At 70.6% G+C, this 56,360-nt stretch carries 50 protein-coding genes (2 of these 50 only partly in view); 27 read left to right on the top strand and 23 right to left on the bottom strand.

From position 1 onward, the window contains the following. From AB0M63_RS06685 to AB0M63_RS06650, 8 genes are all read left to right on the top strand, one after another. Positions 1 to 1,178: the 3' portion of a hypothetical protein gene (locus tag AB0M63_RS06685; protein ID WP_366018640.1), read on the top strand. Its footprint begins 469 nt before the window's first position; the window shows 1,178 of its 1,647 coding nt (coding positions 470–1,647); its start codon lies off the left edge, out of view; its stop codon occupies positions 1,176 to 1,178. Between the two features lie 158 nt (positions 1,179 to 1,336). Beyond that, entirely contained in the window at positions 1,337 to 2,179 is an 843-nt protein-coding gene (locus AB0M63_RS06680; RefSeq protein WP_355906921.1) for a nitrilase-related carbon-nitrogen hydrolase, read from the top strand. Continuing rightward, positions 2,176 to 3,465: an aspartate aminotransferase family protein gene (locus AB0M63_RS06675; RefSeq protein WP_366018639.1), complete on the top strand. Its 1,290-nt coding sequence runs from the start codon at positions 2,176 to 2,178 to the stop codon at positions 3,463 to 3,465. Before AB0M63_RS06680 ends, AB0M63_RS06675 begins: the two co-directional genes overlap by 4 nt. Before the next feature lie 24 nt (positions 3,466 to 3,489). Continuing rightward, positions 3,490 to 5,052 carry a PucR family transcriptional regulator ligand-binding domain-containing protein gene (locus tag AB0M63_RS06670; protein WP_355906915.1) on the top strand — a complete coding sequence of 521 codons (1,563 nt, stop codon included), beginning with the start codon at positions 3,490 to 3,492 and terminating at the stop codon, positions 5,050 to 5,052. A 155-nt stretch (positions 5,053 to 5,207) separates the two neighbouring features. Further along, positions 5,208 to 6,050, top strand: coding sequence for a nitrilase-related carbon-nitrogen hydrolase (locus AB0M63_RS06665; protein ID WP_355906912.1), 843 nt, complete (start codon positions 5,208 to 5,210; stop codon positions 6,048 to 6,050). A gap of 31 nt (positions 6,051 to 6,081) precedes the next feature. After that, on the top strand, positions 6,082 to 7,485 hold the full coding sequence (gene hydA, locus AB0M63_RS06660) for a dihydropyrimidinase (protein WP_366018638.1): 1,404 nt from the start codon (positions 6,082 to 6,084) through the stop codon (positions 7,483 to 7,485). 11 nt (positions 7,486 to 7,496) lie between these two features. Further along, on the top strand, positions 7,497 to 8,516 hold the full coding sequence (locus tag AB0M63_RS06655) for a TIGR03842 family LLM class F420-dependent oxidoreductase (protein WP_355906906.1): 1,020 nt from the start codon (positions 7,497 to 7,499) through the stop codon (positions 8,514 to 8,516). Positions 8,517 to 8,645: 129 nt separating this feature from the next. Further along, positions 8,646 to 10,178 carry an NCS1 family nucleobase:cation symporter-1 gene (locus AB0M63_RS06650; RefSeq protein WP_355906903.1) on the top strand — a complete coding sequence of 511 codons (1,533 nt, stop codon included), beginning with the start codon at positions 8,646 to 8,648 and terminating at the stop codon, positions 10,176 to 10,178. Between the two features lie 48 nt (positions 10,179 to 10,226). On the opposite strand, the gene AB0M63_RS06645 is transcribed toward AB0M63_RS06650, so the two are convergent. Together AB0M63_RS06645 and AB0M63_RS06640 are read right to left on the bottom strand one after the other, a co-directional pair. Beyond that, positions 10,227 to 10,898 (bottom strand): hypothetical protein, encoded by a 672-nt coding sequence (locus AB0M63_RS06645; RefSeq protein ID WP_355906900.1) that lies wholly within the window; start codon positions 10,896 to 10,898, stop codon positions 10,227 to 10,229. A gap of 163 nt (positions 10,899 to 11,061) precedes the next feature. Continuing rightward, a complete protein-coding gene (locus tag AB0M63_RS06640; RefSeq protein ID WP_366018637.1) occupies positions 11,062 to 12,057 on the bottom strand; it encodes a carboxymuconolactone decarboxylase family protein in 996 nt (331 codons plus the stop codon). Between the two features lie 166 nt (positions 12,058 to 12,223). Between AB0M63_RS06640 and AB0M63_RS06635 the strand changes: the two genes are divergently transcribed. The 7 genes from AB0M63_RS06635 to AB0M63_RS06605 all read left to right on the top strand — a co-directional run bounded on the left by AB0M63_RS06635 (position 12,224) and on the right by AB0M63_RS06605 (position 19,659). Then, entirely contained in the window at positions 12,224 to 13,339 is a 1,116-nt protein-coding gene (locus tag AB0M63_RS06635; RefSeq protein ID WP_366018636.1) for a sensor histidine kinase, read from the top strand. Continuing rightward, positions 13,336 to 14,043 carry a response regulator transcription factor gene (locus AB0M63_RS06630; RefSeq protein ID WP_366018635.1) on the top strand — a complete coding sequence of 236 codons (708 nt, stop codon included), beginning with the start codon at positions 13,336 to 13,338 and terminating at the stop codon, positions 14,041 to 14,043. Before AB0M63_RS06635 ends, AB0M63_RS06630 begins: the two co-directional genes overlap by 4 nt. After that, positions 14,040 to 14,855 (top strand): class I SAM-dependent methyltransferase, encoded by an 816-nt coding sequence (locus AB0M63_RS06625; RefSeq protein WP_366018634.1) that lies wholly within the window; start codon positions 14,040 to 14,042, stop codon positions 14,853 to 14,855. Before AB0M63_RS06630 ends, AB0M63_RS06625 begins: the two co-directional genes overlap by 4 nt. Before the next feature lie 48 nt (positions 14,856 to 14,903). Continuing rightward, positions 14,904 to 16,703, top strand: coding sequence for a gamma-glutamyltransferase (locus tag AB0M63_RS06620; RefSeq protein ID WP_366018633.1), 1,800 nt, complete (start codon positions 14,904 to 14,906; stop codon positions 16,701 to 16,703). Between the two features lie 87 nt (positions 16,704 to 16,790). Next, positions 16,791 to 17,633 (top strand): inositol monophosphatase family protein, encoded by an 843-nt coding sequence (locus tag AB0M63_RS06615; RefSeq protein ID WP_366018632.1) that lies wholly within the window; start codon positions 16,791 to 16,793, stop codon positions 17,631 to 17,633. 110 nt (positions 17,634 to 17,743) lie between these two features. Continuing rightward, positions 17,744 to 19,153 (top strand): NAD(P)/FAD-dependent oxidoreductase, encoded by a 1,410-nt coding sequence (locus AB0M63_RS06610; protein WP_366018631.1) that lies wholly within the window; start codon positions 17,744 to 17,746, stop codon positions 19,151 to 19,153. Then, positions 19,150 to 19,659: an O-acetyl-ADP-ribose deacetylase gene (locus tag AB0M63_RS06605; protein WP_366018630.1), complete on the top strand. Its 510-nt coding sequence runs from the start codon at positions 19,150 to 19,152 to the stop codon at positions 19,657 to 19,659. The genes AB0M63_RS06610 and AB0M63_RS06605 overlap by 4 nt, the downstream gene beginning before the upstream one ends. 20 nt (positions 19,660 to 19,679) lie before the next feature. On the opposite strand, the gene AB0M63_RS06600 is transcribed toward AB0M63_RS06605, so the two are convergent. Continuing rightward, positions 19,680 to 21,539 (bottom strand): M1 family aminopeptidase, encoded by a 1,860-nt coding sequence (locus AB0M63_RS06600; RefSeq protein ID WP_366018629.1) that lies wholly within the window; start codon positions 21,537 to 21,539, stop codon positions 19,680 to 19,682. Between the two features lie 292 nt (positions 21,540 to 21,831). On the opposite strand from AB0M63_RS06600, the gene AB0M63_RS06595 reads away from it, so the two are divergent. The 3 genes from AB0M63_RS06595 to ppk2 are packed head-to-tail and all read left to right on the top strand — an operon-like array spanning position 21,832 to position 24,166. Beyond that, positions 21,832 to 22,986, top strand: a complete 1,155-nt coding sequence (locus AB0M63_RS06595; protein ID WP_355906867.1) for an inorganic phosphate transporter — start codon at positions 21,832 to 21,834, stop codon at positions 22,984 to 22,986. Positions 22,987 to 23,003: 17 nt separating this feature from the next. After that, on the top strand, positions 23,004 to 23,237 hold the full coding sequence (locus AB0M63_RS06590) for a hypothetical protein (RefSeq protein WP_355906864.1): 234 nt from the start codon (positions 23,004 to 23,006) through the stop codon (positions 23,235 to 23,237). A gap of 38 nt (positions 23,238 to 23,275) precedes the next feature. After that, on the top strand, positions 23,276 to 24,166 hold the full coding sequence (gene ppk2 / locus AB0M63_RS06585; RefSeq protein ID WP_355906861.1) for a polyphosphate kinase 2: 891 nt from the start codon (positions 23,276 to 23,278) through the stop codon (positions 24,164 to 24,166). Positions 24,167 to 24,190: 24 nt separating this feature from the next. Here ppk2 and AB0M63_RS06580 read toward each other — a convergent pair whose 3' ends face one another. Both AB0M63_RS06580 and AB0M63_RS06575 read right to left on the bottom strand, forming a co-directional pair. Continuing rightward, on the bottom strand, positions 24,191 to 24,577 hold the full coding sequence (locus AB0M63_RS06580; RefSeq protein WP_355906858.1) for a luciferase family protein: 387 nt from the start codon (positions 24,575 to 24,577) through the stop codon (positions 24,191 to 24,193). Positions 24,578 to 24,689: 112 nt separating this feature from the next. Beyond that, positions 24,690 to 25,979 (bottom strand): aminotransferase class I/II-fold pyridoxal phosphate-dependent enzyme, encoded by a 1,290-nt coding sequence (locus tag AB0M63_RS06575; RefSeq protein WP_366018628.1) that lies wholly within the window; start codon positions 25,977 to 25,979, stop codon positions 24,690 to 24,692. 150 nt (positions 25,980 to 26,129) lie between these two features. On the opposite strand from AB0M63_RS06575, the gene AB0M63_RS06570 reads away from it, so the two are divergent. Together AB0M63_RS06570 and AB0M63_RS06565 are read left to right on the top strand one after the other, a co-directional pair. Continuing rightward, positions 26,130 to 27,596, top strand: a complete 1,467-nt coding sequence (locus AB0M63_RS06570) for an AlkA N-terminal domain-containing protein (RefSeq protein WP_366018627.1) — start codon at positions 26,130 to 26,132, stop codon at positions 27,594 to 27,596. A gap of 36 nt (positions 27,597 to 27,632) precedes the next feature. Continuing rightward, on the top strand, positions 27,633 to 28,118 hold the full coding sequence (locus AB0M63_RS06565; protein ID WP_366018626.1) for a methylated-DNA--[protein]-cysteine S-methyltransferase: 486 nt from the start codon (positions 27,633 to 27,635) through the stop codon (positions 28,116 to 28,118). On the opposite strand, the gene AB0M63_RS06560 is transcribed toward AB0M63_RS06565, so the two are convergent. Further along, a complete protein-coding gene (locus AB0M63_RS06560) occupies positions 28,115 to 28,843 on the bottom strand; it encodes a Sir2 family NAD-dependent protein deacetylase (RefSeq protein ID WP_366018625.1) in 729 nt (242 codons plus the stop codon). The genes AB0M63_RS06565 and AB0M63_RS06560 overlap by 4 nt on opposite strands. Positions 28,844 to 28,921: 78 nt before the next feature. Between AB0M63_RS06560 and AB0M63_RS06555 the strand changes: the two genes are divergently transcribed. Next, positions 28,922 to 29,122, top strand: coding sequence for a DUF2191 domain-containing protein (locus AB0M63_RS06555; protein WP_355906843.1), 201 nt, complete (start codon positions 28,922 to 28,924; stop codon positions 29,120 to 29,122). A gap of 30 nt (positions 29,123 to 29,152) precedes the next feature. Here AB0M63_RS06555 and AB0M63_RS06550 read toward each other — a convergent pair whose 3' ends face one another. Beyond that, a complete protein-coding gene (locus AB0M63_RS06550) occupies positions 29,153 to 29,647 on the bottom strand; it encodes an NUDIX hydrolase (RefSeq protein WP_355906840.1) in 495 nt (164 codons plus the stop codon). Between the two features lie 106 nt (positions 29,648 to 29,753). Further along, the gene (locus tag AB0M63_RS06545) at positions 29,754 to 30,827 is read right to left on the bottom strand and encodes an ADP-ribosylglycohydrolase family protein (RefSeq protein WP_366018624.1); all 1,074 of its coding nucleotides are present in this window, start codon (positions 30,825 to 30,827) and stop codon (positions 29,754 to 29,756) included. Positions 30,828 to 31,159: 332 nt separating this feature from the next. On the opposite strand from AB0M63_RS06545, the gene AB0M63_RS06540 reads away from it, so the two are divergent. Next, the gene (locus AB0M63_RS06540) at positions 31,160 to 32,278 is read left to right on the top strand and encodes a glycerate kinase (RefSeq protein ID WP_366018623.1); all 1,119 of its coding nucleotides are present in this window, start codon (positions 31,160 to 31,162) and stop codon (positions 32,276 to 32,278) included. Positions 32,279 to 32,363: 85 nt separating this feature from the next. Here the strand turns inward: AB0M63_RS06540 and pssA are convergent, their stop codons facing one another. The 9 genes from pssA to AB0M63_RS06495 form a co-directional block, all read right to left on the bottom strand. After that, positions 32,364 to 33,182, bottom strand: a complete 819-nt coding sequence (gene pssA, locus AB0M63_RS06535) for a CDP-diacylglycerol--serine O-phosphatidyltransferase (protein ID WP_355907413.1) — start codon at positions 33,180 to 33,182, stop codon at positions 32,364 to 32,366. A gap of 22 nt (positions 33,183 to 33,204) precedes the next feature. Continuing rightward, the gene (locus AB0M63_RS06530) at positions 33,205 to 33,861 is read right to left on the bottom strand and encodes a phosphatidylserine decarboxylase (protein ID WP_200711547.1); all 657 of its coding nucleotides are present in this window, start codon (positions 33,859 to 33,861) and stop codon (positions 33,205 to 33,207) included. A 169-nt stretch (positions 33,862 to 34,030) separates the two neighbouring features. After that, complete coding sequence (locus AB0M63_RS06525) at positions 34,031 to 35,236, bottom strand: acyl-CoA dehydrogenase family protein (protein ID WP_355906832.1); 1,206 nt, start codon at positions 35,234 to 35,236, stop codon at positions 34,031 to 34,033. Positions 35,237 to 35,238: 2 nt separating this feature from the next. Next, positions 35,239 to 35,751, bottom strand: a complete 513-nt coding sequence (locus AB0M63_RS06520) for a MaoC family dehydratase (RefSeq protein ID WP_366018622.1) — start codon at positions 35,749 to 35,751, stop codon at positions 35,239 to 35,241. A 5-nt stretch (positions 35,752 to 35,756) separates the two neighbouring features. Continuing rightward, a complete protein-coding gene (locus AB0M63_RS06515; protein ID WP_317772595.1) occupies positions 35,757 to 36,728 on the bottom strand; it encodes a CoA ester lyase in 972 nt (323 codons plus the stop codon). Further along, the gene (locus tag AB0M63_RS06510; protein ID WP_366018621.1) at positions 36,725 to 38,752 is read right to left on the bottom strand and encodes a protein meaA; all 2,028 of its coding nucleotides are present in this window, start codon (positions 38,750 to 38,752) and stop codon (positions 36,725 to 36,727) included. The genes AB0M63_RS06515 and AB0M63_RS06510 overlap by 4 nt, the downstream gene beginning before the upstream one ends. A 10-nt stretch (positions 38,753 to 38,762) precedes the next feature. Further along, positions 38,763 to 40,100, bottom strand: coding sequence for a crotonyl-CoA carboxylase/reductase (gene ccrA / locus AB0M63_RS06505; protein WP_355907410.1), 1,338 nt, complete (start codon positions 40,098 to 40,100; stop codon positions 38,763 to 38,765). Positions 40,101 to 40,525: 425 nt separating this feature from the next. Continuing rightward, complete coding sequence (locus tag AB0M63_RS06500; protein WP_355906825.1) at positions 40,526 to 41,353, bottom strand: TetR family transcriptional regulator; 828 nt, start codon at positions 41,351 to 41,353, stop codon at positions 40,526 to 40,528. Positions 41,354 to 41,471: 118 nt separating this feature from the next. Further along, positions 41,472 to 43,277 carry a 3-hydroxybutyryl-CoA dehydrogenase gene (locus AB0M63_RS06495; protein ID WP_355906822.1) on the bottom strand — a complete coding sequence of 602 codons (1,806 nt, stop codon included), beginning with the start codon at positions 43,275 to 43,277 and terminating at the stop codon, positions 41,472 to 41,474. 342 nt (positions 43,278 to 43,619) lie between these two features. Between AB0M63_RS06495 and AB0M63_RS06490 the strand changes: the two genes are divergently transcribed. Further along, on the top strand, positions 43,620 to 44,195 hold the full coding sequence (locus AB0M63_RS06490) for an adenylosuccinate lyase (RefSeq protein WP_366018620.1): 576 nt from the start codon (positions 43,620 to 43,622) through the stop codon (positions 44,193 to 44,195). 18 nt (positions 44,196 to 44,213) lie between these two features. Here the strand turns inward: AB0M63_RS06490 and AB0M63_RS06485 are convergent, their stop codons facing one another. The 4 genes from AB0M63_RS06485 to AB0M63_RS06470 form a co-directional block, all read right to left on the bottom strand. Further along, positions 44,214 to 44,747 (bottom strand): GNAT family N-acetyltransferase, encoded by a 534-nt coding sequence (locus AB0M63_RS06485; protein ID WP_366018619.1) that lies wholly within the window; start codon positions 44,745 to 44,747, stop codon positions 44,214 to 44,216. A gap of 40 nt (positions 44,748 to 44,787) precedes the next feature. Then, positions 44,788 to 45,186: a RidA family protein gene (locus AB0M63_RS06480; protein WP_355906814.1), complete on the bottom strand. Its 399-nt coding sequence runs from the start codon at positions 45,184 to 45,186 to the stop codon at positions 44,788 to 44,790. A 74-nt stretch (positions 45,187 to 45,260) separates the two neighbouring features. Beyond that, entirely contained in the window at positions 45,261 to 46,844 is a 1,584-nt protein-coding gene (locus tag AB0M63_RS06475; RefSeq protein WP_355906811.1) for an alpha/beta hydrolase, read from the bottom strand. A gap of 157 nt (positions 46,845 to 47,001) precedes the next feature. Then, positions 47,002 to 48,048: an Rv2578c family radical SAM protein gene (locus tag AB0M63_RS06470; protein WP_366018618.1), complete on the bottom strand. Its 1,047-nt coding sequence runs from the start codon at positions 48,046 to 48,048 to the stop codon at positions 47,002 to 47,004. Positions 48,049 to 48,216: 168 nt separating this feature from the next. On the opposite strand from AB0M63_RS06470, the gene AB0M63_RS06465 reads away from it, so the two are divergent. The 4 genes from AB0M63_RS06465 to AB0M63_RS06450 all read left to right on the top strand — a co-directional run bounded on the left by AB0M63_RS06465 (position 48,217) and on the right by AB0M63_RS06450 (position 54,790). Beyond that, positions 48,217 to 48,660 (top strand): SRPBCC family protein, encoded by a 444-nt coding sequence (locus AB0M63_RS06465; RefSeq protein ID WP_355906805.1) that lies wholly within the window; start codon positions 48,217 to 48,219, stop codon positions 48,658 to 48,660. 193 nt (positions 48,661 to 48,853) lie between these two features. Then, entirely contained in the window at positions 48,854 to 51,244 is a 2,391-nt protein-coding gene (locus AB0M63_RS06460) for an MFS transporter (RefSeq protein ID WP_366018617.1), read from the top strand. Positions 51,245 to 51,391: 147 nt separating this feature from the next. Next, positions 51,392 to 53,902, top strand: coding sequence for a SpoIIE family protein phosphatase (locus AB0M63_RS06455; RefSeq protein ID WP_366018616.1), 2,511 nt, complete (start codon positions 51,392 to 51,394; stop codon positions 53,900 to 53,902). 162 nt (positions 53,903 to 54,064) lie between these two features. Beyond that, entirely contained in the window at positions 54,065 to 54,790 is a 726-nt protein-coding gene (locus tag AB0M63_RS06450; RefSeq protein ID WP_355906797.1) for a class I SAM-dependent methyltransferase, read from the top strand. A gap of 46 nt (positions 54,791 to 54,836) precedes the next feature. Here AB0M63_RS06450 and AB0M63_RS06445 read toward each other — a convergent pair whose 3' ends face one another. After that, entirely contained in the window at positions 54,837 to 55,754 is a 918-nt protein-coding gene (locus AB0M63_RS06445) for an SDR family NAD(P)-dependent oxidoreductase (RefSeq protein WP_366018615.1), read from the bottom strand. Positions 55,755 to 55,792: 38 nt separating this feature from the next. Continuing rightward, positions 55,793 to 56,360: the 3' end of a cytochrome P450 gene (locus tag AB0M63_RS06440; protein WP_366018614.1), read on the bottom strand. The gene runs 674 nt beyond the window's last position; 568 of the gene's 1,242 nt are visible here — the last part of the coding sequence; its start codon lies off the right edge, out of view — the gene reads right to left on this strand; it ends in the stop codon at positions 55,793 to 55,795.

The raw sequence follows: 56,360 nt of genomic DNA, 5'->3' as shown, positions 1-56,360 counted from the left end.
CCGAACTCCGCAGTCGAATCGAGGAGTTGGACGACCGCGTCCGGGGTGCCCAAGCCATCCACCGCGACCACCACGGCAACGTGCACCGCGTCGACGATCGCTTCTCGGACCAGAGAGCGGGGACCGGCGCCAACACCCCGTACGACCAGGACCTGACCCCGCGCCGACTGCCCCGCCAGCGCGAACCGGAGTACGGCCCTGGGCAGGGGAGCGGAGCGGGCGGATACGGCGACCCCGAGACCATGCGCCGTGACCCCGGCGCCCTCGACGCCCGCCGGGGCTACGGGAACGTCGAGCCCGCGGGCGGTGACTACGGAGATCCCGGCCCCGCAGGCTCCCCCTACGACGCCTTCACGGACCCCCAGGCCCCGGACCGAGCCCACACCGCCCCCGCCCTCCAGAACCCCGACCCCCCGGAACCCGCGGCGGAGCCGGCCCCCGCCCCCAAACAACGCAAGCGCCGCCGAGGCAGCGCCCGCTTCGCGGGGATGACCGAGGACGACACCGCAGCCACCCCGGCCCCGGACGCCCCCGCCGCCGTACCGGAGGTTCCCGCGCCCGTCGCCCGCCGCACCCCGCGTGGCGCCCGCTTCGCCGGAGCCGACCGGCCGGTCGAGCGGTCGCAGCCGAAGCGGGAGGCGTTGGACGCGGAGGCGCGGCAGGCGACCGTCGAGGCCGTGCGGCGGCTGGTGGGGCTGCGCCGCGAGGGTCGTAGCGGCGAGGCGCACGCGCTGCTCGTCGAGGCCGCGCACTGGCCCGCCGCGCGCTTCCCGCTGCTGGCGGCCGAACTCCAGCGGGCCGGGCTCGGCGCGGACTGGGCGACGCTGCTGTGGGAGGCCGCCTCGCTGCCCGCCGACCGGCTGGTCGGCGCGGCGGACGCGCTGGTCGCGGCGGGCCGGACGGCCGACGGCGAGCAGATCCTGCGGCAGGGCGTGGCCCGCCCCGCGGGCGAGATAGGCGAGGCCGTGCTCGCGCTGGCCGCCGAGGGCCGCCGCCGTGAGATCAACGAGCTGCTCGACGCCTACGTCCGCGTCCGCACCCCCGAGGAAGCGGCCCGCAGTGTCGCCGCCGACCCGCAGCACCTCGTCCCGCTCCTGCTGGAGGCCGCCCAGGGCGTCTCGGACGAGCGCCACTGGGACCTCGTCCACGCCCTCCGGGTGGCGGGCTTCACCGCCTGACCGGCCCAGCGGCTCACCCACCGGAGTGTGAAACAGGATCGACTCCGCGGGTTAACGACGATGGTCTTGGCAAGGCTGCCGGAGAGGCTTACGTTCGAGCCTCTACGACCTTTGTCTACGGGCGTAGAGGCTCTGACGTCCCGTCGAAGGAGCAGCTCATGCCCAACGTCGTACGCGCCGCACTGGTCCAGGCCACCTGGACCGGCGACACCGAGTCCATGGTGGCGAAACACGAGGAACACGCCCGCGAGGCGGCCCGGCAGGGCGCCAAGGTCATCGGGTTCCAGGAAGTGTTCAACGCCCCCTACTTCTGTCAGGTCCAGGAACCCGAGCACTACGACTGGGCCGAGCCGGTGCCCGACGGACCGACCGTGCGTCGTATGCAACAGCTCGCGCGCGAGACCGGCATGGTGATCGTGGTCCCGGTCTTCGAGATCGAGCAGGAGGGCTTCTACTACAACACCGCGGCTGTGATCGACGCCGACGGCACCTTCCTCGGCAAGTACCGCAAGCATCACATCCCCCAGGTCAAGGGCTTCTGGGAGAAGTACTACTTCAAGCCGGGCAACGCGGGCTGGCCCGTCTTCGACACCGCCGTCGGCAAGGTCGGCGTCTACATCTGCTACGACCGCCACTTCCCCGAGGGCTGGCGCCAACTCGGCCTCAACGGCGCCCAGTTGGTCTACAACCCGTCGGCGACCTCGCGCGGACTCTCCGGCTACCTCTGGCAGTTGGAGCAGCCGGCGGCCGCCGTCGCCAACGAGTACTTCATCGCCGCCATCAACCGGGTGGGACAGGAGGAGTACGGGGACAACGACTTCTACGGCACCTCGTACTTCGTCAACCCGCGCGGCCAGTTCGTCGGCGAGGTCGCCAGTGACAAGGACGAGGAACTCGTCGTCCGCGACCTCGACTTCGGGCTCATCGAAGAAGTGCGGCAGCAGTGGGCCTTCTACCGCGACCGCCGCCCCGACGCCTACGAAGGGCTGGTACAGCCGTGACCAAGGACCTGCTGGGACGCCACAAGGCCGTGCTCCCGGACTGGCTCGCCCTCTACTACGAGGACCCGCTCGAAATCACCCATGGCGAGGGGCGGCACGTCTGGGACGCCGAGGGCAACAGGTACCTCGACTTCTTCGGCGGCATCCTCACCACCATGACCGCGCACGCGCTCCCCGAGGTCACCAAGGCGGTGAGCGAGCAGGCCGGGCGGATCATCCACTCCTCCACGCTCTACCTCAACCGGCCGATGGTCGAACTCGCCGAGCGCGTCGCCCAGTTGTCGGGCATCCCGGACGCCCGCGTCTTCTTCACCACCTCGGGCACCGAGGCCAACGACACCGCCCTGCTGCTCGCGACGTCGTACCGGCGCAGCAACCAGATCCTGGCCATGCGCAACAGCTACCACGGCCGCTCCTTCAGCTCGGTCGGCATCACCGGCAACAGCGGCTGGTCCCCGACCTCGCTCTCCCCGCTCCAGACGCTCTACGTCCACGGGGGCGTCCGGACGCGCGGACCCTACGCGCACCTGAACGACGCCGAGTTCATCGCCGCCTGCGTGGACGACCTCAAGGACCTGCTCGGTCACGTCCGCCCGCCCGCCGCGCTGATCGCCGAACCGGTCCAGGGCGTCGGCGGGTTCACCTCCCCGCCCGACGGCCTGTACGCCGCCTTCCGCGAAGTCCTCGCCGAGCACGGCATGTTGTGGATCGCCGACGAGGTGCAGACCGGCTGGGGCCGCACCGGCGACCACTTCTGGGGCTGGCAGGCGCACGCCGAGAACGGTCCGCCGGACATCCTCACCTTCGCCAAGGGCATCGGCAACGGCAGCTCGATCGGCGGGGTCGTCGCCCGCGCCGACATCATGAACTGCCTCGACTCCAACAGCATTTCGACCTTCGGCGGCACCCAGATCACCATGGCGGCGGGCCTCGCCAACCTCGCCTATCTGCTGGAGCACGACCTCCAGGGCAACGCCCGGCGCGTCGGCGGCCTCCTCATCGAGCGGCTGCGGGCCGTCGCCGCCCAGCATCCCGGCGTACGGGAAGTGCGCGGGCGCGGGCTGATGATCGGCGTCGAGCTGGTGAAACCGGGCACCGACGAGGCCGATCCGCAGGCCGCCTCCGCCGTCCTCGAAGCGGCCCGCGAGGGCGGGCTGCTGCTCGGCAAGGGCGGCGGGCACAACACCAGCGTGCTGCGCATCGCCCCGCCGCTGTCCCTCACCGTCGCGGAGGCCGAAGAGGGCGCCGCCATCCTCGAACAGGCGCTGCGGAGCACGCAGTCGTAGCAGCACGAGCAAGGGAAACACGCGATGGCCACCACCCTGGACACCTTGGAGCCCGCCCTGTCGGTCCGTCAGGTCCTCGGCCTGGAACGGGTCCTGGCCGGGGAGCCCGAGGTGGTGGCCGGCGCGAGCCAGCTCGACCGGCCCGTGCGCTGGGTGCATGTCGCCGAGGCCGCCGACGTCGGCGTGATGCTCACCGGTGGCGAGATGGTCCTCACCACCGGCGTCCTGCTCGCCGGTGACGAGGGCGCCCAGGCCGAGTACATCCAGTCCCTGCACCGCGCGGAAGCCTCCGCCGTCGTCCTCGGACTCGGCCGCGCCTTCCCCGCCCCGCCGGACGTGATGCGCCGCGCGGCCGAGCGCTGCGGGCTGCCCATGGTGGTGCTCCACCGTCCCTTCCCCTTCGCCGAGTTGACCGAGGAGGTCCAATCCCGGCTGGTACGGCGGAAGTTCGCCGCCGTCAGCCTCTCCGAGGCGGTACGGACCGCGCTCACCGGACTCATCACCGGCGGTGCCCCGCTGCAACACCTGCTCGACGAGGTCGCCACGCACAGCGCCTGCCCCGTGGTCGTCACCAACCTCGCCCATCGCGTGCTCGCCACGGCGGGGGAGCGGTCCGCCGTCGACGACGTGCTGCGCGACTGGGAGCGCATCGCCCGGCAGGCCGGCGGCAGCGAGGGCGACGGCTGGATCCGCGCCGAACTGGGCGGACGCGGCGAGCGATGGGGCGAGATCATGCTGTGCGGCCACCGCGGCGACACCGCCACCGGGCGCCTCCTCGCCGACCGCGCCGCCGAGGCCCTCGTCCTGCACCGCATGCTCGGCGGCTCCGCCCACACCTGGGAGGAACAGTCCGCACAGAGCCTGCTGACCGATCTGGTGAGCGGCGTCGTACCGGCCCGCCACCTGCTGCCCCGCGCCCGCGCGGCCGGCCTCCCGGTCAACCGCCGCACCTTCGTGCCGATGGTCGTACGCGACGGAGACGCGGCCCAACTCGACCGCATGCTACGGCTGTTGGGCCTGTCCGGACTCGTCGCGGAACTGGCCGACGGCGCCACCGCCGTGCTGCTCAGCCTGCCCCGGGACCAGGACGCGGACGCCCTCGCCGCGCACTTCGCGAGCCGGCTGCGCACCGAGTCCGGGGCGTTGAAGGCGGTGGTGGCCGCCGCCGGTCCACGCACGGTGTGGGACGACGTGCCCGCCGGGCTGCGCGAGGCACAGCATGTCGCCGACGCCGTGGCCGACTCCAGCGACGCCCTCGACCTGCCGGCCGTCGTACGCCTCAAGGACGTCCATCTGCGCGGCCTGATCCGGCTGTTGAGGGACGACCCGCAGGTGCAGTCCTTCGCCGAACGGGAGTTGGACGGGCTGCTGTGCGCGGCCGACGAGGACCTGCTCGCCGTACTGCGGACCTATCTCGCCACCGGCCGCAACAAGTCGCGCACCGCCCAGCTCCACCATGTCTCGCGGCCCGCGCTGTACCGCCGGCTGGAGGCCATAGAGGGTCGGCTAGGCGTGGACCTCGACGACTTCGAGCAGGCCGCCTCGGTGCACATCGCGCTCCTCGCGCACGACGCGCAACAGGGGTGAAACATGGGACTACCTGCGAAAACGGCGGTGAAACATGCGCCCACGACAGGGTGACACGGTGGAACGCCGAGCCCCCGCAGACGTGACACCGTGCAACTCAAAGACCAGTTCCGGACTTCCTAGGCTCCTCGCACACCTAGCGACCGGAGGTCCCGATGAGCACCGTGATTCGTGCCGCCCTGTTCCAGACAGCGTGGACGGGCGACAAGGAGTCGATGATCCAGGTACACGAGCAGGCGGTCCGCGACGCGGCTGCGCAGGGTGCTCAAGTCCTGTGCTTCCAGGAGCTGTTCTACGGGCCGTACTTCTGCCAGGTCCAGGACAAGGCGTTCTACGAGTACGCCGAGGCGATCCCGGACGGCCCGATCGTCAAGCGCTTCCAGGCGCTCGCCAAGGAGCACGGCATCGTCCTGATCCTGCCGATGTACGAGGAGGAGCAGCCCGGCGTCCTCTACAACACGGCCGCCGTGATCGACGCCGACGGCTCGTACCTCGGCAAGTACCGCAAGCACCACATTCCCCAAGTGCCGGGATTCTGGGAGAAGTTCTACTTCCGCCCCGGCAACAGCGGCTGGCCGGTCTTCGACACCAAGGTCGGGAAGATCGGTGTCTACATCTGCTACGACCGGCACTTCCCGGAGGGCTGGCGGGCGTTGGGTCTCGCGGGAGCCGAGATCGTCTTCAACCCGTCGGCGACCTCACGCGGACTGTCGGCCTACCTGTGGCAGTTGGAGCAGCCCGCGGCCGCCGCCGCCAACGAGTACTTCGTCGGCGCCATCAACCGGGTCGGTGTCGAGGAGCTGGGCGACAACGACTTCTACGGGACGACCTACTTCGTCGACCCGGAGGCCCAGTTCGTCGGGGAGGTGGCGAGCGACAAGGAGACCGAACTGGTCGTCCGCGACCTGGACCTGGCGAAACTCCGCGAAGTCCGCGACCGCTGGCAGTTCTACCGGGACCGCCGCCCCGACGCCTACGGCCCGCTGACCGCACCCTGACCGAACCCATCACCCTGGCAGGAGAGGGAGTATGAGCAGTCGTACCGTCATCCGAGGCGGCCTCGTCATCACCGCGTCCGACGAGATCCACGCCGACGTCCTGATCGAGGACGGCCGTATCGCCGCCCTCGCCGCCTCCGGCACCTCCGCCGCCGAGGCATGGACCGCCGAGCGGGTCATCGACGCCACCGGGAAGTACGTCATCCCGGGTGGGGTCGACGGCCACACCCACATGGAGATGCCGTTCGGCGGCACCAAGGCCGCCGACACCTTCGAGACCGGCACCCGGGCCGCCGCCTGGGGCGGTACGACCACCATCGTCGACTTCGCCATCCAGAGCGTCGGCGGCGCCCTGCGCGAGGGCCTCGACGCCTGGCACGCCAAGGCCGAGGGCAACTGCGCCATCGACTACGGCTTCCACATGATCGTCTCCGACGTCAACGAGGACACCCTCAAGGAGATGGACCTGCTGGTGGAGGAGGGCGTCACCTCCTTCAAGCAGTTCATGGCCTACCCCGGCGTCTTCTACTCCGACGACGGCCAGATCCTGCGCGCCATGCAACGCGCCGCCGACAACGGCGGGTTGATCATGATGCACGCCGAGAACGGCATCGCGATCGACGTGCTGGTCGAGCAGGCGCTGGCCCGCGGCGAGACCGACCCCCGCTACCACGGCGAGGTCCGCAAGGCCCTCCTCGAAGCCGAGGCCACCCACCGCGCCATCAAGCTCGCGCAGGTCGCCGGCGCCCCGCTCTACGTCGTCCACGTCTCCGCGATGGAGGCCGTCGCCGAACTGGCCCGGGCGCGCGACGAGGGGCTGCCCGTCTTCGGCGAGACCTGTCCGCAGTACCTGTTCCTCTCCACCGACAACCTCGCCGAGCCCGACTTCGAGGGCGCCAAGTACGTGTGCAGCACGCCCCTCCGACCCAAGGACCACCAGGCCAAGCTGTGGCAGGGCCTGCGCACCAACGACCTCCAGGTGGTCTCCACCGACCACTGCCCCTTCTGCTTCGTGGGCCAGAAGGAGCTGGGCCGGGGCGACTTCTCGAAGATCCCGAACGGCATGCCCGGCGTCGAGAACCGCATGGACCTGCTCCACCAGGGCGTCGTGGACGGCCACATCAGCCGCCGCCGCTGGATCGAGATCGCCTGCGCCTCCCCGGCGCGGATGTTCGGCCTCTACCCGAAGAAGGGCACCATCGCCCCGGGCGCCGACGCCGACGTCGTCATCTACGACCCGCACGCCGAGCAGACCGTCTCCGCCGAGACCCACCACATGAACGTCGACTACTCGGCGTACGAGGGCAAGCGCCTGACCGGCCGCGTCGAGACGGTGCTCTCGCGCGGCGAACTCGTCATCACCGAGCGGGAGTACACCGGGCACGCGGGCCACGGCGTCTACACCCCGCGTTCCACCAGCCAGTACCTCAACTAGGAGCGGCGCCCATGGACTTCGGACTCGTCCTGCAGACAGATCCCCCCGCCTCCCGCGTCATCAGCCTGATGAAGCGCGCCGAGCGCAACGGCTTCACCTACGGCTGGACCTTCGACTCCGCCGTGCTGTGGCAGGAGCCGTTCGTGATCTACAGTCAGATCCTGGCCAACACCAGCAAGTTGACGGTCGGCCCGATGGTCACCAACCCGGGCACCCGCACCTGGGAGGTCACCGCCTCCACCTTCGCCACCCTGAACGACATGTTCGGCAACCGCACGGTCTGCGGCATCGGCCGCGGCGACTCCGCGATGCGCGTCGCCGGCCGTGCCCCGAACACACTGGCCCGGATCAGCGAGGCCATGAAGGTCATCAGGGCGCTCGGCTCCGGCCAGGAGGCGGATCTCGGCGGCACGGTCATCAGGTTCCCCTGGGCCAAGGAGGACGCCCAACTCCCGGTCTGGATGGCCGCGTACGGCCCCAAGGCGCTGAAGATGACCGGCGAGGAGGCCGACGGCTTCATCCTCCAGCTCTCGGACCTCTACCTCACCGAGTACATGGTCAAGGCGGTGAAGGACGCGGCCGTCGCCGCCGGACGCGACCCCTCCGAGGTCAAGATCTGTGTCGCCGCCCCGGCCTATGTCACCGAGGACGACTCACCCGAGGCGCTCGCCCACGCGCGCGACCAGTGCCGCTGGTTCGGCGGCATGGTCGGCAACCACGTCGCCGACCTCGTCTCCAAGTACGGCGAGCACTCCGCCGCCGTACCCGACGAACTCACGGACTACATCAAGGCCCGTGAGGGGTACGACTATTCGCACCACGGTCGCGCCGACAATCCCGACACGGCCTTCGTCCCCGACGAGATCGTGGACCGGTTCTGCATCATCGGATCGGCCGAGAAGCAGATCGAAAAGCTCAATGCCCTCCGCGAGTTGGGCGTCGACCAGTTCGCCGTCTACGACATGCACGACGCGCAGGAGGCCACGATCGACGCCTACGGCGCGACGGTCATCCCGGCCGTCAACGCCTGAGCCGAAGCAGAGAACCCGCTCAACTCCCCGTCCCCCCACTCCAGTTCTCCCCCTCCCCACCGTCCTGGGGAGGGGGGCCGGAGACCCCCGCACGGCCTTTCCGGACCCACCTCATTGATTGGCCTGCCCATGACCGACACCGCTCCCACGGCCATAGAGCCGACCGCTCAAGTCACCCTCGCCGACGGGCGGGTGGAGATTGCCCCCGGATCCCCGCAGCCCAGCGGGCCGTACGCCAACGACGATCTGCTGCCGGTTCCCGTCGAGAAGCGCACCTGGACCACGTACAACTTCTCCGCACTGTGGGTCGGCATGGCCCACAACACGGCCTCCTGGACGCTGGCTTCGGGGCTCATCGCCGTGGGCATGGACTGGAAACAGGCGGTGTTCACCATCGCCCTGGCCAACCTGATCGTGCTGGTGCCCATGCTGCTCACCGGGCACGCGGGGCCGAAGTACGGCATCCCCTTCCCGGTCTTCGCCCGCGCCTCCTTCGGCGTGCGCGGCGCCAACCTCCCCGCTGTCGTACGGGCGTTGGTGGCCTGCGGCTGGTTCGGCATCCAGACCTGGATCGGCGGTGAGGCGATCTACTTCCTCGCCGGCAAGCTGATCGGGGACAGTTGGGCGGGCGCCTCGCACATCGGCGGGTACGCCTGGACGATGTGGCTGTCGTTCGCGCTGTTCTGGGTGCTCCAAGTGGCCATCATCTACCGGGGTATGGAGACGATCCGCCGCTTCGAGAACTGGGCGGCGCCCTTCGTGATCGTCGGCGCGCTCGTGATGCTGTGGTGGATGAGCAGCAAGGCCGGCGGCTTCGGCCCGCTCTTCGACCAGCCCTCCAAGCTCGGCTGGGGCGGCAGCTTCTGGAAGCTCTTCTGGCCTTCGCTGATGGGCATGATCGGCTTCTGGTCCACGCTGTCGCTGAACATCCCGGACTTCACCCGCTACGGCAAGAGCCAGAAGGCCCAGATGTGGGGCCAGGCCCTCGGTCTGCCGACCACGATGACCCTGTTCGCGTTCCTGTCGGTGCTGGTCACCTCCGGTTCGCAGGCGGTGTACGGCACGGCGATCTGGGACCCGGTGCAGTTGGCCGCCAAGACGGACAACGTGGTCGGACTGCTCTACGCGCTGGTGACCGTCCTGGTGGCGACCCTGTCCGTGAACATCGCGGCCAACCTGGTCTCGCCCGCCTTCGACTTCTCCAACATCGCGCCCCGGAAGATCAGTTTCCGCACCGGCTCCCTCATCACCAGTGTCCTCGCGGTGCTGATCTTCCCGTGGAAGCTGTACTCCGACCCGCAGGGCTACATCTTCACCTGGCTCGGCCTGGTCGGCGGTCTGCTGGGCACGGTCGCCGGCATCCTCATCGCCGACTACTGGATCCTGCGCCGCGGCAAGCTCGACCTCGTCGACCTGTACCGCGCGGGCGGGCGCTACTGGTACGACGGCGGCTGGAACTGGCGGGCCGTCGTGGCGTTCCTGGCGGGTGGTGTACTCGCCGTCGGCGGCGCCGACTTCCACCCGCTGATCGACGGCCGTCCCATCCCGGCCCTGTCCTCCCTCGCCGACTACGGCTGGGCGGTGGGCCTGGGCACCTCGATGGTCCTCTACGTGACACTGACCCTGCTGACCCGGAAGGAGCCGGCGCCGGTCGAGTCGTAGGACTGCTGGTCGTAGTAGTACTCCTGGGAGGGCGGTCGGGCCGGCGTACTAGCTGGCCTTGCCGCCCTCCAGGGCGGTCACCGCTTCCTTGGCGGCCTTGATCGCGCCCTTGTTGATGACGTCGGTGCTCGGCGCCTTCTTGTTCTCGAAGTCGCTGCCGTTGTACGTGATGGTCACCAGCGCGTTGCCCGCGCGGACTACGACCGTGCCCTCACGGGTCTGCTGCTTGTCCTCCGTGGTGAGGTTCACGATGGAGTAGGCGGAGTCGCCGAGCCCGGGGACCTCACCGCCGCCGCTCTTCTCCGTGACGGTCTCCGAGTACGACTTCTGTGCCGCCGCGGTCGACTCCGTGATCTCGTACGACACGTCGAGCCAGCGGTAGTCGTACCCCTTGAGCGCGTTCCACGAGCAGGTGCGGCGCACCTTCGTGTCCGTCGACGGGATCTCCTTGCCGGCCGTCTTCGCGCCCGGCACCAGCGACTTGATCGTCGCCACCGTCACACTCCCGCACGGGGCGGGCGAGGTGGAGTACGCCTTGACGGCGGCCGTCGCGGTCGGGGCCGACGCCTCGGGCGAGGCCTCGCTCCCGGACGCCGATCTGTGGTCGGCGGTCGTCGTCGCGGCGAACGGGCCGGACGTCAGGGCCCAGCCCATCGCGGCGAGCACGACGACCGGCGACAGACGGGCGGTGAGAGCGAGCGGCAGAGGAAGAGAACGCAAGTCGCACTTCTCGTGGGGGACGGGTGCGGAGCGGGTCCGCACTGCGGACGGGGACGCCAGTGTCACATGACTCCCTGTGAGGCGGAAGCCTGAACTCGCTCCGTGCCTGTGCGGTGACAGTGCCTGGTTGTCGATGCGTTGTGTGTCCCTTTATGTCCGCGACTCAGGTCCGCGCGGCGGGCACGCGCATCGTCGTCTCGATCCGTTCGACGGCGGCGAACGCCCCGTACGCGATCAGCCGCACCAGCCCCGCGTCGGTGTCCCCGGGCCCGCGCCAGGCGGCCACATCTTCGTCGGTGATCCGGTACGGCGCGAGCGCGGCCAGCACCGCCAGCCGCGCGGCGGGCCGCTCCCGCCGGCTCGGGAAACCGCGCAGGACGACCGGCGGATGTGATCCGTCCCAGGCCCACAGCGTCTCCCGTACGAGGGTGCGGTCATCCTCGTCGAGCAGGGCCGCGCCCGCGAGCGCGGCCGTGCGCAGGGCGTCGTAGGCCGGGCCCACGGGGGTTCCGGCAGCCCAGTCCGGGCCGGGTCCCGGCGCGTCGAGCAGCACAAGGGCCGCTCCCGGTACGGCGCTACGGCGCACGGTGCGGGCGACGCTGCGGCCCGCGAGGCTCCGTACGGCCCGGAAGCGCTGGGCGTTGCCCGGGAGGAGCTGTTCGGTCAGCAGGGCCGACACGACGCGGTTGATGAAGTGGAAGGCGAGGACGGTGCCCAGGTAGGCCGGCGCCTGCTCGCGCGGGAACGGGTACGGGGTCAGGGCCGCGCCGGGGATCCGGGTGCGGTGGCCCCAGTCGAGCACGCGCGCGTGCTCCTCGTTCCGCGGGGTGCCGCCGCGTGCCAGGTGCTCGGCGAGGGCGTGGTCGCCGGTCGCGTGCAGCAGGACGGTGTGCGCGTCCGCGCAGAACGGACACTTGTTGGCGAGCGAGACACCGAGGGCGGCCAGCTCCTTGCCGGTGCGGGAGCCATTGCCCGCGATCAGTGACTCGCGCATCAACGCCCAGGCGGGGGCGAGGAGTTCGGGCACGGACGACAGGACCACGAAGGTCGGGGGCCGTTCGATCCCGAAGTCGACGGCGATCTGCTCGAAGACCTCGGCGGTGCGGCCGGTGGCCGACTTCGGCGACGGCGGCAGGGTGTGACGGAAGGGTGTGGGCATGGCAGCAGCGTGCGCCGTGCGGGTGCCTCCGGTCGTCGTACGGCCGAAGGGAGTTGAGGCTGCGTCGGGGGGCCCGGTCGGCTCCGGGAAGTACTGCGTGGGGAGTAGTCCAGGAGTTGTCCACAGGGCTGACGCCGAGGTCGGCGCGGCGGTCTACTGTGCGGACATGAGCGGGTACCCGGTCGATGTGACCCCACGCAGGCGCCTGGTCGACGCGTCCCTCGCGGTCGTGATCGGCGCCCTCGTCATGACCGTCGCCGCCTTCGACCCGGACACGACCGCCGTCGACTACGTGGTCATGGCCCTCGCGTCGGCGGCCCTGGCGTTCTACCAGACGGCTCCGAAGGCGGTCCTCGCCGTGGCCACGGCGGCGCAGGCGGTCTACGTGCTGCACGCCCACCCCGGTCCGGTCGCCGGGCTGCCCGTCCTCGTCGCCATGCACACGGCGGCCCGCGCGGGACATCGAGCCTGGGCGGCCGGGGCAGGCGGGCTGTTCCTGGTGGCCTACTTCGCCACGGGGCCGACGACCCAGCAGGTGGTCGAGCGCACCGCGCTCATCACCGGCTGGTTCCTGTGCGCGGTGGTCACCGGCCTCGCCGACCGCAACTGGCGGGCGTATCTGCGCCAGACCGAACAGCGCGCCCTGGAGGCCGAACGCACCCGGGAGGAGGCCGCGTTGCGCCGCGCGGGCGAGGAACGCCTGCGCATAGCCCGGGAGTTGCACGACTCCCTCACCCACAGCATCTCGATCGTCAAGCTCCAGGCGGGCGTCGCCGTCCATCTCGCCCGCAAGCGCGGCGAGGAGGTGCCGCCCGCGCTGCTCGCCATCCAGGAGGCGGGCGGCGAGGCGATGCGCGAACTGCGGGCCACCCTGGAGGTCCTGCGCACCACCGAGGAGCCCACCGGCAGCCCCGCCCTGCTCGTCGAGCGGGCCTGCGCGGCGGGCCTCGCCGTCGAACTCGCGGTGACCGGCTCGGAGCGCCCCCTCGCGGCGACGGTCGACCGCGCGGTGTACCGCATCGTCCAGGAGGCCCTCACCAACGCGGCCCGGCACGCGGGCCCCGCGAAGGTCAGCGTCCGACTCGACTACGGCGAGGGGGACTTGACGATACGGGTGGAGGACGACGGAGCGGCCGACCCCGACTGCCCGCCCACCCCGGGCATCGGCCTCACCGGCATGCGGGAGCGCGTCGCGGCGTTGGGCGGCACCCTGCACACCGCCCCGCGCGCGGAGGGCGGCTTCTCGGTACGGGCCGAACTGCCCCTGGGTGAGGCGGGATGATCCGGGTCGCGGTCGTCGACGACCAGGCGCTGATGCGGGCGGGCTTCCGCGCCCTCCTCGACGCCGAGGACGGCATCGAGGTGGTCGGCGAGGCGGCGAACGGCGAAGAGGGCGTGGCCCTCGTCCGCGCCCAGCTTCCCGACATCGCGCTGATCGACGTACAGATGCCCGTGATGACCGGCATCGAGGCCACCCGCCGCATCGCCGCCGACCCGGCCCTCGCCGACGTCCGGGTCGTCATCCTCACCAACTACGGCCTGGACGAGTACGTCTTCGAAGCGCTGCGCGCGGGCGCCAGCGGGTTCCTCCTCAAGGACACCGACCCGGCGGACCTGCTCCAGGCGATCGAGATCGTCGCCGGCGGCGAGGCACTGCTCTCCCCGTCCATCACGCGCACCCTCATCGGCGAGTTCGTCTCCCGGCCCCCGGACCGCGCCACACCCCCCGGTCTGGAACACCTCACCCGCCGCGAACGCGAGGTCACCGCCCTGGCCGCGCGCGGTCTCACCAACGAGGAGATCGCCGCCCACATGGTCATCAGCCCGTTCACGGCGAAGACCCACATCAGCCGGGCGATGACCAAGCTCGCGGCCCGGGACCGGGCCCAACTCGTCGTGTTCGCCTACGAGTCGGGGCTGGTGACGGCACGCGCGCCGGAATCCCGTTGCGAGGCGGACGCGCCGGATCGCACTCTGGGGCGATGACCGAGACGACACACGCGCAGGACCCGGCCGTCCGCGAGGAGATCCTCGCCTACTACGCCCGCGGCGAGGAGGACGGCCGCCTCAGACGGGGCTCCAACCGGCTGGAGTTGTGGCGCACCCAGGACGTGCTGCGGCGACTGCTGCCGACGGCCCCCGCGAAGGTGCTGGACGTCGGCGGCGGCAGCGGGATCCACGCGGAGTGGCTGGCGGGGGACGGCTACGAGGTCGATCTGGTCGACCCCGTGCCGCTGCACCTGGAACAGGCGGCCCGCGTGCCCGGGATCACCGTCCGGGCCGGGGACGCCAGGGCGCTGGTCGCGGAAGACGCCTCGTACGACGTGGTGTTGCTGCTCGGCCCGCTCTACCACCTGCCCGAACGGGCCGACCGGCTGAGGGCGTTGAGCGAGGCGCGGCGGGTCGTACGACCGGGCGGCCTGGTGGTCGCGGCGACCATCAACCGGTTCGCCGGGCTGCACGACATGCTTCTGCAGGAGTGGTACTTCGACCCGGTCCGGCGGGCGAACACCGACGCGATCAGCGACCACGGAAGGAACGGCGGCGACGGACCGTTCACGACCGCCTACTTCGCCCAACCCCACGAAGCCCCCGAGGAGTTCACGGAGTCGGACCTCACCGTCGAGGGCCAGTACGGCCTCGAAGGCGTCGCCTGGCTGATGGGCGGAGTCGAGGGCTGGCTGGACGACCCGGAGCGCCGCGAGGCCGTCCTGGCGGCGATCAGGCGCACCGAGTCGGAGCCCACGCTGCTCGGCACGAGCGGTCATCTGCTGACCGCGGGCAGACGCGAGTCCTGACTCGAACGCCGGGGTCCCGCCGATCGGGCCGTTCTGTAGATTTTCCGTATGTTCACCACCCGCCCCACGCTCCAGGGCACCTTCGGCATGGTGTCCTCCACCCACTGGCTGGCCTCGCAGTCGGCGATGGCCGTCCTGGAGGACGGCGGCAACGCGTACGACGCCGCCGTCGCCGGGGCCTTCGTGCTGCACGTCGTGGAACCGCATCTCAACGGACCCGCCGGTGAGGTGCCCATCCTCCTGGCGCCCGCGGGCGGCGAGGTGCGGGTGCTGTGCGGACAGGGCGTGGCGCCCGCCGGGGCGACGATCGACCACTACAGGGGACTCGGTCTGGATCTCGTACCCGGTACCGGACCCCTCGCGGCGGCCGTCCCCGGCGCCTTCGACGCCTGGCTGCTGCTGCTCCGCGACCACGGCACGAAGTCCCTCGTCGACGTCCTGAAGTACGCCATCGGGTACGCCGAGGACGGGCACGCGTGCGTGGAGAACGTCGGGGCGACCGTCGAGACCGTACGGGAGCTGTTCGAGACGGAGTGGACCTCGTCGGCGGACGTGTACCTGCCCGGCGGGAAGGCGCCCCGGCCCGGCGAGCTGTTCCGCAACCCCGCCCTCGCCGCCACCTGGAAGCGGCTGCTGGCCGAGGTCGCCGGGGCAGGGGACCGGGAGGCCCAGATCGAGGCGGCCCGCGCGGTGTGGCGGTCCGGGTTCATCGCCGAGGCCCTCGTACGGCAGGCGGGGCGGCCCACCATGGACACCAGCGGCGAGCGCCACACCGGCACGCTCACGGCCGCCGACCTGGCCTCCTGGTCCGCGTCCTACGAGGCACCGGCGACCTACGACTGGAACGGCTGGACCCTCTGCAAGGCCGGCCCCTGGAGCCAGGGCCCGGTGTTCCTCCAGCAACTCGCTCTGCTCCCGCCCGAGTTGCCAACCTACGGGTCCGCCGACTACGTCCATCTGCTGATCGAGGGCTGCAAGCTCGCGATGGCCGACCGGGAGGCCTGGTACGGGGACGCCGACCCGGACGCCGTACCGCTGGAGGCGCTGCTGTCGGCGGACTACAACGCGGCGCGGCGCGAGCTGATCGGCGCGAAGGCCTCGTACGAGCTGCGGCCGGGCAGCCCCGGAGGGCGGGCGCCGCGGCTGTGCGAGCACGCGCGCGTGGTGGTGTCCGAGGAGCCCGGCTTCGACCCGATGGGCGCGGGGGAGCCGACCGTCGCGCGGGTCGCCGCCGACGGCGGCACCCGGGGCGACACCTGCCACCTCGATGTCGTCGACCGCTGGGGCAACATGATCGCGGCCACGCCCAGCGGCGGCTGGCTGCAGTCCAACCCGGTGGTGCCCGAGCTGGGTTTCCCCCTGGGCACCCGGCTCCAGATGACCTGGCTGGAGCCCGGGCTGCCCAACTCCCTCACCCCGGGCCGCCGTCCGCGCACCACGCTCACCCCGTCGATCGCCCTGCGCGACGGGATACCGGTCCTGGCGTTCGGCACGCCCGGCGGGGACCAGCAGGACCAGTGGCAACTGCACTTCTTCCTGGCGGTCGCCTCGCGCGCGAAGGCACGCGGCGGCCTCGACCTCCAGGGCGCGATCGATGCCCCGAACTGGCACAACGACAGCTTCCCCGGCTCCTTCTACCCGCGCGGCATGCGCCCGGGCAGCGTCACCGTCGAGTCCCGCACGGACCCGGCGGTGGTGGAGGAACTGCGGCGGCGCGGCCATGACGTGACCGTCGGGGATGCCTGGTCGGAGGGGCGGCTGTGCGCGGTCGCCCGGGACCCGGAGGCCGGGATCCTCTCGGCGGCGGCGAATCCTCGGGGCATGCAGGGGTATGCCGTGGGACGTTGATCCCGACCCCCGGGTGTTCATGGTGAATCCACCCGGGGTGTACCGGGCGGGTGGGGATTGTCAGTGACGCGTGCTCTCATGGGAGACATGATCGAAGAGACCGAAACCATCGACGAGTTTCTCGTACAGCACACGGCCGACGTCGAAGAGGCGATCCGCAAGGCGGCGGCGGCCGAGATCATGCCCCGCTTCCGGCGGCTCGCCGCGCACGAGGTCGACCAGAAGAGCGGCCCGCACGACCTGGTCACGGACGCCGACCGCAATGCCGAGCGGTATCTGACCCAGGCGCTCGGCTCCCTCCTGCCCGGCTCCGTCGTCGTCGGCGAGGAAGCGGTGCACGCCGACCCGGAGACGTACGAGGCGATACAGGGCGATGTCCCGGTCTGGATCGTCGACCCGGTCGACGGGACGCGCCAGTTCGTGCGCGGCGAGACCGGCTTCTGCATGCTGGTCGCGCTCGCCCGGCAGGGGGTCCTCCTCGCGTCCTGGACGTACGCGCCCGCCCGCGACCAACTGGCCACGGCGGTGAAGGGCGGCGGCGCCTTCCTCGACGGCGTACGGCTGCACTCCGGCCGCCCGGACCCGAGCCGGGACCTGGAAGTGGCCACCTCGCACCCCGACTACACGACGGACGCGCAGAAGCGCGCTCTGCTCGGCCTGTGGGCGGACGGAGTGCGCACGCGCCCGTGCGGCTCGGCCGGGCTGGAGTATCTCGCCATCGCCCGTGGCGAGTTGGACGCCACGGCCTTCTCCTGGGAGGCCGCCTGGGACCACGCGGCGGGCCTGCTCCTCGTCGAGGAGGCGGGCGGCGCCCACCTCACCCTCACCGGCGAGCCCTTCCGTATCACGGGCGGCAACGCGCTGCCGTTCACGGCGGCCCGGGACGAAGGGACGGCCCGGCGCGTGATGGAGCTGCTGCGGGCGTCGTAGGGTCACGGCTTCCGCACACTGGGCGGGCTGGCCCCGGCGTTGTCGGTCCCGCGGCATATCCTGACACCGAGTTTGCCATCGGTTGACGAAGGGGTCCGAAGGTGCCGTCGATGCTCGATGCGGTCGTGGTGGGTGCGGGGCCGAACGGACTGACGGCTGCCGTGGAGCTGGCCAGGCGCGGCTTCTCCGTGGCCGTGTTCGAGGCGCGGGGCACCGTGGGCGGCGGCGCCCGCACCGAGGAGCTGACCCTCCCCGGCTTCCGGCACGACCCGTGCGCGGCGGCGCACCCGCTGGGCATCAGCTCGCCCGCGTTCCGCGCCCTGCCCCTGGAGCGCTACGGCCTGGAGTGGCTGCACGCCGAGCTGCCCATGGCGCATCCGTTCACCGACGGCAGCGCGGCCGTACTGTCACGCTCGGTGGCGGAGACGGCCGCCTCCTTCGGGCCGCGCGACGCGGGGGCGTACCGCAGGCTGGTCGAGCCCTTCCTGCCCAAGTGGGACACCCTGGTCCGCGACTTCATGTCGCTGCCGCTCACCTCCCTGCCCCGCGACCCGGTCACCCTCGCCCGCTTCGGCCTGGTCGGACTGCCCCCGTCGACCTGGCTGACCGGCCGTTTCCGGGACGAGCGCGCCAAGACCCTGTTCGCCGGCTTGGTCGGCCATGTCATGGCCCCTCTCAACGGCTTCGCCACCGGCGCGATCGGCCTGGTCTTCGCTCTCGCGGCACACACGCGTGGCTGGCCGCTGGCCCGCGGCGGCTCCCAGTCCATCTCGGACGCCCTCGCCGCCTACCTCAAGGACCTCGGCGGCGAGATCCACACCGACTACGAGGTCAAGCGGCTCGACGACCTCCCCCCGGCCCGCGCCTACGTCTTCGACACCTCGCCCACCGCCCTGGCGAAGATCGCGGGCTTCGGCAACTACTACGAGAACTACCGCTACGGCCCAGGCGTCTTCAAGATCGACTACGCCCTGGACGGCCCGGTGCCCTGGACCGCCGAGGAGGCGCGCAGGGCCGGCACCGTACAGATCGGCGCCGACAGCACGGAGATCGGCAACGCCCTGCGCGCGGCGTCGCGCGAGAACCGCGCCCCCGACAAGCCGTTCATGATCACCGTGCAGCCCAGCGTCGTCGACCCCACCCGGGCCCCGGCCGGCCGACACGTCTTCTGGGCCTACGGCCATGTCCCGAGCGGCTGGACCGGCGACCTCACGGACGCCCTGGAACGCCAACTGGAGCGCTTCGCACCGGGATTCCGCGACCGCGTCCTCGCCCGCGCGACCGCGGGCCCGCCCGAACTCGCCGCCCGCAACGCCAACTACGTCGGCGGCGACATCGCGACCGGCGCGGTCTCCGGCCTCCAGACCCTCCTGCGCCCCAAGCTCTCCCTCACCCCGTACGGCACCCCGCACCCCGCCGTCTTCATCTGCTCCTCGGCGACCCCGCCGGGCCCCGGAGTGCACGGTATGTCGGGACACAACGCGGCGAAGGCCGTCTGGCGAAGACTGAGGCAGTCATGACCACCATCACCCTCGTCCGCGGCGACATCACCCGCCAGCGCGCCGACGCGATCGTCAACGCCGCCAACTCCTCCCTCCTGGGCGGCGGAGGCGTCGACGGCGCGATCCACCGCCGGGGCGGCCCCGCGATCCTGGAGGCCTGCCGAGAACTCCGCGCCTCCCACTACGGCAAGGGCCTGCGCACCGGCCAGGCGGTCGCCACGACGGCGGGCGAACTGGACACCCGCTGGGTGATCCACACCGTGGGCCCGGTGTACTCCCGTGAGGAGGACCGCTCCGAGCAACTCGCCTCCTGCTACCGGGAGTCCCTGCGCGTCGCCGACGAACTCGGCGCCCGCACGGTCGCGTTCCCCGCGGTCTCCGCCGGGATCTACGGCTGGCCGATGGACGACGCGGCCCGCATCGCCGTCGAGACGGTGCGGGCCACGCCGTCGGCTGTCGAGGAGGTCACGTTCGTGCTCTTCGACGAGACGGCGTACGAGGCGTTCGCCGCGCGGGTGGGCTGACGCGGCGAACGCCCCTCAGGTCAGCCGACGATCCGATGCGTCGACCAGAACGACGTAAGGTCCGTGCTCGTCGCGGCCTGGGCCGCCGCCTTGAACTCGGCCGTGGTCGAGACGCCGTACCAGTGTGAAGTGGCGTAGTCCTTCAGGAGTTTGGCCATCGCGGTGTCGCCCAGGGTGCGGCGCAGATCGTGCAGGGCGCACTTGCCGTAGCCGTAGACGACGGTGGAGTAGCGGGAGGAGTGGGCGTCCCAGTAGGCCATCGAGTTGGTGATGTTCTCGGCGGATGATGCCCAGGAGACGTTGTTCCAGCAGTTGGTGCCGGTCAGGCCCTGGGCCAGGTCGGTGGCGTAGTCGGTGAACGCCTCGTCCAGCCAGGGGCTGTTGTACTCGTCGTCGCCGACGATGCCGTAGAACCACTGGTGGCCGATCTCATGGGTGAGCGCCGTGGTGCTGACCAGGTCGAGGACGAAGCCGGGGTACTCCATGCCGCCGAACCAGAAGTTGTTGTCGATGACGGCGTCCAACTCGCCGTACGGATAGGCGCCGAAGCGGCCCGCGTGGGCGTCCACCGCGGACTTGGCGGTGGTGAGCATGGACTGGGCGTTGGCCGAGCTGATGCCGGTGACCGAGTAGATGTTGATCGGGGTGCCCGCGGTCGACGTACCGGAGATCTTGGTGAACGGACCGGCCGCCCACGCGAAGTCGCGGACCTTGGACGCGGTGGCCGTGGTGATCGTGCGGCCGCTGGTGCCGGGGGTGTCGACCGAGGTGCCGGTGGCCGGGACCGACAGGGTGGTCGGGTGGTCGAGGGTCACCTTGAAGTCGGCGGCCAGGGAGTAGAAGGACTCGCCGTTGTTCGTGTACGGGTCCAGGTGCCAGCCCGAGCCGTCCTTGATCGCGAGGACCGGCAGCGCGTTGCCGATCATGCTGAACGCGCCGTCGTAGCCGAACCGGTCGGCGCCGCTGGGGACGGTGATCCCCAAGTCGAAGCCGATGGTGGTGGATTGACCCTGCGCGAGCGGGGTCGGCAGCGCGATCTGGAGGGCCGTGCAGGCGACCGAGAGGGCGCCCGCGGTGCCGCCGGTGACATTGGTGACCGTGATCGGCGGCGCGGAGCAGGTGCCGTGGTAGTTGTCCCACAGTCGCAGGTAGACCTCGGTGAGCGGGGTGGCCGAGGCGTTGGTGAAGGTCGTGCTCTCGTGGCCGGTCCAGACCGTGCCCGCGGTGTTGCTGCTCAGACTGACGGTGTACGCCGGGGCGGCCGGCGTGCGCGTCGAGTCGGTCGGCGGGGCCGTGTCGCCGGAGGTGTTGAGGGCGATGTCGTCCAGCACGAAGCTCGTCTGGAGGCTGGAGTCCTCGGTGCCGGTGAAGGCGAGGCTCACGGTCTGCCCGGCGAACGCCGACACGTCGAACGTCTTCTGGACATAGCCGGTGGCCTTGTTCAGGTTCGAGTACGTGGCCAGGGTCGTGCTGCCGATCTTGGCCGTGAGCTTGTCGTACGCGGTGGACGAGGTCGTCTCGCCCGTGTCGATGTGCAGCCAGAAGGTGAGGCTGGCGCTGCTGCACCCGGACGGGATGGTCACACTCTGGCTCAGTGTGTCGGTGTGCGTGGAGCCGGTGCCGTCGAGCCAGGCGAAGCTGGTGCCGGCGTGGGCGCTCTGCCCGGTGCGGCTGGTGATGACGGTCGTCGAGGACTGGGTCCAGGACGAAGTGCCGCTCTCGAAGCCGCCGCCCGCGACCACCTGCGCCGGGGTGCAGGCGGCGGCCACGGGAGCCGCGGCCGGTGCCGCGGCGGCCGGGCTGACGGGGAGCGAGAGGGCGGCCAGCGCGGCGACGGCGAAGACGCCGGCGGCGAGAGCCTTGTGGGGGGTCGATCTCACACGGAACTCCTTCTACGGCGGCCGGGATTCCGGCCTGCTCGGTGGCCGCCCGGCCGGCTGGGGTGCGCCGGAGAGCGACCGCGGGGGTGCGCGGTGCGGTTGCGTGATCGCGGGGGAAGCTTCGCAGATTTGACCGGGCCATGCCATAAAAAGAAGGAAGTGTGCGCATGAAGTGGAGGAAGCCGCGAGGGGCGGGCGGAGGGAGGCGTGTGCGCGCCCGTGTTGAACGGGCCATGCCTGGATTTGGCCTCCGGTTGGCCGAATGTACGCCTTCGATTGCTTCCATCGAACGATGGACCACATCACGTTCCTCGTGGCGGTCGTCATCGTCACGGCCTTGGCCTTCGACTTCACCAACGGATTCCACGACACCGCCAACGCGATGGCGACGTCCATCGCCACCGGTGCGCTGAAGCCCCGGACGGCGGTTCTGATCAGCGGGGCCCTCAATATCGTCGGCGCCTTCCTCTCCACGGAAGTCGCCAAGACGATCTCCGGGGGCATCGTCGACGACACCCTCGTCACTCCGGGGATGATCTTCGCGGGGCTCGTCGGGGCGATCCTCTGGAACCTCATGACCTGGCTGGTCGGCCTGCCGTCCAGTTCCTCGCACGCCCTCTTCGGTGGCCTGATCGGTGCCGTCTGGGTCGGCGCGGGCTCCGACGGGGTGCACTTCGACAAGGTTGTCGAGAAGATCCTGATCCCTGCGGTCGCCTCCCCGCTCGTGGCCGGAATCGCCGCTCTCCTCGCCACCTACCTCGCCTACAAGATCACCGCCCGGGCCCGGAAGGACTCGGTCACCAAGGGCTTCCGGCTCGGTCAGATCGCCTCGGCCTCGCTGGTCTCCCTCGCGCACGGCACGAACGACGCCCAGAAGACGATGGGTGTCATCACCCTGACCCTGATCTCGGCCGGCGCGCTCGGCCACGACGCCGGTCCGCCGGTGTGGGTCATCGCCTCGGCGGGACTCGCGATCGGCCTCGGCACCTACATCGGCGGCTGGCGCATCATCCGCACGATGGGCAAGGGCCTCACCGACATCCAGTCCCCGCAGGGCTTCGCGGCCGAGGCCGCCTCCACGACCGTGATCCTCACCTCCGCCCACCTCGGCTTTGCGCTCTCCACCACCCAGGTCTGCTCCGGCGGCATCCTGGGAGCGGGCCTCGGCAGGCGCCTCGCGGAGGTGCGCTGGGGCACCGCGGGCCGCATGGTCATCGCCTGGCTGGTCACCCTCCCGGCGGCCGCCTTCGTCGGCGGAGTGTCCGCGACCGTCGTCAAGCACGGCGGGAACCTCGGTACGGCCCTGATCGCCCTGATCGCCGCCGCCGTGGCCGCGTTCATCGTGATCGCCTCGCGCCGCAACCCGGTGCACGCCGACAACGTCAACGAGACCCACGAGGTCGTCATCCGCGGCGAGGCGTCCAAGGACGTCCGTACGGCCGCCTGAATCAAGGGAGTCGATCGATGAGCGTGGACTGGAACGCCCTCGGTGAGGTCTTCGGGGTGAGCGTCGGAGTGACCGTCGGCGCGGTCGTCGTCTTCGCGCTGGGGGTGCTCGGCCTCGCCCAGGCCGAGACCGCCCGCGAACAGGACGGCGGCACGCACGCCCTCGGGATCGCCCAGGCGGGGTTGTGCTTCATCGCCTGTGCGGCTGTCGTGGCCTACGGCATATATCTCATCGTGCCGCAGTTCCACTGAGCAGCGTTGATCACTGAACGAATCGAGAGGAGGCCGGGATGACCGAGCTGTTGTCGGGGCTGCGCGTCGACTACACGGACCAGGACGACCCGGTACTGATCCGGCCCGACGGCAGCCCGGTGGACACCTGGCGCGAGAACTACCCGTACGAACAGCGCATGGAGCGCAAGGAGTACGACTGGCACAAGCGGCTCCAGCAGATCGAACTGCTGAAGCTGCAACGCTGGATCAAGGAGACCGGCCGCCGGCTCGTCATCGTCTGCGAGGGGCGGGACGCGGCCGGCAAGGGCGGCACGATCAAGCGGTTCACCGAGCACCTCAACCCGCGTGGCGCCCGCGTGGTGGCGCTGGAGAAGCCGAGCGAGCGCGAGAGCGGTCAGTGGTACTTCCAGCGGTACGTCCAGCACCTGCCGACCGCGGGCGAGATCGTGCTCTTCGACCGGTCCTGGTACAACCGGGCCGGTGTGGAGCGCGTGATGGGGTTCTGCTCGGAGGACGAGTACCGCCGTTTCATGCGCCAGGCCCCGCTGTTCGAGCGGATGCTGACGGACGACGGCGTCGACCTGATCAAGCTCTGGTTCTCCGTCTCACAGGGTGAACAGCGCACCCGTTTCACGATCCGCCAGGTGGATCCCGTACGGCAGTGGAAGCTCAGCCCGATGGATCTGGCCTCGCTGGACCGCTGGGACGACTACACGGCCGCCAAGGTCGCCATGTTCCGGGAGACCGACACCGAACAGGCGCCCTGGACCGTGGTGAAGAGCAACGACAAGAAGCGTGCCCGGGTCGAGGCCATGCGCAGCGTGCTGGCCCGCTTCGACTACGCCGACAAGGACGAGGAGGTCGTCGGCAGCCCCGATCCGCGCATCGTCGGGGCGGCGGCCACTCTGCTGGAGGCGGGCGAGGACGACACGGCGGCGGTCTTCTAGCGACGGCGTCCTTCGGGACGGCCCCTAGTCGCCGTCGCGCGGCACCAGTGTCACCCGGTGGAAGTTGCAGCCGGTCACGGGCGGGCTCCCGGGAGGGGGCCCGCCCGCATGTGCCTTGAGGGCGACGCTGACCAGGCTCAGCAGCAGGTCGACATCCGTCTCGCAGTCCAGGTGCACGGTCACCCAGCGGGAGCCCGGGATGATCCGGATCGCGGTCGACTCACTGAGGTCACCGTGGAACCGGAGGATGGCCCCGACCGTGAGATGCAGGTCCACATCGTGGTCGGAGTGGAAATGCACGATCTCGCTGTGGGTGGACCGCAGCGCCCGCCCGGTACCGCAACTGGCCGGGACGGCGCTGAGATCGCGCCAGCCTTCCAGTCGTTGCATGGCTCGCTCGGCCAGGGTCATGTGCCCATGGTGGACTGCTCACCGCTTCGCAACCAGGGGTTGAGAGATTTGTAACCGGGGCGTGAGGTACCGCACACCTGAGAAGCGTGGGATGTGCGCTCCCCGCAACGAGTCAACTCCCGTCGGCAGCAAGCTTTTCGTAGCCCACCAGCCGTACGCACGTGGCCACCCCGTCGATGATCGTCTCGATCTCCGAGAGGGGCGGGAAGGACGGGGCGATGCGGATCGTACGGTCCCTGGGATCGTCGCCGTACGGGTGCGTGGCGCCCGCCGGTGTCAGCGCGAGACCGGCGTCCGCCGCGCGGCGCACCACCTCGCGGGCGCAGCCGTCGGGGACGTCGAGGGTGATGAAGTAGCCGCCCCGGGGCGTCGACCAGGTGGCGAGACCGGTGTCTTGCAGCCGGTCGGCGAGGATGCGCAGCACGGTGTCGAACTTGGGCCGCAGCAGCTCACGGTGGCCGCGCATATGGGCGCGCACCCCGTCGGCGTCGCGCAGGAACATCGCGTGCCGCAGTTGGTTGATCTTGTCGGGGCCGATGGACCGCTTGGCGCTGTAGCCGCGCAGCCAGGCCACGTTGGCGGGGGAGGAGCCGAAGAAGGCCACGCCCGCACCGGCCAGCGTGATCTTCGAGGTGGACCCGAAGACGAACGCCCGGTCGGGACTGCCGTGTTCGGCGCAGGCCGTGAGCAGGTCGGTGATCTCCACCTCCTCGTCGGTGAGATGGTGCACGGCGTAGGCGTTGTCCCAGAAGATCCGGAAGTCGGGCGCCGCGGCCGGCATCGCGGCGAGCCGCCGTACCACCTCGTCGCTGTAGCAAGTCCCGTCCGGATTGCTGTACTTGGGCACGCACCAGATGCCCTTGACCGCCGGGTCCGCGGCGACCAGCCGCTCCACCACGTCCATGTCGGGGCCCTCGGCGGTCATCGGCACCGGGATCATCTCGATGCCGAACCGCTCGCACAGCGCGAAGTGCCGGTCGTAGCCCGGGACCGGACACAGGAACGCGACCCGCTCCTCGTCCGCCCAGCGGCGGGCCGCCCCGGGCAGCGTGCCGAGCAGGGCGTGCACCAGGCAGTCGTGCATCAGCTCCAGGCTGGAGTTGCCCACGGCGAGCAACTGCCCGGCCGGCACCTGGAGGAACCCGGCGAAGATCTCCCGGAGCTCCGACAGCCCGTCCGCGCCACCGTAGTTGCGGCAGTCCGTGCCGTCGGCGGCGGTGTGGCCGTCACCGGGCAGCGAGAGCAGCGCGGCGGACAGGTCGAGCTGCCGGGCGGAGGGCTTGCCGCGGGTCAGGTCGAGCGACAGTCCCTTCGCGAGCAGGGCTTCGTAGTCGCTCCGGGCCGCGTCGAGGCGGGCCGGAAGGGAATCGGCGGTGTTCGCCGAGGGGGGAGTCGGAGTCACGGAGGTCGACGCTACAAAGCCGGGCGCTACACCACCAATGGTTAAGCGAGGGCGTGGCTCACGTCCGGCGGCAGGCCACACGAGGTCGATGTCGGATTCCCGCCAGCCCCGGTCCACGCCGTATCGGATGCTGGACGTATGCAGAACGGGATGCACACCGACACGGAGCGCTGCGTACGCGCCGTCCAGTCCAAGGACGCGCGCTTCGACGGCTGGTTCTTCACGGCCGTCACGACCACCCGCATCTACTGCCGGCCGAGCTGCCCGGTCGTACCGCCCAAGCCGGAGAACATGACGTTCTACCCGAGCGCGGCGGCCTGCCAGCAGGCGGGTTTCCGGGCTTGCAAGCGCTGCCGTCCCGACACCAGCCCCGGCTCCCCGGAGTGGAACCAGCGGGCCGACCTGGTGGCCCGCGCGATGCGCCTGATCGCCGACGGCACCGTGGACCGCGAGGGCGTCCCCGGTCTCGCCGCCCGCCTCGGCTACAGCACCCGGCAGATCGAACGCCAGCTCCTCGCCGAACTCGGCGCGGGCCCCCTCGCCCTGGCCCGCGCCCAACGCGCCCAGACGGCAAGGCTGTTGATCGAGACGACCGCGCTCCCGATGGCGGAGATCGCCTTCGCCGCCGGCTTCTCCTCGATCCGCACCTTCAACGACACCGTGCGCGAGGTCTTCGCCCTCTCCCCGAGCGAACTGCGCACCAGGCGCCCGAGGACGACCGTCCTCACCCCCGGCACCCTCACCCTCCGCCTGCCGTTCCGCGCCCCGCTCACCCCCGACAACCTCTTCGGCCACCTGGCGGCCACCGCCGTACCGGGCGTCGAGGAGTGGCGCGACGGCGCGTACCGCCGGACCCTCCGCCTCCCCTACGGCCACGGCATCGCCTCGCTCACCCCGAAGTCCGACCACATCGCCTGCCGCCTCACCCTCAGCGATCTGCGCGACCTGCCCGTGGCCATCAGCCGCTGCCGCCGCATGCTCGATCTGGACGCCGACCCGGTCGCGGTGGACGACCAGTTGCGCACGGATCCGGTGCTGGCGCCGCTGGTCGACAAGTCACCGGGCCGACGAGTCCCGCGCACGGTCGACGAGGCGGAGTTCGCCGTCCGGGCCGTCCTCGGCCAGCAGGTCTCCACGGCGGCGGCCCGCACCCACGCGGCCCGCCTGGTCACCGCCCACGGCGAACCGGTCGAGGACCCCGAGGGCGGCCTGACCCATCTGTTCCCGTCCCCGGAGGCCCTGGCGGCGGTGGCCCCGGACGCACTGGCGATGCCGCGGTCCCGCCGCACCACCTTCACCACCCTCGTCACCCAACTCGCCGACAGCACACTGCACTTGGGCGTGGAGAGCGACTGGGCGGACACTCGCGCCCGGCTCCTCTCCCTCCCCGGCTTCGGCCCCTGGACGGTCGACGTCATCGCCATGCGCGCCCTCGGCGACCCCGACGCCTTCCTCCCCACCGACCTCGGAATCCGCCGCGCCGCCCAGGAGTTGGGCCTCCCCTCGACCCCGGCCGCCCTCACCGCACGGGCGGCGGCCTGGCGGCCGTGGCGGGCCTACGCGGTCCAGTACCTGTGGGCGACGGACACCCACCCGATCAACTTCCTCCCCGTATAAGGGAATCGCAGAAGACGCGAGGATTGCGGACACACCATGAAGCACCACACGCTGATCGACAGCCCGTACGGCCCGCTGACCCTCGTCGCCGACGACGACGGCACCCTCAGCGGCCTCTACATGACCGACCAACGCCACCGCCCTCCGGAGGAGAACTTCGGCACCCCGGACGACACGCCCTTCGCCGAGGCGACCGCCCAACTACAGGCCTATTTCGAGGGCGAGTTGAAGGAGTTCACCCTCGAACTGCGCCTGCACGGAACCGAGTTCCAGCGCACAGTCTGGGACCAGCTCCGCCGCATCCCCTACGGCGAGACCCGCTCCTACGGCGACCTCGCCGACGCCCTCGGCAACCCGGGCGCCTCCCGCGCGGTCGGCCTCGCCAACGGCAAGAACCCCATCGGGATCATCGTCCCCTGCCACCGCGTGGTCGGCGCGAACGGCGGTCTCACGGGCTACGGCGGCGGCCTCGACCGCAAGCAGCGGCTGCTGGACTTCGAGAGCGGGGCAGCGCTTTTCTAGGCGGGCACCAGGGTGCGCAGCAGCTTCGGCAGCGCGGTGCCGATCGGTTCCCGTACGACCTCGTCGGCGCGGTCGTCGTAGGGCGTGGGCTCGGCGTTGACGATGACCAGCCGGGCCCCGTGGTCGGCGGCGACGCCGGCGAGTCCGGCGGCGGGCTGCACCTGGAGGCTGCTGCCGACGGCGATGAACACCTGACAGGCCTTGGTGATGGCGACGGCCTCGCCGAGGACGACGGGGTCGAGCCGCTCACCGAAGAAGACGGTCGCCGACTTCAGGATCCCACCGCAGACCAGACAGGCGGGATCGTCCTCACCGGCCTCCACCCGGGCGAGGGCGTCCGCCATCGGTCCGCGCACCTGACACCCGGTGCAGATGAACTCCCGTGCGGTGCCGTGCAGTTCGAGCACCTTGCGGGCGGGCAGCCCGGCGAGCTGGTGCAGCCCGTCGACGTTCTGCGTGATGACCCGCACCGGCACACCGGACCGCTCCAGCTCGACGACGGCCCGGTGCGCTGCGTTGGGCTCGGCCTGGAGTGTGCGGTTCCTGCGCCGCAGCTGCCAGGACTGCCGCCGGATCTCCGGGTCGCCCATGTAGTAGTCGTAGGTCACGAGCTTCTCGGCTTCGGGATCCTTCCGCCACACCCCGTTCGGCCCGCGGTAGTCGGGGATCCCGGAGTCGGTGGAGATGCCGGCGCCGCTGAGAAGGGCGACAAGGGGCTTGCTCATGCAGCCGAGGGTAGGTCGGCGAGGCCGGGGCGGCGAGCGGATATCGCGGTGCCGGCACCCGGTGTTACCGTCCGGCCCATGGCCAAGGTAACCGTTTCGCTCGACGCGGCACTCGTCGTGGAAGTCATGGTGCTGGCGGGCGTGGGCAACCCGCAGGACGCCGTCGAACTCGTCGTCCGCGACTACATCCAACGCGGCCACCGCACGGAGGCCCGGGCCGAGGCCCGCGACGACGCGCTGCGCGAGGTGGATGTCAGACCCCGGGACGTGGAGGGCTGAGCGGCACACCTGCCCGTCCGGCCCGCCTCGTCACCCCACCCGCCGCCCGTTCTCCAGTTCCGCCGTCCCCGATCCCTCCTCCAGCACATCGAGCGCGGCCAGGACCCGGAGTCCCAGCGAACCCCTTAGGTACTCGGTGAGTTCCTCCCGCGGGACGAGGCGCCAGGACAGCAGTTCCTCCTCCTGGAGTCGGATCGACTTGAGGTCGTTCTCGGTGAGGACTCCGCCGTCGTAGAGGTAGGCCACCAGTGGCTGCCGGCCCGCCCAGTGGACCCAGTCGACGGCGAGGAGCCGGCCGAGTGCGATGTCGAGGCCGATCTCCTCCAACGTCTCGCGGCGCGCGCCCTGGCGCGGTGTCTCGCCGTCGTCCGACTCGATCGTGCCGCCCGGAAGGGCCCAGCCCTCACGGTAGTTGGGCTCGACGAGCAGGACGCGCCCCTCGGTGTCCCGGAACAGGGCGGCGGCCCCGGCGAAGATGCGCGGGAGGCTCGCGAGATAGGCGTCGAAGTCTGGCGTGGTGGTCATTCAGGAAGGGTAACCAGACGGCGCGGCCGCTTCCGCGGCCGGGAACCCCGCCGGCTCGCGGGAGACCGTCCTCGACTGTGCCCGCGGCCTCATCGCCCGGGACGGTCTAGGCGTCGGCCTCCGCCAACCGCACGGTCCGCTCCGCCAGTTCGCTGATCCGCACTCCGTCGAAACCGAACACCGCACTGCGCACGGTGTCCTCCAGCGGGTCCTTCCACTGCCCCGGGATCGCGTCCGCGCCGGTCAGCACCCCGGCGACCGAACCGGCCGTCGCGCCGTTCGAGTCGGTGTCGAGGCCGCCGCGCACGGTGAGCGTGATGGTGCGGGTGAAGTCGCCGTCGCCGTACAGGAGTCCGGCCGTGAGGACGGCCGCGTTCGGGATCGTGTGGATCCAGCCGAGCCCCGCCGTCTCCTCGGACACCGTGGTCAGCGTGTCCTCCCAGGTCATCCGGGTCTCGTGCAGGGTGAGCACCCGGCGCACGGTGCGGGCGAGGCGGCAGCCCGGCGGGATCACGGTCAGCGCCGTGTCCAGCGCGTGCCGCACGGTCGGCGCGGTGAACGCCGCCGCGATCAGGGCGGCGGCCCACATCGCGCCGTAGACACCGTTCCCGGAATGGGACAACACGGCGTCCCGGCGGGCCAGTTGGGCCGCCCGGCGCGGCACGCCCGGGCTGGTCCAGCCGTAGATGTCGGCGCGGATCAGGGCGCCGATCCACTCCTGGTAGGGGTTGTCGTACGTCGCCGTGAGCGGTGGTTTGAGGCCGGCCGCGAGATTGCGGTAGGCGGCCCGTTCGGCGGTGAACGTCTGCAGATACGGCAGCCGCAGCAGCCACAGCTCGCCGACCTGCTCGGTGCTGAAGCCGAAGCCGTGGGTCTCCAGGAGGTCGAGGCCGAGGATGGCGTAGTCGACGTCGTCGTCACGGCAACTGCCGTGGATACGGCCGCGCACGCAGCGCTGCCACTCGGGCCGCAGCTCGAAGCCGTCGTCCTCGCCGGCCGGCTCCGGCAGATAGTCGGTCAGCGGCAGGGCGGCGGCCCGCCGCAGATAGCGGTCGATGCGGTCGCGCGTCCACAGGTCGCCCTGCTCGACCGGCTTGCCGAGCATGTTGCCCGCGATCCGGCCCAGCCAGGCCCCGAGGATACGGTCCGCGAGCGCCGGGTCGGTGCCCACAGGGGTCATGTCTCCGGTGTACCCGATTCCGGGCCCGGCTGCGGCACGGGGGTGCTGGGGCTTGTTACGAAAGTCCCGTCGTCCGTGCGGGCGGGCAGCCCACGCCCGCCGCGGAAGCGGCCGGTGTCGCAGTGGGTGCGTGCTCTCGCCGTGCCGGGCGTCGCGGGCCGGACAGCGGCACAGAGGGTGCTCAGCCCGGTCCCAGGCTTCGGTCGGGGCATGACGGCGGGGGCGTCCGCCGGTTAAGGTCGCAGCGGCGCGACTGGCCCTGAAGTGTGTGGGGGCCCGTAGAGCAAGGGGATCGCAAGGTGGTGGACGCTGCGCGGAGGGGCACCCACAGGGTGCTCATCGCCGCGGACAAGTTCAAGGGGTCGCTGACGGCCGTACAGGTCGCCGAGCGGGTGACGGCCGGGCTGCGCCGGGTCGTACCGGAGCTGGAGGTCGCGGCGATGCCGGTCGCCGACGGCGGCGACGGCACGGTGGACGCGGCCGTCGCGGCCGGGTTCGAGCGACGGGAGGCCCGGGTCGCGGGTCCGCTCGGCGACGAGGTCACCGCGGCCTTCGCGGTACGCGGCGACACGGCCGTCGTGGAGATGGCCGAGGCGAGCGGTCTGCAACGACTGCCCAAGGGCGTCTTCGCCCCGCTCACCTCCTCGACGTACGGCTCCGGCGAGCTGCTGCGGGCCGCCCTGGACGCGCGTGCCCGCACGATCGTGTTCGGCGTCGGCGGCAGTGCCACGACGGACGGCGGCGCGGGGATGCTGTCCGCGCTCGGCGCCCGCTTCCTGGACGCGGACGGCGAACCGGTGCCCCCGGGCGGCGGCGGCCTGATCGACCTGGCCTCCGCCGACCTCTCCGGCCTCGACCCGCGCCTCGCCTCCGTCGACCTCGTCCTCGCCAGCGACGTCGACAACCCGCTCACCGGACCCAAGGGCGCCCCCGCGGTCTACGGCCCCCAGAAGGGCGCCGCACCGGACGACGTGGACGCCCTCGACGCCGCCCTCGGCCACTACGCGAAGGTCCTGGAGGAGACGATCGGCGCCCAGGCCGCCGAGTACGCCGCCGCCCCCGGCGCCGGCGCGGCGGGCGGCATCGGCTACGGCGCGCTGCTCCTCGGCGCCCGCTTCCGCCCCGGCATCGAGGTCATGCTCGACGTCCTGGGCTTCGCCTCCGCGCTGGAGGGCGCCACGCTGGTCATCACCGGCGAGGGCTCCCTCGACGAGCAGACCCTGCACGGCAAGGCCCCGGCCGGTGTCGCCGCGGCGGCCCGTGCGGAGGGCAAGGAGGTCGTCGCCGTCTGCGGCCGCCTCGCCCTGCCCCCGCAGGACCTCGGCCACGCCGGCATCCGCCGCGCGTACCCGCTCACCTCGGTCGAACCGGACGTCGTCAAGTGCATCGCGGACGCGGGACCGATCCTGGAGCGGGTGGCGGAGCACATCGCCCGCGACTTCCTGGTCTGAGTCGGTCCCGCCCGAGGAACGCCGAAGGGCCCCGAGCCAAGTGGCTCGGGGCCCTTCGTTCTGTCTAACAGGACCGCTACGACCGCTACGACTGCGCTGCTCGCGCCTCGCGCCGGTTGTCGCGGAAGTTGTTCACCCGGCGGGCCGTGGCGAACAGCGGGATGACCGCGCCGGTCACCAGCTGGAGCGCGCAGCCGGTCTGGAGGAGCAACTGGCCGCCCGGGGCGTCGAAGGCCCAGGCCGCCAGGAGGCCCACCCCGAGCACGATCCAGGACAGCATCGCCACCGCGAGGCGGCCCCGAGGCTTCGGGTACTCGACCCGGCTCACCATCAGCCAGGCGGTGCCCAGGATCGCCAGGAGCGTCGCCACGAAGGGCAGCTCCAGGAGCACGATCGAGACCACCGTCAGGGCGCCGAACGGGGAGGGCATGCCCTGGAACATGCCGTTCGGCGGGGTCACGCAGGAGAAGCGCGCCAGTCTCAGCACCACCGCCAGCAGCACCACGATCGCGCCGACCGCGGCCACTCTCTGGTGCGCGTCGTCCGCGACCATGCCGTAGACGAGGACGAAGTACGCCGGTGCGAGGCCGAAGCTGATCAGGTCCGACAGGTTGTCCAGCTCGGCGCCCATGGGGGAGGAGCGCAGCTTGCGGGCGACGAGGCCGTCGAAGAGGTCGAAGACCGCCGCGCACAGCATCAGGATGACCGCGGTGGCCGCGCTGTGGCGGGCCATGCCGGTCGACTCGTCGTTGCCCGTCAGGTGCGGGATCAGGATGCCGGTGGTGGTGAAGTACACCGCCATGAAGCCGCAGGTGGCGTTGCCGAGGGTGAGGGTGTCCGCTATTGAGAGGCGGAGAGAAAGAGGCATCTCCTCCTCGTCGTCCACCTCGTCGGCCTCGGGCACCCAGCCCGCCTGGGTCTCCGGATCAATCACGGTCAATGCGAGTCACCCCAGCCACCGTCTTCTGGCCGACCTCCACGTCCACCTCGACACCCTCGGGGAGGTAGATGTCGACGCGCGAACCGAAGCGGATCAGACCGATGCGCTCGCCCTGCTCGACCTTCGTGCCCTGCGGGACGTAGGGGACGATGCGGCGGGCGACGGCGCCGGCGATCTGGATCATCTCGATGTCACCGAGCTCGGTGTCGAAGTGCCAGACGACCCGCTCGTTGTTCTCGCTCTCCTTGTTGAACGCGGGAACGAAACCGCCCGGGATGTGCTCGACCGACGTCACCGTGCCGGAGAGCGGCGCGCGGTTGACGTGGACGTTCAGCGGGCTCATGAAGATGGCGACGCGGGTGCGACCGTCCTTCCACGGCATGATGCTCTGCACCACACCGTCGGCGGGCGAGATGACCCGGCCCCGGGTGATCTCGCGCTCGGGGTCGCGGAAGAACCACAGCATGCCCGCCGCGAGCGCGGTGGCGGGTACGGCCACGGCCTTGGCGGCGCCGGACTTGCGCGCGCGGACCAGGCTGAGGGCTGCGGTGGCGACGGTCGGCAGGAGCCACGGCGATGCTCCGCGCGCGAGGCGTACGCCTGCCAGGCTGTCGCGTGGTGCAGAGGTTTGGCTGTGGGGCATGGATGACCTTCGTAGCGGATGATGCCGCACTGTAACGGGGGACGGCGGCTTTCCCGGGATCGTACCGGTCGTGGGCCACAACTGGCTAAGCCAGTAAGTCGAGTCGGCGGCCGAAGCACGTTGACGGGGTGTGATCTTCTTCTCGAAGAAAACACCCCGAAACGGACAATCAGCCCTGGAATCGATACTCTTCGAGCAACCTGCGCCCGATGATCATCTTCTGGATCTCGGCGGTACCTTCGCCGATCAACAGCATCGGCGCCTCGCGGTAAAGGCGTTCGATCTCGTACTCCTTGGAGAAGCCGTACCCGCCGTGGATCCGGAAGGCGTCCTCCACGACCTCCTTGCAGTACTCGGAGGCGAGGTACTTCGCCATCCCTGCCTCAAGGTCGTTTCGTTCCCCGGAGTCCTTTTTGCGTGCCGCATTGACCATCATCGCATGGGCGGCCTCGACCTTGGTAGCCATCTCCGCCAGCTTGAACTGGATCGCCTGGTGCTGGGCGATCGGCTTGCCGAACGTGTGGCGCTGCTGCGCGTAGGAGACTCCCAGTTCGAAGGCACGCTGAGCGACGCCGCAGCCACGCGCCGCCACATTCACGCGGCCGACCTCGACTCCGTCCATCATTTGGTAAAAACCTCGGCCGGTCTCGCCGCCGAGTACGCGATCGGCCGGAATGCGCAGACCGTCCATGATCAACTCGGTGGTGTCGACGCCCTTGTAGCCCATCTTGTCGATCTTCCCGGGGATGGTGAGTCCGGGCCGGACCTCACCGAAGCCGGGCTCCTTCTCGACCAGGAAGGTCGTCATCGACTTGTGGGGCGCGGTGCCCTCCGGGTGTCCCTCGTCACTGCGCACCAGGACGGCCACGAGCGACGACGTACCGCCGTTCGTCAGCCACATCTTCTGACCGTTCAGGACGTACTCGTCGCCGTCCTTGACCGCCTTCGACGTGATCGCCGAGACGTCCGAACCCAGCGCCGGCTCCGACATCGAGAACGCGCCCCGGATGTCACCGGCCGCCATGCGCGGCAGGAAGTGGTCCTTCTGCTCCTGCGTGCCGTGCTGCTTGAGCATGTAGGCGACGATGAAGTGGGTGTTGATGATCCCGGACACCGACATCCAGCCGCGCGCGATCTCCTCCACGCACAGGGCGTACGTCAGCAGCGACTCGCCCAGGCCGCCGTACTCCTCCGGGATCATCAGACCGAAGAGGCCCAACTCCTTGAGGCCGTCGACGATCGCTTGCGGATACTCGTCGCGGTGCTCCAGCTCGGTGGCGACCGGGATGATCTCCTTGTCCACGAAGTCGCGGACGGTGGAGAGGATCTCCCGCTGGATGTCGGTGAGACCGGCGGTCTGGGCGAGTCGCGCCATGGCTACTTCTCCGTCTGCTTCAGCTGGGGGCGGCCGGGCTGCTCGCCGCCGCGCTCCTTGATGTACGTCTCGGTCGGCACCATCACCTTGCGGCGGAACACGCAGACCAGCGTGCCGTCCTGCTTGTAGCCCTTGGTCTCGACATAGACGATTCCGCGGTCGCTCTTCGACTTCGACGGCGTCTTGTCGAGGACTGTCGTCTCGCCGTAGATCGTGTCCCCGTGGAAGGTCGGCGCCACGTGCTTGAGCGACTCGATCTCCAGGTTGGCGATCGCCTTGCCCGACACGTCCGGCACCGACATGCCGAGGAGCAGCGAGTAGATGTAGTTGCCGACCACCACGTTCTTGCCGAAGTCCGTGGTGTTCTCGGCGTAGTTGGCGTCCATGTGGAGCGGGTGGTGGTTCATCGTCAGGAGACAGAAGAGGTGGTCGTCGTACTCCGTGACCGTCTTCCCGGGCCAGTGCTTGTAGACCGCGCCGACCTCGAACTCCTCGTAGGTGCGTCCGAACTGCATGGTGCTCAGGCCTCCGGGGCTTCGAACTTGGACGTGCGCTCCATGCCGGCGGCCCGGCCCTTGCCCGAGATGACCAGCGCCATCTTGCGGCTGGCCTCGTCGATCATCTCGTCGCCGAGCATCGCCGAGCCCTTCTTGCCGCCGGCCTCGGACGTGTAGTAGTCGTACGCGTCCAGGATCAACTCGGCGTGGTCGAAGTCTTCTTGAGACGGCGAGAAGATCTCGTTGGACGCCTCGACCTGGCCCGGGTGCAGCACCCACTTGCCGTCGAAGCCGAGCGCGGCGGCCCGCTGGGCGACCGCGCGGTAGCCGTCGATGTTGCGGATCTGGAGGTAGGGGCCGTCGATCGCCTGGAGGTTGTTGGCGCGGGCGGCCATCAGGATCTTCATCAGGATGTAGTGGTAGGCGTCCGCCGGGTAGCCGGGCGGCTGTTCGCCCACGACAAGGGACTTCATGTTGATCGACGCCATGAAGTCGGCCGGGCCGAAGATGATCGTCTCGACGCGCTGGGAGGCCGTCGCGATCTCGTTGACGTTGTTGAGGCCCTGGGCGTTCTCGATCTGCGCCTCGATGCCGATCTTGCCGACCTCGAAGCCCATCGTCTTCTCGATCTGCGTCAGCAGCAGGTCCAGGGCGACGACCTGCTGGGCCGTCTGCACCTTCGGCAGCATGATGCAGTCCAGGTTCTGGCCCGCGCCCTCGACCACGGTCACGACATCGCGGTACGTCCACTCGGTCGTCCAGTCGTTGACGCGCACGACGCGCGTCTTGCCCGTCCAGTCGCCCTCGTTGAGGAACTTGACGATGGTGTGCCGCGCCTCGGGCTTGGCCAGCGGCGCGCACGCGTCCTCCAGGTCGAGGAAGACCTGGTCGGCCGGGAGGCCCTGCGCCTTCTCCAGGAAGCGCGGGTTGCTCCCGGGGACCGCGAGACAGGAGCGTCGCGGACGGAGCCGGTTCACGGGGGCGGGCGTGGTCATGCGGGGACCTCCAGGGGGTCGAGCTTGTTCGCTTTCCGGATCTCGTCGACGATGCGGCCGATGATTCCGGTGATGTCGAAGTCCTTCGGGGTGAAGACCGCGGCCACCCCCGCAGCTCTGAGCTGCTCGGCGTCGCCATTGGGGATGATCCCACCGGCGATGACAGGTATGTCTGTGGCACCGGCCACACGGAGCCGTTCGAGCACGTCCGGCACCAGTTGGGCGTGCGAGCCGGACAGGATCGACAGGCCGACCGCGTGCACGTCCTCCGCGAGGGCGGCGTCCACGATCTGCTCCGGGGTCAGCCGGATGCCCTGGTAGACCACCTCGAAGCCGGCGTCACGCGCGCGTACGGCGATCTGCTCGGCCCCGTTGGAGTGCCCGTCCAGGCCCGGCTTGCCGACCAGGAAGCGCAGCTTGCCGACGCCCATCTCCCGCGCCGTCACCTCCACCTTGCGGCGCACCTCGGCCATCGCCGAGCCCTCCTCGGCGGGCACCGCGACCGGCGCCGACGAGACGCCCGTGGGCGCCCGGAACTCGCCGAACACCTCGCGCAGCGCCCCGGCCCACTCACCGGTGGTGACACCGGCGCGGGCGCACTCCAGGGTGGCCTCCATGAGGTTGTCGGTGCCCTTGGCGGCCTCCTTCAGCCGCTCCAGCGCCTTGCACGGGCGCGGGTGGTTGAACGGCGGCTGGTAGCGCGTGTCCCGCCACCTCTGCAACGACTCGATGACCCGCGCCTCGACGGCCGGGTCGACCGTCTGGATCGCCGTGTCGAGGTCGGCTGTCAGGGGGTTGGGCTCGGTCGTGTTGTAGATGTTGACGCCGACGATCTTCTCCTGACCGGACTCGATACGGCCCCGGCGCTCCGCGTGCGAGGAGACGAGCTGCGACTTGAGGTAGCCGGACTCGACGGCGGCCATCGCGCCGCCCATCTCCTGGATGCGGTCGATCTCGGCGAGGGACTCCTCGACCAGGGCGGCCACCTTCGCCTCGATGACGTGCGAGCCGTCGAAGATGTCCGCGTACTCCAGCAGGTCGCTCTCGTGCGCCAGCACCTGCTGGATACGCAGCGACCACTGCTGGTCCCAGGGCCGGGGGAGCCCCAACGCCTCGTTCCACGCCGGGAGTTGGACGGCACGCGCGCGTGCGTCCTTCGACAGCGTCACGGCCAGCATCTCCAGCACGATCCGCTGGACGTTGTTCTCCGGCTGCGCCTCCGTCAGCCCCAGGGAGTTGACCTGGACGCCGTAGCGGAAGCGGCGCTGCTTCGGGTTCTCGATGCCGTAGCGCTCGCGCGTGATCTTGTCCCAGATGCGGCCGAACGCCCGCATCTTGCACATCTCCTCGATGAAGCGGACGCCCGCGTTCACGAAGAAGGAGATACGGGCGACGACATCGCCCTTGCGGTCCTCGGGGATCTGGCCGGACGCGAACACTGCGTCCAGGACGGCGATCGCGGTGGACATCGCGTACGCGATCTCCTGGACCGGCGTGGCCCCGGCCTCCTGCAAGTGGTAGCTGCAGATGTTGATCGGGTTCCACTTGGGGATGTGGTTGACCGTGTAGCAGATCATGTCCGTCGTCAGCCGGAGCGAGGGCACCGGCGGGAACACGTGCGTGCCCCGCGACAGGTACTCCTTGACGATGTCGTTCTGGGTCGTCCCCTGGAGCTGGGTGATGTCGACGCCCTGCTCCTCGGCGACGACCTGATAGAGCGCCAGCAGCCACATGGCGGTGGCGTTGATCGTCATCGAGGTGTTCATCTGGTCCAGGGGGATGTCCTGGAACAGCCGCCGCATGTCGCCGACATGGGCCACCGGCACACCGACCCGACCGACCTCGCCGCGGGCGAGGATGTGGTCGGAGTCGTAACCGGTCTGCGTCGGCAGGTCGAAAGCGACCGACAGCCCGGTCTGGCCCTTGTCGAGGTTGCGCCGGTACAGCTCGTTGGACGCCTCTGCCGTGGAGTGACCGGCGTAGGTACGCATGAGCCACGGCCGGTCCTTCTGACGCTCAGTCATCTACGTGACCTCAGATGTTCCGGAAGCGGTTGATGGCGTCGATGTGCTGGGCGCGCTTCTCCTCGTCGCGCACACCGAGACCTTCCTCGGGGGCGAGGCACAGGACGCCGACCTTGCCCTGGTGGAGGTTGCGGTGGACGTCGTAGGCGGCCTGCCCGGTCTCCTCCAGGGAGTACACCTTGGAGAGCGTCGGGTGGATCTTGCCCTTGGCGACCAGCCGGTTGGCCTCCCAGGCCTCGCGGTAGTTGGCGAAGTGCGAGCCGATGATCCGCTTCAGGGACATCCACAGGTAGCGGTTGTCGTACTCGTGGTTGAACCCGGAGGTCGATGCACAGGTGACGATCGTGCCGCCCTTGCGGGTGACGTAGACGCTGGCGCCGAAGGTCTCGCGGCCGGGGTGCTCGAAGACGATGTCGACGTCCTCGCCACCGGTGAGTTCACGGATGCGCTTGCCGAACCGCTTCCACTCGCGCGGGTCCTGGTTGTGCTCGTCCTTCCAGAACTTGTAGTCCTCGGCGGTGCGGTCGATGATCGCCTCCGCGCCCATCGCCCGGCAGATGTCGGCCTTCTGGGGGGAGGACACGACACAGATGGGGTTGGCGCCGCCCGCGAGCGCGAACTGTGTGGCGTACGAGCCGAGTCCGCCGCTCGCGCCCCAGATCAGGACGTTGTCGCCCTGCTTCATGCCGGCGCCGTTGCGGGAGACCAGCTGGCGGTATGCGGTGGAGTTGACGAGCCCGGGAGCGGCCGCCTCCTCCCACGAGAGGTGGTCCGGCTTCGGCATCAGCTGGTTGGACTTGACGAGCGCGATCTCGGCGAGCCCGCCGAAGTTGGTCTCGAAGCCCCAGATCCGCTGCTCGGGGTCGAGCATCGTGTCGTTGTGCCCGTCGGAGGACTCCAGCTCGACGGAGAGGCAGTGCGCGACGACCTCGTCGCCGGGCTTCCAGGCGTTGACACCCGGGCCGGTACGCAGGACCACGCCCGCGAGGTCGGAACCGATGACGTGGTACGGCAGGTCGTGCCGCTTGGTCAGCTCGCTGAGCTTGCCGTAGCGCTCCAGGAAGCCGAACGTCGACAGCGGCTCGAAGATCGAGGTCCAGACCGAGTTGTAGTTGACACTCGATGCCATGACGGCCACCAGGGCCTCGCCCGGGCCGAGTTCCGGCACCGGGACGTCGTCCAGGTGGATCGACTTGCGGGGGTCCTTGTCGCGGGTGGTGAGGCCCGCGAACATGTCCGTCTCGTCCTTGTGCACGGTGATCGCGCGGTACGACTCGGGGAGCGGCAGGGCGGCGAAGTCGGCCGGAGTCGAGTCCGGCGACTGGATCGCGGCGAGGATGTCCTTCACGGTCACGGTGTTGCCTCCGGCGAAGAGCGCCCTGAGGGAGGGGCGCTGACGGTTGCGTCGGTGCTGCTGCTGAGGGTGGTGGAAGAGGTGCCGTCGGTTCGGCGGGGGTGGAGCTTCGGCAGCGCTTTGTGGCGCGGGAGGGTGCCTGTGACGCAGGCGTCCGGGCGCGCAGCCCAGTGGTGGGTTGCGGGGACAGCCGACGTACGAAAGGTCTCTGCACGCCGGCCGCCCGGACAACTTCAAGGTATGACACTGCGTGTCACCTCGCAAGGCACCGAGTGCCATGAATCGCTCTCAGGTGAAATCTTTACGTAACAAATGAGCGATGATCGATCGAACGAGGTCTGAAAGCTGCGCGAAAAGGGCCTCTGACATGCCAAAACGGCCACCCCGAAGGGTGGCCGTCATCACACGGGGGCGGGGGCTCAGCGGTCCCGCAGAGCCTCCTCGATGGTCCGCATGACCTCGTCCAGCGGGGCGTCGGTGCGGGCGACCGTCACCAGCACCTCGCCGTTCTGGTGGAGTGCGGCGGTGGCCGGCTTGGGGGTCGTGGTGCGGCCGGCGCCGATGCCGGTGCCGAACGTCTTGCGGACGATCCCGAAGGCGTGGTCGAGCTGGGCCTCCACGTCCCCCTGGCCGCCTGCCCGGAGCCAGCGCCGTAGGACGTGGTTGTGGGCGGTGACCACGGCCGAGGCGGCTACCTCGGCGAGCAGCGGGTCGTCGTTGGCGTCGTCGTCGTGCGCGTGCTCGTCGAAGTGGCCCAGCAGATAGCGCGTGAACAGCCGCTCGTAGCGGGCCACCGACGCGATCTCGGCCTCGCGCAGGGTGGGCACCTCGCGCGTCAGCTTGTAGCGGGCGACCGAGATCTCCGGCCGCGCCGCGTACATCCGCATGACTTCCTTGATGCCCCGGCACACCGTGTCGAGCGGGTGCTCGTGCGCGGGGGCGGCGTTGAGCACCGCCTCGGCCCGGATCAACGTGTCGTCGTGGTCCGGGAAGATCGCCTCTTCCTTGGAGCGGAAGTGGCGGAAGAACGTCCGGCGCGCGACCCCGGCCGCGGCCGCGATCTCGTCGACGGTGGTCGCCTCGTACCCCTTCGTCGCGAACAGCTCCATCGCGGCCGCCGCCAGTTCGCGCCGCATCTTGAGGCGCTGGGCGGCGGCGCGACTGCCCGCGGCACTTTCCGGTGCGTCGGGCGTGGCCGGTGTACGTGAGGGCTTGGCGGGCTGGGGCATGACCCGAACGTACTGCATGTGCGCAGCGTGCCGTGCACGTCGGGGGTTTCCCCCGCCCTCCGCGGGCACGGGTCCTCCGGTGGGATCGAGGAGCCCGCCCCAGTCCCCGTCGGCCTCGAACCAGTCGCCGGGACGCTCAGCGGCGGGCATATTCGCGGAAGCCGCGGCCCGTCTTGCGGCCGAGGCAGCCCGCGGCCACCAGGTGCTCCAGAAGCGGTGCCGGAGCCAGGCCGGGGTCGCGGAACTCGCGGTGCAGGACCTTCTCGATCGCCAGGGACACATCGAGCCCGACGACGTCCAGCAACTCGAAGGGGCCCATCGGGTAGCCGCCGCCCAGCTTCATCGCCGCGTCGATGTCGTCGAGGGACGCGTAGTGCTCCTGCACCATCTTGATCGCGTTGTTGAGATACGGGAACAGCAGGGCGTTGACGATGAATCCGGCCCGGTCGCCGCAGTCCACGGCATGCTTCTTGATCTTGACGCAGACCTCGTGGACCGTTGCGTGGACATCGGCGTCCGTCAGCACCGTACGGACGACCTCGACCAGCTTCATCGCCGGCGCGGGGTTGAAGAAGTGCATGCCGATCACGTCCTGTGGACGCGAGGTGGCGCGGGCGCACGCGACGACGGGCAGCGACGAGGTCGTGGTGGCCAGCACCGCGCCCGGCTTGCAGACCTTGTCCAGCGTCGCGAACAACTGCTGCTTGATCCCCAGGTCCTCGGCGACCGCCTCGACGGCCAGGTCGACGTCGGCGAACGCGTCGTAGGAACCGGCAGGAGTGATCCGCTCCAGGGTCTGCGCGGCGGCCTCGGCGGTCATCCGCCCCCGGTCGACGGAGCGTGAAAGCGACTTGCCGATACGGGACTTGGCGAACTGCGCCTTCTCCTCGCTGCGGGCGGCGAGCACCACGTCGTACCCGGCCTTGGCGAAGACCTCGGCGATACCGGACGCCATGGTCCCCGAACCGGCCACACCGACGGAGCGGACGGTACGGCCCGGAGTGAGCCGCCCGCCCTCCGGCGGGGTCAGCGCGTCCCGCACGACCGTCGCGCTGCCGGGAGCCTCGTAGGAGTAGAAGCCGCGGCCCGCCTTGCGGCCGGTCAGGCCCGCCTCGCTGAGCTGCTTCAGGATCGGCGCGGGAGCGTGCAGACGGTCGTGGGACTCGGCGTACATGGCCTCCAGGACCGTGCGCGCGGTGTCGACGCCGATCAGGTCGAGCAGGGCGAGCGGGCCCATGGGCAGTCCGCAGCCGAGCCGCATCGCGGCGTCGATGTCCTCGCGGGAGGCGTACTTCGCCTCGTACATCGCGGCCGCCTGGTTGAGGTAGCCGAACAGCAGCCCGTCCGCGACGAACCCGGGCCGGTCGCCGACCGCGACGGGCTCCTTGCCCAGCTCGATCGCGAGATCGGTGACCGCGGCGACGGCGGCGGGCGCGGTCAGCACCGAGGAGACCACCTCGACCAGCTTCATCGCGGGCGCCGGGTTGAAGAAGTGCAGCCCGAGCACCCGCTCCGGCCGCGCCGAGTCGGCGGCGAGCCGGGTGACGGACAGGGCGTTCGTGCCGGTCGCCAGAATCGTCTCGGGGCGCACGATCCCGTCCAGCTCACGGAAGATCTGGTGCTTGATCTCGTACGACTCCGGGACCACCTCGATGACCAGGTCGGCGTCGGCGGCGGCCCGCAGATCGGTGGAGGTGCGGACCCGGGCCAGGGCGTCGGCGCGCTCCTGCCCGGTGAGCCGGCCGCGCTCGACGGCACGGGCGGTCGCGGTCTCCAGGGCGGCGACGGCCTGGGCGGTCGCGGCCTCGCTGACGTCGATGCCGACGACCTCGCGGCCGGCCCGGGCTAGGACCTCGGCGATACCGGTGCCCATCGTGCCGAGACCGACGACGGCGATGGTCGTGAACGGGGACAGGGGGGCGTCGGACAGGGGAGCTGCCATCGCGGGACTCCTGGAATGAGGGTGACGACTGGGAGCGCACTCCGTACGCCGAGGGGCGCACGGAGTGCGAGAAGGAGTGCGGGTGGTGCCGGGCAACAAGCGCACACGCCCGGCGAGATGAGAGGTGAGGTCCGACCGGCCCTGTCCCAGGCCGTGTCGTACTGCGGCACACAAGGTGCCGAACCGACTGCACTCACGGTGGCTGCGTCACCAGGCCACCGCAAGGAGGGTGCGAGTGGGTAACTCGCTCGTCTGAGCTTAACCGGTGGGTAACGAGCACGCCAGCCCCCGAGTTTGTGATGTAGGTCCCGGGTTCCCGGCGACCCCCTTAGGCTCGGCCTCATGGACGAAGAGTTGCGATCACTCACGGAGCGCTTACGGCAGGAGTCGGGTGGGGCGGCGCTCTACGAGCACCTCGTGGCGACCGGAGACCTCGACGAACTGGCGGACGTGCTCACGGCCGTGGGGCAGCCGCTCTGGGCCCGGGAGTTGGCCGCGTTCCGGCTCGGCCTCGCGGGCGACCGGCGCGCCTTCGAGTCCCTCGTCCTGTTCCTCAACCACCGTGAGCCGCCGCGCTGCGCCTCCGCCGCGTACGCCCTGGCCCGCCTCGACGACCCCCGCACCGCCCGCGCGGCAGCCGCCCTCGCCACCAACGAACTCCGCGTCGCCTACGCCCTGCACCCCGTCAGGCTGCTGGCCGACCTGCGCGCCCCCGAGTCCGTCCCCGCCCTCATCACCACCCTGGAGCGGCGCCTGCGCCCCCACGACCCGTACCGCCGCGTGGCCCTCGCCTGCGTGGACGGTCTCGGCGAACTCGGCGACGCCCGCGCCCGACCGGTCCTGAACGACGCCCTCGCGCACCCGACGCTCGCGGAGGCGGCGGTACGGGCGCTGGGCCGGATTCCACGGCAACGCTGAGACGCACAACTCCCTTCCTCAGTACGGGAGTTCCCTGACGTACCGCACTTCGGGAACCGTCATCCCGTCCACCTCGTACGGCTCCTCGGCGCCGTCCGCGTGGAAGCCCGCCCGCTCGTAGAAGCGGCGGGCGCGGGCGTTGCCGCGGACCACCCACAGGTAGACGCGGTCGTGGCCGAGGGCCGCGCACTGCCGTAGGGCCTCCAGCATCAGGGCCCGGCCGGCGCCGGTGCCCAGGTGCTCGGGGTCGAGGTAGATGGCGTACAACTCGGCGTCCTCGGTGCGGAGTTCACCGTCCCGGTAGGGCCCGAACGCGGCCCAGCCGACGATCTCCTCGCCCCGTGCGGCGACCAGGTTCACCACGCTGCCGTCGCCCCGCGCGAAGCGGGCCCGGCGGCGCTCGGCGTCGGCCTTCGCGCTGAGCGCGTCGAGGAAGGGCTGCGGCATGAGACCCCGGTACGCGAACCGCCAGCCGAGGATGCGGATCTCGGAGACGCGGTCGCAGTCGGCGAGGGCCATCGGGCGGATCCGCAGGGGCTCGTCGTCGTCCATGGCGGCACCCTAGGGAGTCGAGGCCCCGCTCGGCGCCCGATTATTCGCCGACGATCGCGAACGCCTCGATCTCCATCAGGAACTCCGGCCGGACCAGCGCGGCGACCTGCACGGCGGACGCGGCGGGCAGCCGGTCGTCGGGTATGTGGGCGGCGCGGGCCGCGCGGATCGCCGGCATGTGGGCCATGTCCGTGACGAAGAAGGTGAGTTTGACCACGTCGTCGAACGTGGCGCCGGCGGCGGCCAGGCAGCGGCGGAGGTTCTCGAAGACCTGGCGGGCCTGGGCCGCCGCATCGCCCTCGCCGACGAGCCTGCCGTCCTCGTCCAGGGCGAGCTGGCCGGAGATCGCGACGAACCGGCCGGTGCCCATGACGACATGGGTGTAGGCAGCGGCGGGGGAGACGCCGTCGGGGGCGGGAATCCTGGTCAGCTCACTCATGCGTCCATGGTGGACCATGGGTCTGACAACGGGGATTCCCGCCCCCGAGGGGCCGGTGGTCGCTCAGGCCGTGTTCAGCCGCGGAAGCCGAGCAGCCCGTGCAGGGTCGAACCGTGTGCCGTGCTGGTCGCCGCCTTCGCCGTGGTCAGCGGTTTCGGGTCGGGCGTCTTCTGGCACACCGCGTCGACCTCGCCGCCACCGCGCGGCACCTTGCCGTTGGTCAGATACGTCGCCAGATACCTGTCCAGGCAGGCGTTCCCGCTCAGCGTGATGCCGTGGTTCCCGCCGCCCTGCTCGACCACGAAGCTTGAGTCGGCAAGGAGTTGGTGGACCGTGGCGCCGCCCTCGTACGGGGTCGCCGCGTCGTTCGTCGCCTGGAAGAGCAGCACCGGAGGCAGCTTGCCGTTGGCGATGTTGATCGGATGCTCGGACTCGGTCGGCCAGAACGCGCACGGCGCGTTGTACCAGGCGTTGTTCCAGACCATGAACGGCGCCTTCTCGTAGGCCGCCCAGTTGTCCTTGCGCCACTGGTTCCAGTCGCGCGGCCAGGCCGCGTCACGGCACTGCACCGACGTGTAGACGCTGTAACCGTTGTCCCCGGAGGCGTCGATCGCGGCGAAGTTGTCGTACGCCTCGACCAGCGGATCGGCGTTCTTGTCGTTCACGTACGCCGCGAACGCCTCGGCGAGATAGGGCCAGTAACCGTTGTAGTAACCGCCGGGGATGAAGGTGTCCTCCAGCTCGGAGGCCCCCACCTTGCCGCCGGCCGGCTTCTTGGCCAGCGCCGCCCGCATCGCGTACCACTTGGCCTCGATCCTGGCCGGGTCGGTGCCGAGCTTGTACGTGGAGTCGTACTTGGCGATCCACGCCATGAGCGCCTGCTGGCGGTCGTTGAAGGCGTAGTCCTGCCCGAGGTTGTCGTCGTACCAGACACCGGTGGGATCGACGATGGAGTCCAGGACCAGGCGGCGCACGCGCTCCGGGTAGAGCTTGGCGTACACGGCGCCCAGGTAGGTGCCGTACGAGTAACCGAAGTAGTTGATCTTCTTCGCGCCCAGTGCCTGCCGGATCGAGTCCATGTCCCGTACGGCGTTGATGGTGTCGATGTACGGCAGCACGCTCGCGTACTTCTTGCCGCAGGCGGCCGCGAAGGACTTCGCGCGCGTGAGGTTGGCCTTCTCCAGCGCAGGGGTGCTCGGCACGGAGTCGGGGCGGACCGGGTCGAAGTGACCGGGCTCGCAGTCGAGGGCGGGGGTGCTCTTGCCGACCCCGCGCGGGTCGAAGCCGATGACGTCGTACTGGGACGCCACCGCCTTGGGCAGCGAGGACGCGACGAAGCCCGCGAGGGTCAGTCCGCTGCCGCCGGGGCCGCCGGGGTTGACCAACAGCGGGCCCTGGTACGTCTTCGCGGTGTGCGGGACCCGGGACAGGGCGAGCGTGATCTGCTTGCCGTGCGGGTTCGCGTGGTCGAGCGGCACCTTGACGCTCGCGCACTGGAGCGTCGGATAGTCGGTGGTGGCGCAGGCCTTCCAGGTGGGCTTCGCGGCCTGAACGGTGGTCGCGGCGGGGTGCGCGGTGCTCGCGTCGGCGGGGAGAGCGGTGACCGTCCCGGCCACGACGACGGCGGCACCGCACAGTACGGCTGCGCGTTTTCTCATGAGGTCCTCCCAGGACGGAGGGGCAGCGGGCCGTGAGTCCACGGTCCACGCGGCATCGTCCCGGAAAGGGCGCCCGGAAGAACGCGTTCTGACAATAGTTGACCCGATTGGGCCGCCGGATGCGCTCGAACGCTCTCTGAACGCTCCCGAATCGCTCTCAGATCAGCGAAAGTTGCGTCGGTTCGGACATCGGCGCTTCGGCCGGTTCCGCCGGCTCGGGAATCCGGCGCGGCATCCCCGCGCGCGCGGGACCGATGCCGTACTCCTGCGCCAGGTCGTGGACCTGACGGGTGATCCGGCGCTGATACCACTTCGGGGCGTACGAGCCCTCCGCGTACAGCCGCTCGTAACGGCGCACCAGATGCGGGTGGTGATGCCCGAGCCAGGCCATGAACCACTCGCGGGCGCCGGGCCGCAGATGCAGCACCAGCGGGGTCACGGAGGTGGCCCCGGAAGCCGCTATCGCCCTTACCGTGGCGCGCAGTTGGGCCGGATGGTCACTCAGGAAGGGGATCACCGGGGCCATCAGGACCCCGACCCCGATGCCGTGCTCGGTCAGGGTCCGTACGACGTCCAGGCGCCGCTCCGGGGACGGCGTGCCCGGCTCCACCGTGCGCCACAGGGTGGGATCGGTGAAGCCCACGGAGACCGAGATGCCGACATCCGTGACCTCCGAGGCCTGCACCAGGAGGTCCAGGTCGCGCAGGATCAGGGTGCCCTTCGTCAGGATCGAGAAGGGGTTCGCGTGGTCGCGCAGGGCGCCGAGGATGCCCGGCATCAGCCGGTAGCGGCCCTCCGCGCGCTGATAGCAGTCCACGTTCGTGCCCATCGCTATGTGGTCGCCGAGCCAGCGCCGGGAGCCGAGCTGGCGGCGCAGCAGGTCCGGGGCGTTCACCTTGACCACGATCTGCGAGTCGAAGCCGAGGCCGGTGTCCAGGTCCAGATAGCTGTGGGTCTTGCGGGCGAAGCAGTACACGCACGCGTGCGAGCAGCCCCGGTACGGGTTGACCGTCCACTCGAAGGGCATGCGGGAGGCCCCCGGCACCCGGTTGATGATCGAGCGGGCCCGCACCTCGTGGAAGGTGATTCCGCGGAACTCCGGCGTGTCGAAGGTACGGGTGGTCACCGCGTCCGCGCCGAACAGCGCGACGTCGGCCGTCCGGCTGTGGCCGTCGGACTCCACTGTGAGGTTTTCCCAGCGCATGACGCCTCCTCGGTAGTCCTGCCCCCAGAGTGAAACACTTGTTCGAATTACTGTGCAAGTGCTCTTCCCGATCGCCTCGGATGTTCTGAGGCACCCCGATTTGGGCGACCGAGTGCGCGGGTGGTTGGCTTGCCTCCACCCCGAGAACGCAAGTCCTGGAGGAACCCGATGGCGCAGGTCGAAGCGACTACCGAGCGGGTCGTCGCAGCCGACGCGGAGGCTGTCTTCGACGCCCTCGCCGACTACAGCGGCACGCGCGCGAAGCTGCTGCCCGAGCAGTTCAGCGAGTACGAGGTGCGCGAGGGCGGTGACGGCGAGGGCACCCTCGTGCACTGGAAGCTCCAGGCCACCAGCAAGCGCGTCCGCGACTGCCTCCTGGAGGTCAGCGAGCCCACCGACGGCGAACTGGTCGAGAAGGACCGCAACTCCACCATGGTCACCACCTGGCGGGTCACCCCGGCCGGAGAGGGCAAGTCCCGCGTCGTCGTGACCAGCACGTGGAACGGCGCCGGCGGCATCGGCGGCTTCTTCGAGCGGACCTTCGCCCCCAAGGGCCTCGGCCGCATCTACGACCTGGTGCTCGACAGGCTCGCCACCGAAGTCGAGAAGTAGCCCCCCAGGGGTCCTCAAGGGTCCCCAAGGGCCAAAGGGAGGCTCCCCAGGGCGTGTTGACGCCCTCGTGTGCCCCTCACCGGTTCGAGTGGATCTCCGTTCGAGCCGGGCGTACGCCGTAACTCGTCACGTCTGCCCGCAGTTGTCGCCGAAAGCGGGAATTGTGCGGCAGGCGCGACGAGGGGAGCGGTACGTGGGCGGGACGACTCTGGTGCAGGACGAACGGCCCCCGGCGCCCCCGGAGACACCCGTCCCCGCACCCGTCGACAAGGCCGAACTGAGCCCGCGCCGCGTGCGGTTGGTCTTCCTCGGGCTGATGCTCGCGCTGCTGCTCGCCGCCCTCGACCAGATGATCGTCGCCACCGCGCTCCCGAAGATCGTCGGCGAACTGCACGGCCTGGAAAAGATGTCCTGGGCGATCACCGCCTACCTCCTCACCTCCACGGTCGGACTGCCGGTCTACGGAAAGCTCGGCGACCTCCTCGGCCGCAAGAGCGTCTTCCAGTTCGCCATCGGCGTCTTCGTGATCGGCTCCGCGCTCGCGGGCCGCGCCCAGTCCATGGACCAGCTCATCGCCTTCCGCGCGGTGCAGGGCATCGGCGCCGGCGGCCTCATGATCGGCGTGCAGGCGATCATCGCGGACATCGTGCCGCCCCGGCAGCGCGGCCGCTTCATGGGCCTGATCGGCGCCACCTTCGGACTCGCCTCGGTCGCGGGGCCGTTGCTCGGCGGCTACTTCACCGACCACCTCTCCTGGAGGTGGTGCTTCTACGTCAACGTGCCCTTCGGCGTGGTGACCCTGGCCGTCGTGACCGTCGTACTGAAACTGCCGAAGCCCACCGCCAAGGCCCGGCTCGACATCCTCGGCGCGCTGCTCCTCGCCGCCGCCTCAACCTGCCTGGTGCTGCTGACCAGTTGGGGCGGGACCGAGTACGCCTGGGGTTCGCGCGTCATCCTCGGCCTCGGCGCGGGAGCGGTGGCCGCCGCGGTCCTCTTCGTCGTCGCCGAGCATTTCGCACCCGAACCCCTCATCCCGCTACGGCTGTTCAGGGACGCCGTCTTCAACGTCACCGCCCTGGTGGGCCTGGTGATCGGGGTCGCGCTGTTCGGGGCCGCCAGCTATCTGCCGACCTTCCTCCAGATGGTCGACGGGGCCAGCGCCACCGAGTCCGGGCTGCTGATGCTGCCCATGATGGGCGGCATCGTCGGCGCGTCGATCATCTCCGGGCAACTCATCAGCCACACCGGCCGCTACAAGCTCTACCCCGTCCTCGGCAGCGCCCTCGCCGCCCTCGGCATGTGGCTGCTGTCCCGGCTCGAAGTCGACACCTCCCGGCTGCAGTACAGCCTCTGGATGGCCGTCCTCGGCGCCGGCATCGGCATGGTGATGCCCGTCCTCGTCCTCGCCGTGCAGAACTCCGTACGCCCCGCCGACCTCGGCACCGCCACCAGCGCCAACAACTACTTCCGGCAGATCGGCGGCAGCGTCGGCGCCGCGATCTTCGGCACCCTCTTCGCCGACCGGCTCACCGACGCGCTGCGCGACCGCCTCCCCGCGCGCGCGGGTGCCGGACTCCCCGACCCCCAGTCCATCACCCCGCAGCTCGTCCACGCGCTGCCCCCGGCACTGCGCGACAGCTACATCCGGGCCTACGCCGACGCCATGCCGCGGATCTTCCTCTACCTGGTGCCGGTGCTCGCCCTCGGCCTGCTGATCGCCTTCTTCCTCAAGGAGAAACCACTGGTGTCCCACAACGCCCCCGCCGAGACGTCGGAGACCGCGCCCTTCAACTCCCCGATCCCGCAGGCCCGTTCGCCGCACGCGGCCGGGATCCCGGTCTGCGGCACCGTGCAGCATCCCGACGGGACCGTCGTGCCCCGCGCGGCGCTCACCCTCATCGACGTCTCCGGACAGCAGATCGGGCGCGGCGCCAGCGGCGGAGACGGGCGCTACGCGCTGTCGACGCCCGGCTCCGGGTCGTACGTCCTGATCGCGGCGGCGGGCGGGCACCAGCCGCAGGCGGTGTCCGTGACCGTGGGGGAGCGGCCCGTCGAGCTCGACGTCGTCCTCGGCGGCGCCGGACGTCTCGCCGGGAGCGTGCTGACCGCCGACGGCACCCCGGTGCGCGAGGCCGCCGTGACACTCACCAACGTGCACGGCGAGGTGGTGGCGAGCACCCGCAGCGGGCGTGAAGGGGGCTATGTCATCAGCGAGTTGGTGGCCGGCGAGTACACCCTCGCCGCCAGCGCGCCCGCGTTCCGCCCCGCCGCGCTCCCGGTCAGCGTGCAGGCGTCCCGCGAGACCCGGCAGGACGTCGAACTCGCCGGCGGCGCCGTGCTGCGCGGCACCGTCAGGGCGACCGGCGGGCGCCCCGTCGAGGACGCGCGCGTGACACTCCTCGACGCGGCGGGCAACGTCGTGGACACCCTCACCACCGGACCCGACGGAACCTTCCGGTTCGTCGACCTGTCCTCCGGCGAGTACACGGTGATCGCCGCCGGATACCCGCCCGTGGCCACCGTGCTCCAAGTGGCGGGCGGGGGACGCACCGAGCGGGACCTCCAGCTCGGCCACGAGGACTGAGTCCCGCGTCAGGGGGCGCGAAGGCGCACGCCGGTGCGATTGGGTGGAACCAATTCCAGGAATGCCACACATCGCGACCGGCCGCCCCCGTAGCGTGGTGGACGGCGGCACAGATCTTGCGAGCCGTGGGGAGAGAGGGCCTGGGCCATGGACCGTGGCACCGAGCGGGAGTCAGCTCCCGGCCGCGGGGCCGGGTACGACGTGGTGGCGGAGCACACCGCGGCCGGTCGTGTTCCGCTGGCCGTGGTCCTGGTCGACCGCGACGGCCTCGTCTCGCACTGGAGCCGTGGCGCCCGGCGGCTGTTCGGCGCCACCAAGGACGAGGCGATCGGCCAGCCCGCCCTCGATCTGCTCCCCGTCTCCGGAGCCCTGCCCGAGGACGAGGGCACCGACCCCTACGACGCGTTCGCGGCCTACGACGGCCTCGGCCCCGACCTGGAGTCCTCCCTCGACTCGGGCCTGTCCTACCCGGCCGCAGGACGCGCCCGCCTCACCGTGCCCGAGCGAAGCGAGATGGGGGTCCCCCCGCCCGAAGGGTGGGGGAGTGATCGCGTGGACGTCCTGTGGTGGGCGTATCCGCTCGTCGGCCCCGGCCGGGAGCGGCTACTCGTGCTCGCCGCCGACGCGGGCGGCCTTCGCCAGGACGCCGACGACGCCTTCGAGGACGGCGCCTTCGAGCGCATAGCACCCGGCTTCGCCCTGCACACCGACTTCCCCGGCGCCGAGGAACTCGCCCGCAGGCTCCCCGAGATCCTGCCCAGCATGAGCGTCGGCGACAGCGCCCGCATCGTCTCGCAGGTCCTCGAACTGGGCTATCCCGTCCTGGAGTTCAGCCAGAACGAGCGGGTGCCGGTGACCCCCGACTGGGGCGTGGCCCGGCGCGCCGAGCGCAAGGCGCGCCGCGAGCGCGCCGCCCTCGCGGTCGCCGAGGGACTGCCCGTGCCGCAGACGGTCCTCGACGACGAGGGCGAGGACCTCGAATACGTCGCCGTACGCGAGCGCCTGGAGTTCCTCAACGAGGTCAGCGGCCGCATCGGCACCTCGCTCGACCTCGCCACCACCATCGTCGAGGTCAGCCGGGCCGTCGTCCCCCGTTTCACCGACGTCGCCGGCACCTATCTGCGCGAACAGGTCGTCGCCGGCGAGGGGTTCCCGGACGGCGTGCCGGACACCACCACCATGTGGCACCGGGTCGCCCTCGAACACACCGACGAACCCGGCCGCTGGGACGACGTCGTACCGGTCGGCGAGGCCATGCCGTTCCCGGCGCACACGCCGTTCTTCCAGTGCATGACCACCGGCGAGCCCGTCCTCGTGCCGCGCATCAGCGAGCAGATGGGGCACATGATCGCCTCGCAGTTCGAGAAGCGCGACATCCGGCCGCTGATCACCGGCCGCTCCATGCTGGTCGTCCCGCTCAAGGCGCGCAACGTCGTCCTCGGCTTCATGATCCTGCTGCGCCACCCGGAGCGCGTCGAGTTCAACGACATGGACCGCGTCACCGGCGCCGAACTCGCCGCCCGCGCGGGCCTCGTGCTCGACAACGCGCGCATGTACACCTACCAGGAGAGTGTCGCCGAGACCCTCCAGGACAGCATGCTGCCGCACATCCCGCCGCGTATGGCGGGCTGCGACATCGCCACCCGATACCTGCCGGGCACCCTGCTGGGACGTGTCGGCGGCGACTGGTTCGACTCGGTGAAACTGCCCGGCGCCCGCACCGCGCTGGTCGTCGGCGACGTCATGGGGCACGGCCTCAACTCGGCCGCCATGATGGGCCAGTTGCGCACCGCCGTGCAGACCATGGCCACCATGGACCTCCCGCCGGCCCAACTCCTGCGCAACCTCGACGACTTGGCGCAGCGCCTGGGCGACACCTATCTCGCGACCTGCCTCTACGTCGTCTACGACCCGATCGCTGGCGAACTCCACCTCGCCAACGCGGGCCACATCCCGCCGGTGATCGTGCGCGCCGGCAACGGCCGCAGCGAGCTGCTCGATCTGCCCACGGGCGCCCCCATCGGCGTCGGCGGGGTGCCCTTCGAGGCGGTGCGCGTGCGCGTGGACCCCGGCGACCGGCTCGTGATGTGCACCGACGGTCTGGTGGAGGTGCGGGGCGAGGACATCGGCGTAGGACTCGCGACGCTGAGCGAGTCGGCCGCGCATCCGGCCGCGTCCATGGACGACGCCTGCGACACGATCATCCGCTCCCTGGGAACCCGCGGCGGCCGCAAGGACGACGTCGCCCTCCTGATGGCCCGCCTCAACGGCATCGAGCCCGACGACGTCGCCGAGTGGCGGCTCGCCCTCGACCCGGTCGAGGCCCGCCGGGCCCGCCCGCTGGTCAGCGAGCAGCTCCACGCCTGGGGCCTCGACCGACTCGCCGACACCGCCGCACTGTTGGCCGGCGAACTGGTCACCAACGCCGTACGCCACTCCCGCGGCCGCCGGGCCGAACTGCGCCTGGTGCGCGGCGACACGCTGCTGTGCGAGGTGGACGACGACGATCCCACCCTGCCGACCCTCCTCAGCACCGGCCCCGACGACGAGTCCGGACGCGGACTGCACGTCGTCGGCATGCTCGCCCGCGAGTGGGGCGCCAGCCGTACGACCGCCGGCAAGACCGTCTGGTTCGAACTCACCCTGCCCCGCCGCTGAAGCCCAGGCGACCAAGGGGGCGCACGAGGCGCACATCGGCGTACACGTGCCGAATGAGCAGTGAAGGAATGCGCCGTGTGCTTGTGAGCGGGACCCCGGCGCGATAGACCGTACTGGCCCGTCACTTAAGGCGGAACGGCCTCGCATCCTGGGGAGTTGGGCATGAGCGTGACCAGTCGGTACCGGGAGGCCTGGGAGGGTTTCTGGCGCGAGGCGCCCGAGGAGCAGGGGGCCGTCTTCTGGGACGCGGCGCCGGCCCAGACGGTGGGGCTCCATCTCGCCCTGTTCGAGCCGAAGTTGCGAGATCCCGGCCTTCAGATGGTGGACCTCGGCTGCGGCAACGGCACGCAGACCCGTTTCCTCGCCGACCGGTTCACCCATGTCGTCGGCGCCGACCTGTCGGAGGCGGCCGTCGAGCACGCCCGGCACGCCGACCCGGCGGGGCAGGCGACCTACCGGCTCCTCGATGCCGCCGACAAGACCGAGGTCGAGGCACTGCACGCCGAACTCGGCGACGCCAACGTCTATATGCGGGGCGTGCTGCACCAGGTCGAGCCCGACGACCGGCAGCCGCTGGTGGACGGGATCGCCACGCTCGTCGGGGAGCGCGGCCATGTCTTCCTCGTCGAACTCTCCGAGGCCGCCCGCCCGATCCTGGGCGGCCTGGCCCAGGACCCGGAGGGACCGCCCGCGAAGCTCGTCCCGATCCTCCGCCATGGCATCGTCCCCGGCGAGGTGTCCGACGACCAGGTGCCCGACCTTCTCCGCACGGCGGGCCTCACCGTCCTCGCGAGCGGTGAACTGCCCCTGATCACCACTGAGTTCAGGGCAGACGGCGCCCGCATCGAGCTCCCGTCGAAGTGGCACATCGCGAGCCGCGCGGTGTGAGACGACAGGGGGAGGCAGGGCGGCTCACCGCCTCCCCCCGCCCGCATTACCCGAACTGGTGCTTGAGGAACGAGCCGGACCACGCCATCAGGTCCGCGGGCACGTAGTACCCCTTCTCGTCGTTGATCGCGTCCCAGTTCTTCGCCACGTCCTCGACGGAGGCGTCGCCCCCCTGGTGGGCGTACCCCTCCGTCGAGGCCAGAAAGATCCGCGCGAAGCGGCCCGCCCCGGCCGTGTAGATCTCCCCGCTGACCGGGCAGTCCTCGTGCGCGAGGTAGGCCACCATCGGCGCCACAGCCGACGAGGGCATGTACGGCATGCCCTCCACCGTTTCGGTGGGCTCCTCCTCCGGTCCGCCGCCCATCCGGGTCATCGCGGCCGGCGCGATCAGGTTGACCTTGATGTTGTGCGGCGCACCGGCCAGCTTCGCGCTGCGTGCCATGCCGACCGTGCCCGCCTTCGCGGCGGCGTAGGACAGGTTGTTGTCCATGCCGAACATGCCGCTGGAGGTGGTCAGGACGACCCGGCCGTAGCCCTGCTCCACGAAGTGCGGCCAGGCCGCCCGCATCGTGTTGAAGGAACCGAGCAGGTGGACGGCCAAGTGCCGTTCCAGGTTGTCGAGTTCGATCTCCGGGAGGCCCGCGTACCGGATGATCCCCGCGTTGTTGACGAGGACGTCGATCCGGCCGAAGGCCCGCAGCGCGGTGTCGACGATGGCCTCGCCGCCCGCCCGCGTGGACACGTCGTGGGTGTCGGCCACGGCCTGGCCGCCCGCCGCGACGATCCCGTCGACGACCTTCTGCGCGGGTCCGGCGTCGGAGCCCTCGCCCTCCATCGACCCGCCCAGGTCGTTGACGACGACCTTCGCCCCGCGTTCCGCCAGCAGGCGGGCGTAGGCGCGGCCGAGGCCACGACCCGCGCCGGTGACGACGGCGACGCGTCCTTCGAAGCCGAACTCGCTCATGGATGACTCCAGTTGTGTGCGGGTGGAAGCGGCGGCCGCTACCAGGTGACCGGCAGCGATTGAATGCCGTAGGCGAGCGCGTCGTCCCGGCGGAACTCCAACTCGCTGAAGTCGACCGCGAGTCGGAGGGTCGGGATGCGCCGGTAGAGGGTGCCGTAGACGACCTGCAGCTCGATGCGGGCGAGCTGCTGGCCGAGGCACTGGTGGATTCCCCAGGCGAAGGCGTGGTGGTGCCGGGCCTCGCGGGTGATGTCGAACTTCTCCGGCTCGGGGAAGGCCGCCGGGTCCCAGTTGCCGGCCGGCAGCGCGGCGATGATGCCCTCGCCGGCCTTGATGGTGACGCCCTCGATCTCGATGTCCTCGGCGGCGATCCGCCGCTGGCCGAGCGCCGGGATCGTCGTGTAGCGCAGGATCTCCTCGACCGCGTTCGCGACGACCTTGGGGTCGTCCGTCTCGCGCAGCAGCTTGAGCTGGTCGGGGTTCTGCAGCAGCAGGGCGGTGCCCATGGTGATCATGCTGGCGCTGGTCTCGTGGCCGGCGATCAGCAGGATCATGCAGAGCAACGTGGCGTCGGGGAGGGTGAGTTCGCCCGCCTTGATCCGCGCG

Source organism: Streptomyces sp. NPDC051576 (genome assembly GCF_040681835.1).
In the GTDB taxonomy this organism is placed as follows: Bacteria; Actinomycetota; Actinomycetes; order Streptomycetales; family Streptomycetaceae; genus Streptomyces.
This window is presented reverse-complemented; position numbering and strand designations above follow the sequence as displayed.

Bases quoted from the DNA above. Each gene is read 5' to 3' on its own strand.
- AB0M63_RS06680 (WP_355906921.1), top strand. From the start codon at position 1,337: ATGCCCAACGTCGTACGCGCCGCACTGGTCCAGGCCACCTGGACCGGC.
- AB0M63_RS06670 (WP_355906915.1), top strand. From the start codon at position 3,490: ATGGCCACCACCCTGGACACCTTGGAGCCCGCCCTGTCGGTCCGTCAG.
- AB0M63_RS06665 (WP_355906912.1), top strand. From the start codon at position 5,208: ATGAGCACCGTGATTCGTGCCGCCCTGTTCCAGACAGCGTGGACGGGC.
- hydA (WP_366018638.1), top strand. From the start codon at position 6,082: ATGAGCAGTCGTACCGTCATCCGAGGCGGCCTCGTCATCACCGCGTCC.
- AB0M63_RS06655 (WP_355906906.1), top strand. From the start codon at position 7,497: ATGGACTTCGGACTCGTCCTGCAGACAGATCCCCCCGCCTCCCGCGTC.
- AB0M63_RS06650 (WP_355906903.1), top strand. From the start codon at position 8,646: ATGACCGACACCGCTCCCACGGCCATAGAGCCGACCGCTCAAGTCACC.
- AB0M63_RS06640 (WP_366018637.1), bottom strand. From the start codon at position 12,057: ATGCCCACACCCTTCCGTCACACCCTGCCGCCGTCGCCGAAGTCGGCC.
- AB0M63_RS06635 (WP_366018636.1), top strand. From the start codon at position 12,224: ATGAGCGGGTACCCGGTCGATGTGACCCCACGCAGGCGCCTGGTCGAC.
- AB0M63_RS06630 (WP_366018635.1), top strand. From the start codon at position 13,336: ATGATCCGGGTCGCGGTCGTCGACGACCAGGCGCTGATGCGGGCGGGC.
- AB0M63_RS06625 (WP_366018634.1), top strand. From the start codon at position 14,040: ATGACCGAGACGACACACGCGCAGGACCCGGCCGTCCGCGAGGAGATC.
- AB0M63_RS06620 (WP_366018633.1), top strand. From the start codon at position 14,904: ATGTTCACCACCCGCCCCACGCTCCAGGGCACCTTCGGCATGGTGTCC.
- AB0M63_RS06615 (WP_366018632.1), top strand. From the start codon at position 16,791: ATGATCGAAGAGACCGAAACCATCGACGAGTTTCTCGTACAGCACACG.
- AB0M63_RS06610 (WP_366018631.1), top strand. From the start codon at position 17,744: ATGCTCGATGCGGTCGTGGTGGGTGCGGGGCCGAACGGACTGACGGCT.
- AB0M63_RS06605 (WP_366018630.1), top strand. From the start codon at position 19,150: ATGACCACCATCACCCTCGTCCGCGGCGACATCACCCGCCAGCGCGCC.
- AB0M63_RS06595 (WP_355906867.1), top strand. From the start codon at position 21,832: ATGGACCACATCACGTTCCTCGTGGCGGTCGTCATCGTCACGGCCTTG.
- AB0M63_RS06590 (WP_355906864.1), top strand. From the start codon at position 23,004: ATGAGCGTGGACTGGAACGCCCTCGGTGAGGTCTTCGGGGTGAGCGTC.
- ppk2 (WP_355906861.1), top strand. From the start codon at position 23,276: ATGACCGAGCTGTTGTCGGGGCTGCGCGTCGACTACACGGACCAGGAC.
- AB0M63_RS06580 (WP_355906858.1), bottom strand. From the start codon at position 24,577: ATGACCCTGGCCGAGCGAGCCATGCAACGACTGGAAGGCTGGCGCGAT.
- AB0M63_RS06570 (WP_366018627.1), top strand. From the start codon at position 26,130: ATGCACACCGACACGGAGCGCTGCGTACGCGCCGTCCAGTCCAAGGAC.
- AB0M63_RS06565 (WP_366018626.1), top strand. From the start codon at position 27,633: ATGAAGCACCACACGCTGATCGACAGCCCGTACGGCCCGCTGACCCTC.
- AB0M63_RS06560 (WP_366018625.1), bottom strand. From the start codon at position 28,843: ATGAGCAAGCCCCTTGTCGCCCTTCTCAGCGGCGCCGGCATCTCCACC.
- AB0M63_RS06555 (WP_355906843.1), top strand. From the start codon at position 28,922: ATGGCCAAGGTAACCGTTTCGCTCGACGCGGCACTCGTCGTGGAAGTC.
- AB0M63_RS06550 (WP_355906840.1), bottom strand. From the start codon at position 29,647: ATGACCACCACGCCAGACTTCGACGCCTATCTCGCGAGCCTCCCGCGC.
- AB0M63_RS06545 (WP_366018624.1), bottom strand. From the start codon at position 30,827: ATGACCCCTGTGGGCACCGACCCGGCGCTCGCGGACCGTATCCTCGGG.
- AB0M63_RS06530 (WP_200711547.1), bottom strand. From the start codon at position 33,861: ATGCCCCACAGCCAAACCTCTGCACCACGCGACAGCCTGGCAGGCGTA.
- AB0M63_RS06525 (WP_355906832.1), bottom strand. From the start codon at position 35,236: ATGGCGCGACTCGCCCAGACCGCCGGTCTCACCGACATCCAGCGGGAG.
- AB0M63_RS06520 (WP_366018622.1), bottom strand. From the start codon at position 35,751: ATGCAGTTCGGACGCACCTACGAGGAGTTCGAGGTCGGCGCGGTCTAC.
- AB0M63_RS06515 (WP_317772595.1), bottom strand. From the start codon at position 36,728: ATGACCACGCCCGCCCCCGTGAACCGGCTCCGTCCGCGACGCTCCTGT.
- AB0M63_RS06510 (WP_366018621.1), bottom strand. From the start codon at position 38,752: ATGACTGAGCGTCAGAAGGACCGGCCGTGGCTCATGCGTACCTACGCC.
- AB0M63_RS06500 (WP_355906825.1), bottom strand. From the start codon at position 41,353: ATGCAGTACGTTCGGGTCATGCCCCAGCCCGCCAAGCCCTCACGTACA.
- AB0M63_RS06495 (WP_355906822.1), bottom strand. From the start codon at position 43,277: ATGGCAGCTCCCCTGTCCGACGCCCCCCTGTCCCCGTTCACGACCATC.
- AB0M63_RS06490 (WP_366018620.1), top strand. From the start codon at position 43,620: ATGGACGAAGAGTTGCGATCACTCACGGAGCGCTTACGGCAGGAGTCG.
- AB0M63_RS06485 (WP_366018619.1), bottom strand. From the start codon at position 44,747: ATGGACGACGACGAGCCCCTGCGGATCCGCCCGATGGCCCTCGCCGAC.
- AB0M63_RS06480 (WP_355906814.1), bottom strand. From the start codon at position 45,186: ATGAGTGAGCTGACCAGGATTCCCGCCCCCGACGGCGTCTCCCCCGCC.
- AB0M63_RS06475 (WP_355906811.1), bottom strand. From the start codon at position 46,844: ATGAGAAAACGCGCAGCCGTACTGTGCGGTGCCGCCGTCGTCGTGGCC.
- AB0M63_RS06470 (WP_366018618.1), bottom strand. From the start codon at position 48,048: ATGCGCTGGGAAAACCTCACAGTGGAGTCCGACGGCCACAGCCGGACG.
- AB0M63_RS06465 (WP_355906805.1), top strand. From the start codon at position 48,217: ATGGCGCAGGTCGAAGCGACTACCGAGCGGGTCGTCGCAGCCGACGCG.
- AB0M63_RS06455 (WP_366018616.1), top strand. From the start codon at position 51,392: ATGGACCGTGGCACCGAGCGGGAGTCAGCTCCCGGCCGCGGGGCCGGG.
- AB0M63_RS06450 (WP_355906797.1), top strand. From the start codon at position 54,065: ATGAGCGTGACCAGTCGGTACCGGGAGGCCTGGGAGGGTTTCTGGCGC.
- AB0M63_RS06445 (WP_366018615.1), bottom strand. From the start codon at position 55,754: ATGAGCGAGTTCGGCTTCGAAGGACGCGTCGCCGTCGTCACCGGCGCG.